General features: G+C 42.2%; 59 protein-coding genes, 1 pseudogene and 3 riboswitches (2 of these 63 running past the window's edge). Of the genes and pseudogenes, 41 read left to right on the top strand and 19 right to left on the bottom strand.

The features are described 5' to 3' along the window. Window positions 1-1,161: the 3' portion of a magnesium transporter gene (gene mgtE, locus KXD37_RS14875; RefSeq protein ID WP_024121136.1), read on the top strand. It extends 195 nt beyond the left edge of the window; the window shows 1,161 of its 1,356 coding nt (coding positions 196-1,356); its start codon lies beyond the left edge, outside the window; the stop codon is at window positions 1,159-1,161. 43 nt (window positions 1,162-1,204) lie between these two features. On the opposite strand, the gene tnrA is transcribed toward mgtE, so the two are convergent. After that, entirely contained in the window at window positions 1,205-1,537 is a 333-nt protein-coding gene (tnrA, locus tag KXD37_RS14870; protein WP_003239028.1) for a MerR family transcriptional regulator TnrA, read from the bottom strand. 193 nt (window positions 1,538-1,730) lie between these two features. On the opposite strand from tnrA, the gene KXD37_RS14865 reads away from it, so the two are divergent. The 3 genes from KXD37_RS14865 (at window position 1,731) to KXD37_RS14855 (ending at window position 2,758) form a co-directional block, all read left to right on the top strand. After that, on the top strand, window positions 1,731-1,886 hold the full coding sequence (locus KXD37_RS14865; RefSeq protein WP_010333974.1) for a hypothetical protein: 156 nt from the start codon (window positions 1,731-1,733) through the stop codon (window positions 1,884-1,886). Window positions 1,887-1,973: 87 nt separating this feature from the next. Beyond that, window positions 1,974-2,156, top strand: a complete 183-nt coding sequence (locus tag KXD37_RS14860; RefSeq protein WP_024121137.1) for a hypothetical protein — start codon at window positions 1,974-1,976, stop codon at window positions 2,154-2,156. A gap of 137 nt (window positions 2,157-2,293) precedes the next feature. After that, a complete protein-coding gene (locus KXD37_RS14855) occupies window positions 2,294-2,758 on the top strand; it encodes a MarR family winged helix-turn-helix transcriptional regulator (RefSeq protein WP_081638289.1) in 465 nt (154 codons plus the stop codon). Between the two features lie 18 nt (window positions 2,759-2,776). On the opposite strand, the gene KXD37_RS14850 is transcribed toward KXD37_RS14855, so the two are convergent. Continuing rightward, a complete protein-coding gene (locus tag KXD37_RS14850) occupies window positions 2,777-3,898 on the bottom strand; it encodes an MGDG synthase family glycosyltransferase (protein WP_024121138.1) in 1,122 nt (373 codons plus the stop codon). Window positions 3,899-3,991: 93 nt separating this feature from the next. Between KXD37_RS14850 and KXD37_RS14845 the strand changes: the two genes are divergently transcribed. Then, window positions 3,992-4,543 carry a YkoP family protein gene (locus KXD37_RS14845; RefSeq protein ID WP_185848021.1) on the top strand — a complete coding sequence of 184 codons (552 nt, stop codon included), beginning with the start codon at window positions 3,992-3,994 and terminating at the stop codon, window positions 4,541-4,543. A gap of 22 nt (window positions 4,544-4,565) precedes the next feature. Here KXD37_RS14845 and KXD37_RS14840 read toward each other — a convergent pair whose 3' ends face one another. Then, complete coding sequence (locus KXD37_RS14840; RefSeq protein WP_253295352.1) at window positions 4,566-5,339, bottom strand: metallophosphoesterase; 774 nt, start codon at window positions 5,337-5,339, stop codon at window positions 4,566-4,568. A 237-nt stretch (window positions 5,340-5,576) separates the two neighbouring features. Here KXD37_RS14840 and KXD37_RS14835 point away from each other — a divergent pair, with 237 nt between their 5' ends. Together KXD37_RS14835 and KXD37_RS14830 are read left to right on the top strand one after the other, a co-directional pair. Further along, a complete protein-coding gene (locus KXD37_RS14835; RefSeq protein ID WP_106020413.1) occupies window positions 5,577-7,268 on the top strand; it encodes a DUF6044 family protein in 1,692 nt (563 codons plus the stop codon). Window positions 7,269-7,280: 12 nt separating this feature from the next. Beyond that, entirely contained in the window at window positions 7,281-8,294 is a 1,014-nt protein-coding gene (locus KXD37_RS14830; RefSeq protein ID WP_106020412.1) for a glycosyltransferase family 2 protein, read from the top strand. Window positions 8,295-8,321: 27 nt separating this feature from the next. Here KXD37_RS14830 and KXD37_RS14825 read toward each other — a convergent pair whose 3' ends face one another. The 3 genes and pseudogenes from KXD37_RS14825 to KXD37_RS14815 all read right to left on the bottom strand — a co-directional run bounded on the left by KXD37_RS14825 (window position 8,322) and on the right by KXD37_RS14815 (window position 13,536). After that, window positions 8,322-10,157 carry a DNA ligase D gene (locus KXD37_RS14825; protein ID WP_263463635.1) on the bottom strand — a complete coding sequence of 612 codons (1,836 nt, stop codon included), beginning with the start codon at window positions 10,155-10,157 and terminating at the stop codon, window positions 8,322-8,324. A 3-nt stretch (window positions 10,158-10,160) separates the two neighbouring features. Next, window positions 10,161-11,095 (bottom strand): annotated as a pseudogene (locus tag KXD37_RS14820) (Ku protein). Between the two features lie 38 nt (window positions 11,096-11,133). Then, entirely contained in the window at window positions 11,134-13,536 is a 2,403-nt protein-coding gene (locus KXD37_RS14815; RefSeq protein ID WP_188323700.1) for an EAL domain-containing protein, read from the bottom strand. 189 nt (window positions 13,537-13,725) lie between these two features. Between KXD37_RS14815 and KXD37_RS14810 the strand changes: the two genes are divergently transcribed. From KXD37_RS14810 to KXD37_RS14795, 4 genes are all read left to right on the top strand, one after another. After that, window positions 13,726-14,394 (top strand): DedA family protein, encoded by a 669-nt coding sequence (locus tag KXD37_RS14810; protein ID WP_049809924.1) that lies wholly within the window; start codon window positions 13,726-13,728, stop codon window positions 14,392-14,394. A gap of 256 nt (window positions 14,395-14,650) precedes the next feature. Next, window positions 14,651-15,445 (top strand): TerC family protein, encoded by a 795-nt coding sequence (locus tag KXD37_RS14805; RefSeq protein WP_101860637.1) that lies wholly within the window; start codon window positions 14,651-14,653, stop codon window positions 15,443-15,445. Window positions 15,446-15,708: 263 nt separating this feature from the next. Then, window positions 15,709-16,464, top strand: coding sequence for an RNA polymerase sigma factor SigI (sigI, locus tag KXD37_RS14800; protein WP_044156149.1), 756 nt, complete (start codon window positions 15,709-15,711; stop codon window positions 16,462-16,464). Continuing rightward, entirely contained in the window at window positions 16,461-17,606 is a 1,146-nt protein-coding gene (locus KXD37_RS14795) for an anti-sigma factor domain-containing protein (RefSeq protein ID WP_106020410.1), read from the top strand. The genes sigI and KXD37_RS14795 overlap by 4 nt, the downstream gene beginning before the upstream one ends. A 10-nt stretch (window positions 17,607-17,616) precedes the next feature. Here the strand turns inward: KXD37_RS14795 and sspD are convergent, their stop codons facing one another. Together sspD and KXD37_RS14785 are read right to left on the bottom strand one after the other, a co-directional pair. After that, on the bottom strand, window positions 17,617-17,811 hold the full coding sequence (gene sspD / locus KXD37_RS14790; RefSeq protein ID WP_010333988.1) for an acid-soluble spore protein SspD: 195 nt from the start codon (window positions 17,809-17,811) through the stop codon (window positions 17,617-17,619). Between the two features lie 133 nt (window positions 17,812-17,944). Beyond that, window positions 17,945-18,646 (bottom strand): DUF1836 domain-containing protein, encoded by a 702-nt coding sequence (locus KXD37_RS14785; RefSeq protein WP_024121150.1) that lies wholly within the window; start codon window positions 18,644-18,646, stop codon window positions 17,945-17,947. A gap of 171 nt (window positions 18,647-18,817) precedes the next feature. Here KXD37_RS14785 and htpX point away from each other — a divergent pair, with 171 nt between their 5' ends. The 4 genes from htpX to KXD37_RS14765 all read left to right on the top strand — a co-directional run bounded on the left by htpX (window position 18,818) and on the right by KXD37_RS14765 (window position 21,722). Then, the gene (htpX, locus tag KXD37_RS14780; RefSeq protein WP_106020408.1) at window positions 18,818-19,714 is read left to right on the top strand and encodes a protease HtpX; all 897 of its coding nucleotides are present in this window, start codon (window positions 18,818-18,820) and stop codon (window positions 19,712-19,714) included. Window positions 19,715-19,888: 174 nt separating this feature from the next. Beyond that, entirely contained in the window at window positions 19,889-21,238 is a 1,350-nt protein-coding gene (gene ktrD / locus KXD37_RS14775; protein ID WP_127695370.1) for a Ktr system potassium transporter KtrD, read from the top strand. 155 nt (window positions 21,239-21,393) lie between these two features. Beyond that, window positions 21,394-21,549: a hypothetical protein gene (locus tag KXD37_RS14770; protein WP_024121153.1), complete on the top strand. Its 156-nt coding sequence runs from the start codon at window positions 21,394-21,396 to the stop codon at window positions 21,547-21,549. A 2-nt stretch (window positions 21,550-21,551) separates the two neighbouring features. Continuing rightward, the gene (locus KXD37_RS14765; protein WP_024121154.1) at window positions 21,552-21,722 is read left to right on the top strand and encodes a hypothetical protein; all 171 of its coding nucleotides are present in this window, start codon (window positions 21,552-21,554) and stop codon (window positions 21,720-21,722) included. A gap of 41 nt (window positions 21,723-21,763) precedes the next feature. Here KXD37_RS14765 and KXD37_RS14760 read toward each other — a convergent pair whose 3' ends face one another. Then, a complete protein-coding gene (locus KXD37_RS14760) occupies window positions 21,764-22,786 on the bottom strand; it encodes an acyltransferase family protein (protein ID WP_059292898.1) in 1,023 nt (340 codons plus the stop codon). A gap of 253 nt (window positions 22,787-23,039) precedes the next feature. Here KXD37_RS14760 and KXD37_RS14755 point away from each other — a divergent pair, with 253 nt between their 5' ends. The 3 genes from KXD37_RS14755 to KXD37_RS14745 all read left to right on the top strand — a co-directional run bounded on the left by KXD37_RS14755 (window position 23,040) and on the right by KXD37_RS14745 (window position 25,965). Beyond that, on the top strand, window positions 23,040-25,256 hold the full coding sequence (locus KXD37_RS14755; RefSeq protein ID WP_024121156.1) for a PAS domain-containing sensor histidine kinase: 2,217 nt from the start codon (window positions 23,040-23,042) through the stop codon (window positions 25,254-25,256). Next, window positions 25,253-25,750, top strand: coding sequence for a methylated-DNA--[protein]-cysteine S-methyltransferase (locus tag KXD37_RS14750; RefSeq protein ID WP_127695368.1), 498 nt, complete (start codon window positions 25,253-25,255; stop codon window positions 25,748-25,750). Before KXD37_RS14755 ends, KXD37_RS14750 begins: the two co-directional genes overlap by 4 nt. A gap of 89 nt (window positions 25,751-25,839) precedes the next feature. Next, window positions 25,840-25,965: a hypothetical protein gene (locus KXD37_RS14745; RefSeq protein WP_024121158.1), complete on the top strand. Its 126-nt coding sequence runs from the start codon at window positions 25,840-25,842 to the stop codon at window positions 25,963-25,965. Window positions 25,966-26,000: 35 nt separating this feature from the next. Here the strand turns inward: KXD37_RS14745 and mtnA are convergent, their stop codons facing one another. The 3 genes from mtnA to KXD37_RS14730 all read right to left on the bottom strand — a co-directional run bounded on the left by mtnA (window position 26,001) and on the right by KXD37_RS14730 (window position 29,385). Beyond that, complete coding sequence (mtnA, locus tag KXD37_RS14740) at window positions 26,001-27,062, bottom strand: S-methyl-5-thioribose-1-phosphate isomerase (protein ID WP_103671600.1); 1,062 nt, start codon at window positions 27,060-27,062, stop codon at window positions 26,001-26,003. Window positions 27,063-27,069: 7 nt separating this feature from the next. Continuing rightward, window positions 27,070-28,263 carry an S-methyl-5-thioribose kinase gene (gene mtnK / locus KXD37_RS14735; protein WP_024121160.1) on the bottom strand — a complete coding sequence of 398 codons (1,194 nt, stop codon included), beginning with the start codon at window positions 28,261-28,263 and terminating at the stop codon, window positions 27,070-27,072. A 104-nt stretch (window positions 28,264-28,367) separates the two neighbouring features. Then, window positions 28,368-28,522, bottom strand: a riboswitch (SAM riboswitch). Between the two features lie 83 nt (window positions 28,523-28,605). Continuing rightward, complete coding sequence (locus KXD37_RS14730) at window positions 28,606-29,385, bottom strand: carbon-nitrogen family hydrolase (protein WP_263463634.1); 780 nt, start codon at window positions 29,383-29,385, stop codon at window positions 28,606-28,608. Between the two features lie 93 nt (window positions 29,386-29,478). Between KXD37_RS14730 and KXD37_RS14725 the strand changes: the two genes are divergently transcribed. The 5 genes from KXD37_RS14725 (at window position 29,479) to mtnD (ending at window position 33,959) form a co-directional block, all read left to right on the top strand. Beyond that, the gene (locus KXD37_RS14725; RefSeq protein ID WP_127695364.1) at window positions 29,479-30,675 is read left to right on the top strand and encodes a pyridoxal phosphate-dependent aminotransferase; all 1,197 of its coding nucleotides are present in this window, start codon (window positions 29,479-29,481) and stop codon (window positions 30,673-30,675) included. Between the two features lie 38 nt (window positions 30,676-30,713). Then, window positions 30,714-30,814, top strand: a riboswitch (SAM riboswitch). Between the two features lie 84 nt (window positions 30,815-30,898). Next, complete coding sequence (gene mtnW / locus KXD37_RS14720; RefSeq protein ID WP_127695362.1) at window positions 30,899-32,116, top strand: 2,3-diketo-5-methylthiopentyl-1-phosphate enolase; 1,218 nt, start codon at window positions 30,899-30,901, stop codon at window positions 32,114-32,116. Continuing rightward, the gene (gene mtnX, locus KXD37_RS14715) at window positions 32,113-32,820 is read left to right on the top strand and encodes a 2-hydroxy-3-keto-5-methylthiopentenyl-1-phosphate phosphatase (protein WP_106020402.1); all 708 of its coding nucleotides are present in this window, start codon (window positions 32,113-32,115) and stop codon (window positions 32,818-32,820) included. Before mtnW ends, mtnX begins: the two co-directional genes overlap by 4 nt. Continuing rightward, window positions 32,778-33,407, top strand: coding sequence for a methylthioribulose 1-phosphate dehydratase (locus KXD37_RS14710; protein ID WP_127695360.1), 630 nt, complete (start codon window positions 32,778-32,780; stop codon window positions 33,405-33,407). The genes mtnX and KXD37_RS14710 overlap by 43 nt, the downstream gene beginning before the upstream one ends. 15 nt (window positions 33,408-33,422) lie before the next feature. After that, window positions 33,423-33,959, top strand: coding sequence for an acireductone dioxygenase (mtnD, locus tag KXD37_RS14705; RefSeq protein WP_044156131.1), 537 nt, complete (start codon window positions 33,423-33,425; stop codon window positions 33,957-33,959). Window positions 33,960-33,999: 40 nt separating this feature from the next. Here the strand turns inward: mtnD and KXD37_RS14700 are convergent, their stop codons facing one another. Beyond that, a complete protein-coding gene (locus KXD37_RS14700) occupies window positions 34,000-34,320 on the bottom strand; it encodes a YkvA family protein (protein ID WP_127695355.1) in 321 nt (106 codons plus the stop codon). A 202-nt stretch (window positions 34,321-34,522) separates the two neighbouring features. On the opposite strand from KXD37_RS14700, the gene KXD37_RS14695 reads away from it, so the two are divergent. Both KXD37_RS14695 and KXD37_RS14690 read left to right on the top strand, forming a co-directional pair. Next, window positions 34,523-34,780 (top strand): aspartyl-phosphate phosphatase Spo0E family protein, encoded by a 258-nt coding sequence (locus tag KXD37_RS14695; RefSeq protein WP_024121169.1) that lies wholly within the window; start codon window positions 34,523-34,525, stop codon window positions 34,778-34,780. A gap of 86 nt (window positions 34,781-34,866) precedes the next feature. Then, entirely contained in the window at window positions 34,867-35,298 is a 432-nt protein-coding gene (locus tag KXD37_RS14690) for a hypothetical protein (RefSeq protein WP_024121170.1), read from the top strand. A 27-nt stretch (window positions 35,299-35,325) separates the two neighbouring features. Here the strand turns inward: KXD37_RS14690 and KXD37_RS14685 are convergent, their stop codons facing one another. Further along, a complete protein-coding gene (locus tag KXD37_RS14685; RefSeq protein WP_081638293.1) occupies window positions 35,326-36,846 on the bottom strand; it encodes a PAS domain-containing sensor histidine kinase in 1,521 nt (506 codons plus the stop codon). A 192-nt stretch (window positions 36,847-37,038) separates the two neighbouring features. Between KXD37_RS14685 and mhqR the strand changes: the two genes are divergently transcribed. After that, the gene (mhqR, locus tag KXD37_RS14680) at window positions 37,039-37,476 is read left to right on the top strand and encodes a MarR family transcriptional regulator MhqR (RefSeq protein WP_106020399.1); all 438 of its coding nucleotides are present in this window, start codon (window positions 37,039-37,041) and stop codon (window positions 37,474-37,476) included. A 39-nt stretch (window positions 37,477-37,515) separates the two neighbouring features. Here mhqR and motB read toward each other — a convergent pair whose 3' ends face one another. From motB to clpE, 3 genes are all read right to left on the bottom strand, one after another. Continuing rightward, a complete protein-coding gene (motB, locus tag KXD37_RS14675) occupies window positions 37,516-38,301 on the bottom strand; it encodes a flagellar motor protein MotB (RefSeq protein WP_024121173.1) in 786 nt (261 codons plus the stop codon). Further along, window positions 38,273-39,088, bottom strand: a complete 816-nt coding sequence (gene motA / locus KXD37_RS14670) for a flagellar motor stator protein MotA (RefSeq protein ID WP_024121174.1) — start codon at window positions 39,086-39,088, stop codon at window positions 38,273-38,275. The genes motB and motA overlap by 29 nt, the downstream gene beginning before the upstream one ends. A 361-nt stretch (window positions 39,089-39,449) precedes the next feature. Beyond that, window positions 39,450-41,549 carry an ATP-dependent protease ATP-binding subunit ClpE gene (clpE, locus tag KXD37_RS14665; protein ID WP_127695353.1) on the bottom strand — a complete coding sequence of 700 codons (2,100 nt, stop codon included), beginning with the start codon at window positions 41,547-41,549 and terminating at the stop codon, window positions 39,450-39,452. 364 nt (window positions 41,550-41,913) lie between these two features. Here clpE and KXD37_RS14660 point away from each other — a divergent pair, with 364 nt between their 5' ends. The 9 genes from KXD37_RS14660 (at window position 41,914) to KXD37_RS14620 (ending at window position 49,189) form a co-directional block, all read left to right on the top strand. Then, the gene (locus tag KXD37_RS14660) at window positions 41,914-42,954 is read left to right on the top strand and encodes a hypothetical protein (RefSeq protein ID WP_101860648.1); all 1,041 of its coding nucleotides are present in this window, start codon (window positions 41,914-41,916) and stop codon (window positions 42,952-42,954) included. 212 nt (window positions 42,955-43,166) lie between these two features. After that, window positions 43,167-43,211, top strand: a riboswitch (PreQ1 riboswitch). A 128-nt stretch (window positions 43,212-43,339) separates the two neighbouring features. Further along, window positions 43,340-43,999, top strand: coding sequence for a 7-cyano-7-deazaguanine synthase QueC (gene queC / locus KXD37_RS14655; RefSeq protein ID WP_024121180.1), 660 nt, complete (start codon window positions 43,340-43,342; stop codon window positions 43,997-43,999). Window position 44,000: 1 nt separating this feature from the next. Next, complete coding sequence (queD, locus tag KXD37_RS14650; protein WP_229148067.1) at window positions 44,001-44,441, top strand: 6-carboxytetrahydropterin synthase QueD; 441 nt, start codon at window positions 44,001-44,003, stop codon at window positions 44,439-44,441. After that, complete coding sequence (gene queE, locus KXD37_RS14645) at window positions 44,434-45,165, top strand: 7-carboxy-7-deazaguanine synthase QueE (RefSeq protein ID WP_229148076.1); 732 nt, start codon at window positions 44,434-44,436, stop codon at window positions 45,163-45,165. Before queD ends, queE begins: the two co-directional genes overlap by 8 nt. A 17-nt stretch (window positions 45,166-45,182) precedes the next feature. After that, on the top strand, window positions 45,183-45,680 hold the full coding sequence (queF, locus tag KXD37_RS14640; RefSeq protein WP_024121183.1) for a preQ(1) synthase: 498 nt from the start codon (window positions 45,183-45,185) through the stop codon (window positions 45,678-45,680). 487 nt (window positions 45,681-46,167) lie between these two features. Next, on the top strand, window positions 46,168-47,367 hold the full coding sequence (locus KXD37_RS14635) for a glycosyltransferase (RefSeq protein ID WP_105955534.1): 1,200 nt from the start codon (window positions 46,168-46,170) through the stop codon (window positions 47,365-47,367). A gap of 11 nt (window positions 47,368-47,378) precedes the next feature. Continuing rightward, complete coding sequence (locus KXD37_RS14630) at window positions 47,379-47,594, top strand: LysM peptidoglycan-binding domain-containing protein (RefSeq protein WP_106020393.1); 216 nt, start codon at window positions 47,379-47,381, stop codon at window positions 47,592-47,594. An 85-nt stretch (window positions 47,595-47,679) separates the two neighbouring features. Beyond that, window positions 47,680-48,615, top strand: coding sequence for a glycosyl hydrolase family 18 protein (locus tag KXD37_RS14625; protein WP_106020392.1), 936 nt, complete (start codon window positions 47,680-47,682; stop codon window positions 48,613-48,615). A 283-nt stretch (window positions 48,616-48,898) separates the two neighbouring features. Then, entirely contained in the window at window positions 48,899-49,189 is a 291-nt protein-coding gene (locus KXD37_RS14620; RefSeq protein ID WP_127695351.1) for a DUF3219 family protein, read from the top strand. A gap of 120 nt (window positions 49,190-49,309) precedes the next feature. Here KXD37_RS14620 and KXD37_RS14615 read toward each other — a convergent pair whose 3' ends face one another. Further along, window positions 49,310-49,495, bottom strand: a complete 186-nt coding sequence (locus KXD37_RS14615; RefSeq protein ID WP_003232446.1) for a YkvS family protein — start codon at window positions 49,493-49,495, stop codon at window positions 49,310-49,312. A gap of 164 nt (window positions 49,496-49,659) precedes the next feature. Here KXD37_RS14615 and KXD37_RS14610 point away from each other — a divergent pair, with 164 nt between their 5' ends. From KXD37_RS14610 to KXD37_RS14590, 5 genes are all read left to right on the top strand, one after another. After that, a complete protein-coding gene (locus KXD37_RS14610; protein ID WP_010334023.1) occupies window positions 49,660-49,854 on the top strand; it encodes a hypothetical protein in 195 nt (64 codons plus the stop codon). 297 nt (window positions 49,855-50,151) lie between these two features. Next, window positions 50,152-50,781: a cell wall hydrolase gene (locus tag KXD37_RS14605; protein WP_095713425.1), complete on the top strand. Its 630-nt coding sequence runs from the start codon at window positions 50,152-50,154 to the stop codon at window positions 50,779-50,781. A gap of 117 nt (window positions 50,782-50,898) precedes the next feature. Beyond that, entirely contained in the window at window positions 50,899-52,236 is a 1,338-nt protein-coding gene (gene ykvU / locus KXD37_RS14600; protein WP_024121188.1) for a sporulation protein YkvU, read from the top strand. Between the two features lie 49 nt (window positions 52,237-52,285). Beyond that, window positions 52,286-52,786, top strand: a complete 501-nt coding sequence (stoA, locus tag KXD37_RS14595) for an endospore biogenesis thiol-disulfide oxidoreductase StoA (protein WP_106020391.1) — start codon at window positions 52,286-52,288, stop codon at window positions 52,784-52,786. A 238-nt stretch (window positions 52,787-53,024) separates the two neighbouring features. Further along, complete coding sequence (locus tag KXD37_RS14590) at window positions 53,025-54,938, top strand: heavy metal translocating P-type ATPase (protein ID WP_255004345.1); 1,914 nt, start codon at window positions 53,025-53,027, stop codon at window positions 54,936-54,938. Between the two features lie 31 nt (window positions 54,939-54,969). Here KXD37_RS14590 and KXD37_RS14585 read toward each other — a convergent pair whose 3' ends face one another. Next, complete coding sequence (locus tag KXD37_RS14585; protein WP_263463633.1) at window positions 54,970-55,185, bottom strand: hypothetical protein; 216 nt, start codon at window positions 55,183-55,185, stop codon at window positions 54,970-54,972. A gap of 163 nt (window positions 55,186-55,348) precedes the next feature. On the opposite strand from KXD37_RS14585, the gene KXD37_RS14580 reads away from it, so the two are divergent. Beyond that, on the top strand, window positions 55,349-56,082 hold the 5' portion of the coding sequence (locus tag KXD37_RS14580; RefSeq protein WP_024121192.1) for a M24 family metallopeptidase. Its footprint extends 361 nt past the window's final position; only the first 734 of its 1,095 coding nucleotides appear in the window; its start codon is at window positions 55,349-55,351; the stop codon falls past the right edge of the window.

Here is a 56,082-nt window from a genome sequence, read left to right as displayed (position 1 = left end):
ATCGGCGAACTGGAACGGGAATTTCAGCTAGCCGTCTTAAATAAAGTCGGAAAAACAAAAGCAACACTCGCCATGAACAAAATGGACAACGATGACCTCGCTCAATTGCTTGAAGAAATGGATGAAGAACTGAAGGAACAGCTTTTATCCAGCATGGAAGCATCAGAGTCAAAAGCTGTTCAGCTCCTTATGAACTACCCGGCTGATTCAGCGGGGCGCATGATGACCAACCGTTATGTGTGGATTCCTCAGCATTACACGGTAAAAGACGCGGTCGTCAAACTAAAAAGTTTCGCGGAAATCGCAGAGTCTATCAACTACTTATATGTTATAAATGACAGTAAGCAGCTTGTCGGCGTTTTGTCATATCGCGATTTGATTCTCGGGGAACCGGAAGAAAAGGTACAAGACTTGATGTTTACCCGTGTCATTGCAGCAGACGCGCTTCAAGATCAGGAAGAAGTGGCGCGGCTGATTGAACGTTACGATTTCTTAGCGATTCCGATTGTGGAAGAAAACAATGTGCTTGTCGGGATCGTGACGGTCGATGATATCATCGACGTCGTTATTCGGGAAGCCGATGAGGACTACGAAAAATTCGCCGCATCAGGTAAAGCCATTACCTTCGATACAAAAGCATATGTTGCAGCATACCGCCGCCTTCCATGGCTGATCCTGCTTTTGTTCATCGGGCTGATTTCAGGCAGCATCATGAGCTATTTTGAAGATACGCTGAAGCAGGTCGTGGCGCTGGCATTCTTTATGCCGATGGTGTCAGGGATGACAGGGAATACAGGAACACAGTCTCTCGCGGTTGTCATCAGAGGTTTATCTAAAGAAGAAATGAATAAAACAACGATTGTGAAACTGATTTTTCGGGAGCTCAGAACGAGTATTTATATCGGTGCCGTCTGTTCTGTCTTAATTACGGTGATCGCCATTATATGGCAGGGGAATGTGCTTTTAGGATTTGTTGTAGGCTCTTCACTGCTGCTGACCTTAATTATCGGCACGATGTCCGGAACAATCATCCCCATTATTCTGCATAGACTGAATGTAGACCCGGCCATTGCGTCAGGCCCGCTCATTACGACGTTAAATGATATTTTGTCATTATTAATTTACTTTGGTATTGCGACTGCATTCATTCACTCATTATAAACGATAAAAGTCCGTCTCAGATTGCGAGGCGGACTTTTATCGTTTAACGGTTTTTGTACCTAAAGTGAGCATTAAGCTGCCCCTCCAGCATTTTTTTTCGTACTTGCGGATCGTTTTTTACCATTTGTTCTTTTTTGCGCATATCTTTTAAAATTTCAGCTGTCTGCACGCCGTCTTCGCGTTTATTCGCGATATCCATCAGCCGCTCGACGTCGGCAAAAGAATATTTTCTCGTTCCCCTTGAAGAACGCTGCGGATAAATCAGCTTACGCTCCTCATAATACCTGATCTGTCTTACGGATAACCCTGTCAATTCACTGACAATCCCGATTGAAATCACTTTTTTGTCTTTATAAGAATGATCTTCTGTGGTCATTTTTCCACCCCTGGATGTCTTTTGATAATAGTATATAAAAAACATAGAGAAAAAACCTGACGCTTGTTATATTTTCTAACATGAAATAGCAGATTTTTGAAAAAATACGGCAGAAAAATTAACAAGAATGATGCGTAACCTATAAGCGCGTTTTATCCTTTATGTAACGATTAAATGAGGAGGAAGGATAATCATGGAGGAAGAAAAAGCGGTCTCACTGGCAAAGGAAATAATCGAGTTGGATATGAAACGGGATGAAATGCTTGAAACGTTTATGCAGCTTGCCGGAGAACATGCTTTTCAGCTTTTAAGATCAGTTCAAAACGGACTTTACCGAAAATCTTCGTAAACATAAATTCTTTACATTAGATTCACACCACATTCATTTAAAAAGAGTATCTTATTTAGAGGATACCTTAAAATGAAGGAGGACGCTATGAGTAATTTATTGAAAACTGCATTAGAAAAAGAACGTAGCCATTATTCAGAAAAACTCTTTCAAATCGGAGTTTATAATAAAGAAGTAATGAACAAAATGACACTTTCTGAACTGCGGAAGGAATACGCATATTTCTTTCGCAGCATACCATATCACCAAAAAAATCCTTATACAAAATAACGAGTATAAGGATTTTTTTGTTTCCTAAAAAGGAATTTCTCGAATTATAGCGAATAAAAATAATAAGGGCATTAAACTCTTATTATATGTAAGGGTTTTCATTATTTTTTTATAAAAATTCTATATACGGGGTAGATATGATGAGATTATCGTTTAACGAAGAAGAAGTTGAGCGTGCGATGAATTTGTACAGAGTTTTTGCAAGGGCTTTCAAAAGTGTGTCTGAACACAGCATCCGTGACAGCAAAGAGCACGGCTTTAATCCCACAGAATTTGCCGTACTGGAACTTTTGTATACGAGAGGCCCGCAAAAATTACAGCAAATTGGGTCGCGACTTCTGCTTGTAAGCGGAAACGTCACATATGTCATTGACAAGCTAGAAAGAAACGGGTTTTTAGTCAGGGAGCAGGACCCGAAAGATAAACGCTCCGTTTACGCGCATCTCACGGATAAAGGGAATGAGTATTTGGATAAAATTTATCCAATCCATGCGCTCCGTATAGCGAGAGCGTTTTCAGGCCTTTCGTCTGATGAGCAGGACCAGCTGATCCTCCTGCTGAAGAAAGCAGGTATTCACAGCCAGCATTTACTGTTTCGTTAGTCATTCCACACTCTCTTTTCAGGAGGGTGTTTTTTTATGTTCACATTCATCTAATATCCTTTTTAAAACCTCCCCAATCTCCCGGTCACACATTTGGCCAAGATACTCCCTGACTTGCTTCTCTGCTGCTGCCCGTTCATTCGATTGAAAAAATGCGGAAATGCGTTCCTCTGCCCGCTTCATATCCCAGTTTCTTATATCTGTGACAAGCTGCCGTTCTTTTAACAGGTTCACATTCATTTCCTCCTGTCCCGGCAGCGCATGATAGATAAATACCGGAAGCCTTTTCTTTAAGCATTCACTGATGGTTACGCCTCCTGGCTTTGTCATGACGCCTGAGGCTTGTGCGTACAGACTGTTCATTTCTGCTTTGCTGTGAAGGTATGGGATCGCTTCGATAAAAGGATGTTGTAAACTTTTGACATAGCGGTAGAGCTTTTCGTTTCTGCCGCATAATATTTTGTATAAGATGTTTCCGCCTGGCGACAGCTCCTGGACCAGCTTAAAAATACCTCCGACTCCCATACTGCCGCCTGTAATCATGACGGTATAAGGCGGACGATGCTGACAGGTTTCTGCGGTTCCTGTTTCATAAGCCCGGTGAACGGGAATGCCGGTCAAAAATATTTTTTCCTGGCTGATTCCTTCGGTCATGAGCTGCTTCTTGATATCCATGATCGGGACAAAGTGGTAGTCAATGTTCTTCCGCCCCCATACCTGATTCACAAAAAAATCCGTGTATACATTTACAATGGCCATGTTTGGATATTCCGGTTTCAGCCGGTTTAGCAGGTAAGAAGGCAGGGCGTGTGTGCAGAAGGCGATATCAGGCTGTTTTTCTTTGAGAATCTGTCTCATGCTTTGCATAAACAGCCATTCATACATGGCATAGCGTTTGACATTTTTACACTCTCCGCAAGCGAGAAGCTTGTATATTCCGCTGTACGTTTTCGGGAAATATTGAATCCATTTTAAATAAGCTGAGGAGGACAGTTGTTCTAAACGTTTATACGTATGTGAAAAGATATCAATTTTTTCTGAATGCAGCCCTTTAGATTCCAGATCAGCCTTCAGGGTATCAGCAACATGATGATGCCCGGTGGAAATGCTTAAAAAAGGAAAAATAAGAATGTTTGTCATGTCCGTCCTCCTTAAAAATATGGCAACTATATTTTGGGGAGAATCATCACAAAATATAAGGGTGTTTTTTTTGATGATAAGGAAGGTGAAGAGATGAAAACCTGTTTCCTTTCCATTTGGAGAGTAATTGACCCGATTTATTTCTTTTTTTCGAGGCTGACTTTGATTGAAGATGAGCGAAAATGCGTCTTGCGAGTCAGACTGACGAAATACAAAGGGCATCATGTCGTGCTGAGTGACGGAACGCATATAAGAAAAAACGATGTGCTCGTTAAAATCCATCTGCACAACATCAAGCTGATCAGGGAACTGCAAAGCATTGAAAGCGCAGTCAGAAAAGGAATCATTATTTATCAAAAAGTATATCAATCAATGCCGATGCTGCTGGAGTATATCAACAATCATAAAAAAAGCGAAAAAATCAAAGGAATCATTGGCATTACAATGCTTGATAAAGGGGTAGAAAGGCTCGGCTTTGACGTGGTAACCCCGGTCAATCCTTTTTACAGATCCTTTAAAAAAATCACCCATATGCCGATTTTATATTTAACGTCAAAGCCAGTGAGCTTGCGAAATCTGCCGAATTCATCCTATTTGTTTATCTCGAAAGAAAAGCTTCAGCACACCTATCAAAAAAAAGACTGATGCCATGGTCAGCACAGTCTTTTTAAATTTGATGGAAAGTCACTTCGGGACGGCTTCCTACACGGATATTAACGCCAGTTTGTCCTAAACCTTCACTGATATAAAACGGTTTATCGTGATGATAATGAAGACCTTTAATCATATTCATGCGTACAAGCTTGCCCATTTTCACCAAATGATACGGCTTTGGCCAGTGGATTTGCCCTCCGTGAAAATGGCCTGATAACAGGTAGTCAAAATGAATATCCTGCATCTCTAAAATAATATTCGGATCATGTGTCAGTACAAGGTGATAGCCATTCTGAAGGCCTTTATAAGAGTTTGTGATTTTACTGCGATTCGTGCTGTAATCGTCAATTCCGATAATATTAACAGGCCCTGCGTCAGTATTGATGTGAACATGTTCATTTTGCAGCGTAATGCAGCCGTTTTCCTCCAGCACTCGCTTTAATCTTTGAAAGTCCTTTTCTTTTAATACATAATCATGATTGCCAAACACCGCGTACATGCCATACGCAGGCTTCAGTTGTTGCAGTGCCTGCAAGTAGCCGGCAAGCTTTGGAATATTTCGTTTCCGGTCAAGAAAATCTCCGGTAAGCGCAATGAGGTCTACAGGTTGATTATTTGTTAAACGATACAGCTCATCAGGCGAAACAGAAATGTTTTCTAAATGAAGATCCGATAAATGAAGGATATTCAGTTTTTTTCTTACTGGAAGGCCGTCTTGCTGATCAATTGAAATCGTGTTGACCTTCACATCTTTTGTGTTGCGGTTTGCTTTATATATAAATGGCATAACAGCAAGTATGACCAATGAAAGTAAGATGAACACATGTATCCCCTCCCTTCTACCAGTATAGTAAGTGATCCAGCCTTATGGATAGCGGGAATTAATGGGTTGAAGACCAGTTTGAAAAATGCAGAAAGGATTGTCATTTATGAATGTTTTAGAAGGGAAAAGGGATAATAAATTTTGACAGGTGAGGTAGATCATGCCCAATAGAAGTCAGAATAACAGATGGATGTGTTAGGGATGTTACGATTAAGACAACACAAAAAAGAAACATATTATCTTTTGATGGCTTTATTTCTCCTTTTGCTGTATGTCTCCCCGCTTTTTATTTTGAAGGAAGACGCCCATATTCGCGTACACGATAATTTGGATTCCAATATCGCTTGGTACAAGGTGCTGGCCGACAGCGGAGAAATCATCGGCAAAGTTGATGCGGCCATTCCGCAAATCATTAACGGACTGCCACGGGATGCGTTTGGCACTGAGTGGAGCGGAATTGTTTGGCTGCACGCGTTGTTTTCTTCTATGACCGCCTATGCGGTAAGCCAGACCATTACGAGAGTTGTCGCTTTCTTCGGAATGTATGTGCTGCTGAAGAAACATGTGATTCCGGAGGAGAAAGCGGCATTGATCCGAATTGGCGTATCGCTCGCATTTGCCTTAACGCCTTTTTGGCCTTCTGGAATGCTGAGCACGCTTGGATACCCTTTGGCGCTGTGGGCTTTTTTGAATATCCGAAAAGGGGATATCTCATGGAGAGAATGGCTGACGCTCGGTTTGCTGCCGTTGTATTCAAGCTTTGTATTAGGCTTCTTCTTTTTCTTGGCTGGGATGGCATGCTTCTGGCTGTATGATGTCATCACAAAAAGAAAATGGAATTTCATTTTCTTAGGCAGCATCGCTTTTATGACAAGTATTTATCTATTTGTCGAGTACCGGCTTGTCTATTCGATGTTGATTTCACACGCGCCGATGCACCGGATTGAATTTATTTCATCAAGGCATGATGTTTGGCACTCTCTGCGTTTGTCCGTCAAAAACTTTGTCTACGGACATAACCATGTCATGACAGTTCATACCGTTGTGATTCTTCCAATCTTATTACTCGTATTTTTTGCTGTGCTGTTCAAACGAAATCGGACAAGGGAAGAAAACGTTTATCTTTTTCTCTGCGTGCTGAATTATGCGCTGTCACTGTGGTATGCGTTTTGGTTTAACAAAATATGGGCTGTTCCAAAGCAGAAATTTGCATTTTTAGCTGAATTTAATTTTGCCCGTTTTCATTTTTTGCGCCCGCTGGTGATCTACATGAGTTTTGCGCTCGCTTTGTACCTCATCTGGCGGATGGGGAAAAAGTGGCAATGGCTTGTGTATGCGGCAGTTACTGCGCAGCTGATGGTCCTTGCGCCTTTTAATGAGGAGTATACGTATGGCGTTCACTACAACGCGCCGACGTTTCGTGAATTTTACGCGTCTGACCAATTCAAAGAGATTAAGGAGTATATCGGGCGCCCGCAAGATTCGTACAGGGTGGCGAGTATCGGTCTGCATCCGTCTATTGCCCAATACAACGGTTTTTACACCTTAGATACATATAACAACCTGTACCCGCTCTCATATAAATATGAATTTAGAAAAATCATTGAAAAAGAGCTAGAAAAAAACGCCCAATTGAAACGATACTTTGATGAATGGGGGAGCCGCTGCTATCTGTTCGTCGATGAGCTTGGCAAACGATATGACTTTAAAAAGAATTCGAAGAAAACAATCAATCATCTTGAATTAAATACAGATGTGTTTAAACAAATGGGCGGACAATATATTTTTTCTTCGGTTCCCATCATGAACGCTGACCAAAACCACCTGGCGCTCGTGAAAACATTTGACCATAAAGATTCCGCCTGGCGCATTTATTTATACGAAACAAAATAAGGAGGATATCGATTGAAACAGCCACAGCCAGTGTTAACCATCGTCGTTCCGTGTTTCAATGAAGAGGAAGTATTTAAAGAGACAAGCCGTCAGCTGACGGAGGTTGTAAACAGCTTAATGGAAGAAAAAATGATATCCGAAGACAGTAAAATTTTATTTGTTGATGACGGCAGCAAAGACCGCACCTGGTCTTTGATTGCCATGGAAAGTGTGAAAAACAAGAAGGTAACCGGATTAAAATTAGCCTGCAATGTCGGACATCAAAAAGCGCTTTTAGCAGGTCTGCATAAAGCAAAGCAAAAATCAGACTGCGTGATTTCGATTGATGCCGACCTGCAGGATGATATCTCTGTTATCAGAGAATTTATGCTGAGATATCACGATGGTTTTGAAATCGTGTACGGCGTGCGCCGCAGCCGGAAAACCGATACCTTTTTTAAGCGCACGACCGCTATAGGGTTTTACCGGCTCATGAATAAGCTTGGGATTAAGTTAATTTACAATCATGCCGATTTTCGCTTAATGAATAAAAGGGCGCTTGAAGAACTCGCGCGCTATCCGGAAGCCAATTTGTTTTTAAGGGGCATCGTTCCTATGATCGGCTTCAGGTCAGCCGAAGTTTTGTATGACCGCAAAGAACGTTTTGCCGGAAAAACGAAATATCCGCTGAAAAAAATGCTTTCATTCGCATTTAACGGAATTACATCCTTCAGTGTGGCCCCGATTCGCTTTTTTACGCTTTTGGGTTTTCTATTATTTTTGGTAAGCGCCATGGCGGGGATTGGAGCAGTCATTCAAAAAATGCTCGGCCACACAAACGCGGGCTGGGCGTCTCTCATCATCTCCATTTGGTTTCTGGGCGGATTGCAGCTCATGGGAATCGGGATTATCGGCGAATATATCGGAACGATTTTCTCTGAAGTGAAAAAACGGCCGAAATATGCTGTTGATATCGATTTGTATAATGAACCCTTGGGCCCGCTGCAGCGCCAGGAAAGTGAGCGTTTGGAGAAAAAATACAGTTGAAACAACAAAAAGAGCTGACCGGATAAGTCAGCTCTTTTTCTTCAGCTGATTCAAAATAGCGGCAAGAGGTTCATCCTGCGGAATGCGGTAAAATTCATAAAACGGGCATCCGTGTTTCTTGACCCGGTCAACGACGGTATCGATTGTATACATCGCCGGTGTTAAAGATGGCTGCACCTCGTGCCAATACAGCGGCGCTGCTACGGTGCCAAGCTCGTTTCCCCTGGTGGAATAGGGGCAGATAATCGTTTTTCCTTCAGCATGCTGCAAATAATCGAGATACAATTTTCCATGCCTGTTTTTGATCAGGCGTTCGGTTGTAAATAGATCCGGAAATGCATTGGTACAATATTCGGCAATCAGCTGTGTGAATTGGCGTGTGTCCTCGTACGTAAATGCTTCTGGTGACAAGGGAATGTAAAGCTGAATCCCCTTGTTGCCGGAAAGCTTCGGATACGATGTGATGCCGAAGGATTCAAAGAGCCGTTTGAGTTCATTTGCTGCCTGAACAGCCATCAGAAAGTCATCTCGGGACGGGGGATCTAAATCAATGACAATCTCTGCCGGCCTTCTGCTTGTAATCGTTTGAAAAGGAACATGAAACTCTAAAGCGAGCTGATTGGCAAGCCACAATAAGGTGGACAGGTCCTTACAGACAATATGTTCATGGCTACCGTCAAAAAAGGATTGGACAAAGTCCGGTGTATAATCCGGCTTGTTTTTTTGGAAAAAGGATTCGCCCCTTGATCCGTGCGGATAGCGAATAACCGTGACAGCACGGTCTTTGAGAAACGGGAACAGGTAGTCGCTGATTTCAATCATATACTGGATGAAATCTTCTTTTGTTTTTTTATGCTTTTCAAATATGATTTTATCCAGGCTTGTAAACTGCAGTTTTGGATGAACCGGCTTTGAGCGGCGCACAAGCTGTGCAAAGGTGCAGTCGGTCCAGTCCATTTGAAATTGAAATTTGACAAACGAAACCTCTCGAAGCGTGCCTTGTAAAATCGTTAAGTACTGGACAGTAGCGCAGATCGATGGTTCGAGCGTATATTCACCTGATGCTGTTTTATGTCCGTGCTGTTCCATAATCGCACGTATTGCATTTTTTTCTTCCTCGCTCATCCCATGTGATACAGAGGCTACAGGCGTCATTACACCGTTTTTTAACACAGAAACCGTCAGAAATCCATTGTGAGGATTAAATCCTGTGATACAAACATCGGCATGTTTAAAGTTTTTATATTTCAGCCAATCAGATGACCGTTTTTTTTCGAGCCATTTGCTGTTGATTTTTTTTGCTACAATTCCCTCTCCGTCATACTTTATTACCTTCTCCCAAATCGGATCGAAGTGCTGGTAGGAGGGGATATACTGAATGGTTTCCTTTGCATAAGGATTTGGCTCAGCCGGAAGCTTTGCAGCAGACATCAGCTCATGCAGCGATGTTTTTCGGTCAGTATAGGAATAAGTCGATACATCTTGTCCGCTTCGTTCCAAAAGGTCAAATGCGAGAAAGCAGCAAGGCCGAGAGTTTGCGGATTCCTGTATCTTATCCGGCCTTTTCAAACGTCCCCGCACTTGAATATGTTCAAAATCTGAACGGAATGGATTCGCCAAAAACACGATTTCTCCGTCAAGTGTTAACGGAAGTTCCTTTTCTATATGCTGAAAAGCAGTTTCGGCAAAGTTAGCAATTTCAGGGAAGGTGCTGTTAAACTCTAAGCCATTTCTGCTCGTTAATGTCACGCCTGACGGATGAATACGGAGAATACAGCGAAACCCGTCATATTTTACTTCGTAACGCCATTCCGCTCCTTTTGGAGGTGAAGAAGTAAGGACGGGCTGCATGGTAAACGCCATTGGTTATGATGTGCCGGAGACTTTTTTTCTAGTGGTTTTCTGCTTTTTTTCTCCGGCTCCTTTCGGTTCTCCGCCTTCGGCTGGTGCTGCCGCTGGTTTTTCCCGGTTCGGCCTTTTGGTTCGATCGATGCTGGCTTGAAGTGCGCTGACCAGGTCGATCACATCCTCACGAGGAGGCGCTTTGTCAGGAGTGACGGCTGTTTCTTTATTTTCCAGCTTATCATTGACTCTTTGCAGCAAGGCTTTTCGATACGTATCCTCATATTGTTCCGGCTGAAAATCAGTTGTCAGCTCATCTATCAGTGTAATGGCGGTTTGCAATTCTTTATCATTTACACTTGATTGATCAGGCACTCCGGGTACGTGGGCAGCACTACGGACCTCATCGGGATAATGAATGGATTCCATTACGATGCAATTTTCATATACGCGGAGAATGGCAAGCTGCTGTTTCGACCTGATCGTCATATTGGCGATCCCGATCTTTCCGGTGGATCGAAGCGCCTCGCGAAGAAGAGTATAGGCTTTCGTGCCGTTATCTCCGGGTCCGACAAAGTAGGAGCGGTTAAAATATATCGGGTCAATTTCCTGCAGCTGAACAAAATCGACAATTTCAACCGCTTTCTCTTCATGCTCCTGCTTTAAGCTTTTTAAATCTTCATCAGTCAGCACGACATATTTTCCTTTTACGTATTCATATCCCTTCACAATTTCGTCAGGGCTGAGCGTTTTTTCGCAGTTGGTGCACATTTTTTCATATTTAATTGGCGCATGATCTTCTTTATGAAGGCTTCGCAGTTTGATGTCTTTGTCTTCTGTGGCGGCATAAAGCTTGATGGGGATATTCACCAAACCGAAGCTGATGGATCCCTTCCACATTGTATGCATATCGATGAACCCCTTTTTTCATTATTGTGGAGATGAGAGGGGTGATTCATGTGTAGTAACTTATGGGTATAAAAAAAAGCCGGCGCTGTTAACGCGGCGGCTGGTTCAATATCAAGTGTTCAAGCTGTTCGGGCGGTATCGGCCTGCTGAAAAAGAAGCCCTGTAAATGGTCACAGCCTTTTTCGTCAAGCAGCTGTTTTTGACCGGAGTTTTCCACGCCTTCGGCAATGACTTGTAAAGACAGCTGATGGCCCATGGCAATAATGGCACCTGTAATTTGTTCTGATTTTGGGTGTGTCTGAATATCATCGATGAATGATTTATCGATTTTCAGCCTGTGGATCGGAAAGTCCTTTAAATAGCTTAGAGAACTATGCCCCGTGCCAAAATCGTCAATGCTGATCCTGATGCCTAATTTGGTTAAAGAAGATAGAACCTTTTTGGAGTGGTCAAGATTATCCATAGTCATGCTTTCTGTTACTTCAACTTCAAGAAGGCGAGGGGGAAGCATGTATTTAGAAAGTGTATTCTTGATGAGCGGAATCAGTTCCTCCGATTGAAACTGTCTGGCGGAAATATTAATGGCGACAGAAAGATCAAATCCTTTGTCGTGCCATACTTTTGCCTGCCTGCACGCCTCATCAATAATCCACTTTCCAATATCAATAATAAGGCCGGTTTCTTCGGCAACACCGATGAATTCTCCAGGCGGACGCAGATTGCCGTCGGAAGTGACAAGGCGTATGAGCGCTTCAGCACCTGTCATTTTTTGATCTCTTGTACTGAATTGCGGCTGATAATGCAAGACAAATCTTTTGTTATCAATCGCTTCCCTCAGCTCCATTTCTTGATTAAGCTTGACGGTTTCTTTATTGCCGATTGAGAAAGAGTAGTATCTGTATTTGCTTTTGTTTCGCTCTTTGGCCGCATACATTGCCATATCTGCTTTTTTCATCAATTCAGGGCCGTCTGTTCCGTCTTTAGGAGAAATCGCAATTCCGATGCTGACGGATGTAATAAGGGTGTGTTCCTGAATTTTAAATGGCTTTTTGAATTGCTGAATGATTTTTTTAGCCAAAACATCGGCTTCTCCCGTTCCGGTATTGGCGTCAGTCATAATAATAATGAATTCGTCACCCCCAAGCCGTGCGATAAATCCATTATCCGGTATAACGGATGAAAGCCGTTTAGCCGCGAGCTGGAGCAGCTGATCGCCCACATTATGGCCTAATGCGTCATTTATCACCTTAAACCGGTTCAAATCTAAGAAAAATACCACGGTGTTATAATCCAAGGCATGCTCGCGATTCAAGACCTTTGTTAAATGGGAGATCGCATGTCTTCTGTTGGGTAAATCTGTAAGTGAGTCGTAATGAGCCATTCTATGGATTTTTTTTTCGGCCCTGTACTGTTTTGTCACATCTTTACAGATGACATATATGCTGTCCAGTTCTTGGTTCACCTCAACAGGAATAAACGTAATATTCAAATGAAACTGGCCTTTGTCCGTCATAAGATTGGTATCGCTGTTAATGGCTTGTTTTTCGCTTTTGACCTGCTTAAAAAGCGCATTGATTTTTGGCGACATATAATGATTCCAATTTTGATGGTTTAGGCCGAAATTATTCATCATATCCTCACCAGCATGATTAGAAGAAATAATATCTCCTTTTAATGACAGGATAAAGATCGCATCAATATTATGAATGATTAAAGATTGAAACCGCTGTTCGTTATCCTTCATGCGTTCATTTTGTTTCATGAATTTTCGATCAGCATGAGAACTGAATAATAATAACGTTTGAATACAGAAGACGATTAAGGCAATCAGAATAGACCAATCGAATGTATGGACTTCCATATGATGGTCGGGAGGTGCAACATCCTCATAAAATGTAGCGGCCATCATTCCTGTATAATGCATTCCCGATATGCCAATTCCCATTATTAAGGCACTGATTATTTTATAAATCAGCAAATGGTCTGCAGGTTTTTTTATGGACAAGTCAAAGAAAATCTTTAGTGAGACGAAAGAAGCTCCAATGGCAATGACAATGGATAATGTAAAAAGCAGCGGTTCATACATCATCATTACCCGGGAAATGGAAGACATTCCGATATAATGCATAGACGAAATCGATGCACCCAGCACCACCGATCCTGTAAGCAGCCTGTAAAAGGTTAGGATATAACGGCTGACGATATATAAAGAAACAAATGATCCAGAAACAGCAGCTGCAATCGAGGCAACTAAAGGCGCCAGTTCATAATGCATCGGCATCTCCGTATGAACAGCCATCATGCCGATAAAATGCATGGACCAAATCCCAAAGCCCATAATGATAGAGCCTGCAATCAGCCATACCTTGCTTTTTAATCCTGTATGAATGGTGACTTTTCTTGAAAGTTCAAGGGAGGTGAACGATGCTGCACAAGCAATAAGAATAGATAAACATATGAGTGTTGTATTATACGTTGCGTGTAATTCCATATGGAGATTCCCCCGTGTGTTCCAGTCTTGTTGACTCTCCTTAATATCGGCTGTCAGCTAAAGAATTTCAGTCTATATGCCTGGAGAAATTGTCAGAAAAACGCTTGAAATGAAGATTCTCTGTTTTTAGTTCTGCTGACCGTCAAAAATATGTTAAAATCATTTTGATGTTTTGAGTGAAAAACAAAAATGTGTATACATAGATCAGGGAAAAGGGAAGTGAAGATGATCGAAGAATTGGTTATGTCCTGGATAGAAGCATTTAAAAGCTTATCTTATTTCGGAATTTTTCTGGCGCTCTGTATTGAATTTATTCCGGCCGAAATTGTCCTTCCGCTTGCAGGTTATTGGGTATCGAAAGGTGACATGACGCTTGCCGGCGCTGTTCTGGCAGGATCATTAGGAGGAGTCGCCGGTCCGCTCACCCTGTATTGGATCGGGCGTTATGGAGGCAGGCCGTTCCTTGAACGTTTCGGAAAGTACCTCTTTATAAAGCCTGAGGCTCTTGACAAATCGGATGAATTTTTTAAAAAGCATGGCGGTTTTGTCGCTTTCAGCGGCCGCTTCCTGCCAGGGATCCGCACACTGATTTCCATACCATGCGGCATCGCAAAAATGAATGTCTGGGTGTTTTCTCTTTACACGTTTATCGCCATGCTTCCGATCACATTTGTTTATGTATATCTCGGTGTGAAGCTCGGAGAAAATTGGAAAGACGTTGGCTCTATTCTAGACCAATATATGCTTCCGATCGGGATCGCCATTTTGATCTTGTTTGTTCTCTATTTAGTGATAAAAAAGAGGAAAAAACGAATGCAGTCTGAACATTTTTCAGTTTTTTTAAAAAATAAGCGTTGACAAATAAACTCGCTCCGCATATCATTGACATATAATATGATATTTCTTGAAATCCCAAAGGGGAGTAGCGTCCGGAATGTTCCGGAAACAAAGTCGTCATTTCATGGATAGTGATATCCATCGGCTTTGTTGGCATGCCTGAATTCATGTCTAGCAAGACCTTTGCCTTATGTCGGCAAAGGTCTTTTTTGCATGTCCGGCCGGCATAAGATCGGATGAAGAGAAAGAAAACAACTTTTTTGGGAGGGTATCATTTATGGATGCAGCATTATTATTGGAGTATGGTTGGGTTCTTCTCGTCTTGATCGGGCTGGAAGGTATTTTAGCCGCCGATAACGCTTTAGTGATGGCGGTTATGGTAAAACATTTGCCGGAGGAGCAAAGAAAGAAGGCATTGTTTTATGGGCTGGCAGGCGCCTTTGTTCTGCGATTTGGCTCTTTATTCGCTATTTCTTTTTTGGTGAACGTATGGCAGGTTCAAGCCATTGGCGCGATCTACTTGCTGTATATTGCAGCAAGCCACTTGCTCAAAAGATATGTATTTAAGAAAGAAGACAATCATAAGGTGACGAAGCAAAGCGGATTTTGGCCGACTGTATTAAAGGTTGAACTGGCAGATATCGCTTTTGCTGTTGACTCCATCTTAGCGGCCGTCGCTCTGGCCGTTACGCTGCCGGGAACTTCACTTCCAAAGATCGGCGGACTTGATGGAGGACAATTCTTCGTTATTTTGGCCGGAGGCATTATCGGACTGGTGATTATGCGGTTTGCGGCATCGATGTTTGTTAAGCTTTTAAAGGAACGTCCAAGCCTAGAAACAGCAGCATTTGTTATTGTCGGATGGGTCGGGGTAAAGCTTGCTTTATATACACTCGCACATGATGACATCGCCATAGTGTCCTCGCACTTTATCCACTCAGGGACATGGAAGGTGATTTTCTGGGGTGTCTTAGCGGCGATCGCAGTTTGCGGCTGGTTTATGTCAGGCTCAAAAAAACAGGCGGAAGACGCACAAAACGAACAAAATAACAGAAGCCAAGAAAGGGCTTAATCATAAAGACTCTGCTGAAAAGCAGAGTCTTTTCATGTTTGAAGCGTTTTCAAAGACGAAATAAAATAACATTTTTATAACAGCTTTGTTACAAAAACCTCTTTTAAAACCCCCAAAATTCTCTTTAAAGGCACGAAATCCTGTATAGTACGTGAGAATGGATTGTCATAATTGAGACATTGGAAATCAATATTTCTTTTTCTCCTTTGCGATTCCCTATCAAATTAGCTATCATTAATGAATAGTTATAGGGAGGAACTGAGGTGAAACCAGTGCTTAGCCTTTTGTTTAAATTGGGAAAAAAGAAGCAAACGCTTGAAAAATCTGTTGAAAGCATACAAAAAGGCAATAAAGATCTGCAAAACGAGTTGATACAGCAATATAAGCCATTTATCGCAAAGACGGTTTCATCCGTTTGTAAACGATATATAGATGAAAAAGACGATGAGTTCAGCATCGGACTGATTGCATTTAACGAAGCTATTGAAAAGTACTCACCTGAAAAAGGAAATTCGCTGCTCGCATTCGCAGAGCTTATTATAAAAAGAAAAGTCATTGATTACATTAGAAAAGAAGCAAGAACCGCACAAAATATTAATATGGATTTACAGGAGGGTGACGATCAGGAATCCTCACAAAGCCTGATTGAAGCCGAGCTTTCTATTGATGAATACCGCCGCCAGATAGAACAGGAACAGAGGCGGGAGGAAATTCTGTATTTTCAAAAGCAGCTCAAAGACTACGGACTTTCATTTCAAGAGCTGCTTGAACATTCTCCAAAGCATGCGGACGCAAGGCAAAACGCCATAAAGGTGGCGCTCACTCTTGTCGAGCATGAAGAATTAGCTGCGATTCTTTATACGAAGAAACAGCTTCCTGTTAAACAGCTCGAACAGCTCGTTTCAGTAAGCAGAAAAACGATTGAGCGAAACAGAAAATATATCATTGCAATGTGCATTATCATTACCGGTGATTATATTTATTTAAAAGATTATCTTAAAGGGGTGCTGCACTCATGAGAAGAGGGATCATAGTAGAGAAAAATAAAAAATTCGTCACGTTGCTGACCCCTGACGGACAATTTTTAAAAGCAAAAAATGATCGCCAAACATATGAAATCGGAGAAGAAATCATGCTTCCGAGTGAGACACGCATGGGCAGAAGGGCCAGCTTTTTTGATGTTTTAAGACTGCGCCCTTTCAAAATGGGGATTTTTTCGATGACTGCTATTATGCTTTTTATTTTTATTATTCTCCCCGTTTTCTCTAATGACAAGGCCTATGCGTATATGACAATAGATATCAATCCAAGCTTCGAAATGGCGTTAAACAGCGATTACGAAGTGATCGAACTGACGCCCTTAAATGATGACGGCAAGAAGGTTATCAGTGACATCGATGATTGGGAGGAGACTGATTTTAAAAAGGTGATAGACGATATTATTACGGATTGCAGCGAGCATGGATATGTAAAGGAATCGAAAGAAATATTGATTTCCACTGTTTATGAAAATACGGATGACGATACATATAAATCAGGAGTAAAAAAACAGCTGAATGATGTAACGGAAAAATATAAAACGACATACCGCATGGAATCTCTCGAAACAGATATGAAAACGAGAGAAAAAGCAAAAAAGGAAGGCGTATCAACAGGCAGCTACATAAAATCGAATGAAAAGAATAACATGAAAGATCCAAATGAAGATTCTCAAAAATCCGGGGAAGAGGATCAAAAAAATACCGGCAACGAGGAAGAAAACACGAATCAGACAGACGATCAGGACAGCAAACAAGGAGAAAATGAACAGCTGGATGATACGGATTCACAGAAAGAAGATACAACTGACACGCAGAATGATGATAGTGAACAGAATAAAGATGTAAAGGAATCAGATGAAAACAAGAAAGTTGAAAAAGATGGGGATACTGAGCAAACCCCTACACAAGTTCCTCAAGATAACGGAAATGAAGAAGAAGACAATGGTGAACAGAATAGCAAGAATAGCAAAAATCGCAAAAATTGGAATAACGGTGAAAAAGGAAAGGATCATTCCTCATCTAATCGGGATAATGCTTCTTACCACCGTAACCCAAATGGCTACAGCAGCAATAATGAATCAGCTCAAACAGAAGATTCGCCGAGTGCCCCCGGCGAATAGAGTCCTGAGTTTATTTATTTGTGCCATTTAGCTGTGATTGTGCCTGCTGAACCAGACGCTTTGTCATTTCCCCGCCTACAGAGCCGTTAGCGCGTGAAACTGTATCAGAACCAAGGTTCACACCGAATTCTTGAGCCACTTCAAGTTTAAATTGGTCTAGTGCCTGCTCCACCCCTGGAACAACGAGTTTATTTCTGCTCGCCATCTTTTTTCATCTCCTTTTTCTATTAAGAAATTCTTAACGCGTATTTAGTTTGAAATGTACGGGGTTTATTTATGCTGGCAATTGTTGTGGGGGAATAAGAAACCCCCGGCAATTTGCCGGGGGTACCTCCTGATTACAGTATGTCAGCGGTCATTTTGTTCGCGGTCGCCTGAATATGGAACGTCAAAATGGAGAGAACTGTAATGGCAATAATCTGCCTGATTTTGACCCATTGGGCGTCACTCAGCTCTTCAAAATGGTGACGAAGAAGGTCTGTTTCCTGTTCGACAATCTGCTGGAGGTTTGATTCCTTCATGGAAGGAGTATCTTGGTGATAAATGGCATGCAACACATGCGCGCAGCTTTCATAGTACGCTAACGGGCTGATGACATCATCAGATCTGTCTGAGATGGTGTTAAAAGCAACTTTTAAGATAGCTCGTATGTGTTCAAAGTCATAAATGGATTTTAGGTCACGTACAATTAAAAGAATCACTGCCTGTTCAACTGAATACTTTTTACCCAGCTCAGGATGGCCAATGAGGTCTTTGATATCGCGTTTCACCCAATTTTGAATCGCGGTTGACTTTAACGAAGTCAGCTCGCATAAATTGCCAAGCTCAACGATTTCGTTGGTTGACAGGCCGTATTCTTTTTTCTGTTTTTTTCGTTCATATCTTGTAAGAAATTCTGGAATTTGAAGATGGCTTGCCGCTTCTTCCGCTGACATATTCGCCGATTTAACGAGGATGTCGAGCGGGCTAATGTCTCCCAGGCCTTTAAGGGAATAGAGTAGCCGTACCATCTCAATTCGAGTGAGTTTAAAAATATTCATTGTTCACCTCTTCAAGACAATTTGACGCGGATATAATCTCTATGTATAAATGCACTATTAAAGCGTCAGTAATACATTAACATCATACGTCTAAATCCTTGCATTTTCAAACAGATGTTTTATAATTTAAATATACAGGTTCATTTGATCTTAAAAATAACGGAGGTTATTATGGCGAAAAGAATTTTTCTGTTTATTTTAACGAATATTTTGGTGCTTACAACGATCGGAATTGTTTTATCTGTCATAAGCTCTGTCACTGGAGTTGGGACGTACTTTACAGCTGATGGCGGTATAGATCCTATTGCGCTTCTTGTATTCAGTTTAGTCGTCGGTTTTGTCGGTTCCTTTACGTCTCTTGCGATGTCCAGATGGATGGCAAAGACAATGATGGGCGTCAGAGTGCTGAATCCGGAAAAACATACACTTAGCCATGAAGAGCAGCAATTGGTTGACCGTGTTTATAGATTGAGCCGCTCTGCCGGCTTAACGAAGATGCCGGAGGTCGGAATTTACCGCTCATCCGAAGTGAATGCGTTTGCGACTGGCCCTTCAAAACGCCGCTCTCTTGTCGCTGTGTCGTCAGGCCTGCTTGATCAAATGGATGATGCTGCGGTTGAAGGCGTGCTTGCCCATGAGGTCGCTCATATTGCAAATGGTGATATGGTGACAATGACACTTTTACAAGGTATTGTGAATACCTTTGTCGTCTTTTTATCACGGATCGCTGCATGGATCGCGAGCCGCTTTGTTAAGGAAGATCTTGCTCCGATTGTTCATTTTATCGCAATGATTGTGTTTCAGATTGTCTTTTCAATTCTCGGAAGCCTCGTTGTTTTTGCGTATTCACGCCACCGTGAATTCCATGCTGACCGGGGAGGAGCGGATCTTGCCGGCAAGGATAAGATGATTCATGCTCTTCGAACGCTTAAGAGCTATTCTTCCCGCATCATAGAAGAAGATCAGACAGCTGTCCAAACACTAAAGATTAATGGCAAGAAGCGGTCATCGCTTTTCTCTACTCACCCTGATTTAGATGAAAGAATCAGACGATTAGAAGCTAAATAAAATAAAAACATCCTTCCTCTGAGAACCCTCAGAGGTTTTTTTTTCTGTTTCACTTTGACTAAAATAATAAAAAAATATGCAAGTTAAGAAAATGTTTCGCAAAAGCCTTTAAAAATGGATCTAATATCTTTAGAATAATTACCGTACTTTAAAAGAGAGGCAGAAGGATTTCACATGAGATTAAAGCTTGGAAAATTGATACAGGCATTATCTCCGGCCCAGCTGATTGCATTATATTACTTTCTCGCAGTAACTGTGGCCCTGATATTGCTGAGCCTGCCGTCTGCCCATAAGCAGGGAGCGGATTGGACTTTTATTGACGCGCTTTTTACGGCTGTCAGTTCAGTCAGCGTCACGGGGCTGACGGTTGTGGATACAGCTGATACATTCAGCACTACAGGCATTTTTATTTTGGCATTTGTTCTGCAATTTGGCGGAATCGGGATTATGACGCTCGGAACGTTTATTTGGCTGATCATGGGAAAAAGAATCGGCCTTAAAGAACGGAAATTGATTATGGTAGACCAAAACCAATCCCAGTTTTCAGGAATTGTCAATTTAATGAAGCAGGTTCTTTTTCTTATATTGTGGATTGAATTTTTTGGAGGAATCATACTTGGCACTTATTTTTTAACCTACTATGATTCCTTTCAGGAAGCTTATTTACACGGGTTTTTTGCAAGTGTCAGCGCTACCACAAATGGCGGGTTTGATATAACAGGAAATTCCATGGTTCCATTCCGCCATGATTATTTTGTGCAGTTTATTACGATGCTTTTGATCATATTCGGAGCGATCGGCTTTCCGGTGCTTGTCGAAGTAAAGGACTTCTTGTTTTCAAAGCATCGGAGATATCCGTTTACGCTTTTTACAAAAATCACGACCATTATGTTTGGCTCACTCGTAGTGTTTGGCGCCATCGGCATCTATGCGCTGGAAGCAAGCCACTCGTTTGCAGGAAAGGCATGGCATGATATTTTGTTTCTATCCTTGTTTCAATCAACAGCTACCCGAAGCGGTGGGCTTGCAACAATTGATATCAGCCAGCTGTCGGATCCCACGTTGTTTTTTATGTGCGCGCTGATGTTTATCGGTGCGTCGCCAAGCTCAGTCGGGGGAGGCATAAGGACAACAACTTTTGCCTTGAATCTGCTTGCGCTGTTTCATTTTGCACGCGGCAATAAAGCGGTAAAAGTATTCAAACGGGAGCTGCACCCAGCAGATCTGATGAAGTCTCTTGTGGTCACAATGATGGCGATTTTGCTCGTTTTTGGAGCGACACTGATCCTTACAGTGACAGAAAAGCATTCTCTGCTGGAGCTTTTGTTTGAGGTATGTTCGGCCTTTGGAACGACTGGTCTGTCCCTTGGCATTACCGCTGATTTGAGCAACGTAGGAAAATGTGTCATTATGATCGTAATGTTTATCGGGCGGATCGGAATATTGACCTTCCTTTATCTGATCGGAAGAAAAGAAATTGAAGCAAATTACCATTATCCGAAGGAAAGAGTGATTATCGGATAATTAAACACCGCATCTGCGGTGTTTTTTTATTGCCAAAAAAAAGATGTGTGACCTGGCACCAGTTGGAGAACCTAACATAAACAGCTGCAGTTAATCAGCTGGCCTGCATTTTCAAGCGAAATAAAAATTAGAAAATACTGGCGAGGAGGATTTCTATGAAACGTAAGGCTGAGGTCGATGAAGCCATAAAAAATAACAATACACCGACTGAGAGTATGGACAGAAATGCATATAAGACTCAATATCACGACGACCCGAATTTCCGAGGGGCCAATCGCAATTCCAAACAAGGTCAGCAAGGAGGCGCGTGATCATGAAAAAGAACCAGCACAGCAAAGACATGCAGAATCATAAAAAGCCGATGAATAAGAAGGTGCTTGAGGAAGAATTCTCAAGTGAGCTTGGGGATTACAACGCCGGGAAAATCATTGAAACCCTTGAAGTAACAAAGCCGAAAAAGAAAAAAGAGAAAAAACAAAAATAAAAAACACCTCTTAGGCGGCATGCCGCTTAAGAGGTGTTATGCTATTTTAAATAGGCATTTTTGCTGCTTCCTCTGACTAGCTGCAGCAAGCCTGTCATTCTCAGTTCAATGAACGGCTGAGCAACCGTTTTGACGAAATTGCTTGAGAGAATGGAGGTAAGAGCTGCAGTTAAGAGCAGCAGGATGACTAAGTTTTGATAGTCAGTGAGTCCATCCTCAAGCCCGACCTGCCTGAGTGTTTTAATGATAAATCCGTGGAGCAGGTATACGTAAAATGTCCTTGTTCCCCACTTAGTAAAGAAATAGCGTTTTTGCGGAACAAGCGCTAAAAAGCTAAAGGTTGCCGCAAAGGCAAGTACATACCAGCCGATTCGGGAGAGGCCGCTTGCCAAGGTGACATCGCCAAATGATGAGTACGGCTTAGAGCCGAACAGCCATGAATAGTCAAAATCGATGCCCCAGCAGATGACAAATACGGCGGCGAGCACACCGAGCGCAATCTGTTTGCCTCGTTTTGATCTCAGTAAATCAAAGTGATGTTTATTAGAGTAAAATCCGACAAGGAACATCGGTAAGAATACAAATGTCCGGGACAGGCTCAGTGTGCTGCTGACAAAGTCGAGATAGCCGATCAGCACGGCGATGCCGCAGCTGACAAACAGCGCCCAATGCTTAGAAAGCTTTGAAAAAGGATAGAGCAGGATATTCCAGAAAAATAAGCTTACCAGAAACCATAACGACCATTGCGGATCAATCGGATTCACATTTGTCATGCTTTCGTCTTGAATGATGTAATAAAAGACGGAATAGATGCTTTGGAAAATCAAATATGGAATAATCAGCTTGACCGCCAGCTTTTTCACATATCCGGCGCGTTTAAAACCTTTGGCGAAATAACCGGATACAAGAATAAAGGCAGGCATGTGGAACGTGTAAATGAACTTGTAGAGGTAGAGCATAAAATTGTTATCATGAATAAAAGATCGAAGAATATGACCGAATACAACAAGGAATATCAATAAGAATTTTGCATTGTCAAAATAACTGTCTCGCGATTTACTCATAGCATCACCTTCTCTTTAAATCAGTCACTAAAAGATTATTCCCTGTTGGTATTTATTTTAAAATAAAAGATCAAAAAGGATTTGAAAAAACGTCTGATTGTTAGGACGATGTAAAGTGACGGTAAGGATCGTTGAAAATGTCTTCTTTATGTAATCACGCTGAAATTTTCTGAAATGTATAGGGCGAATGAAGGAAGTTCATGCAATATGTAGAAATATTGAGGGATAGGTTTTGAAGAAGGAGTGTTTACGCATGGAAACTCTCGATGTCGAGACAAATTCAGATCTGAAAGAGGAACTGAAGCGCCTCAAACAAGAAAATGATCGGCTGAAAAAGGAATTACATCAGCATCAAGTGATTGTGAACAATACGCTCGATGCTATTTTTATATGTGATAATGAAATGAAAATCGTGCAGGCAAATGAAGCAACAGCGAGGATGCTTCAAGTAGATGCGGAAGGTTTGAAAAAGCGTTCCGTTTTTGATTTTTTGTTTTCTATTCCAAAGGATGAGCTGGACCTTTCCGTAAAGAAGTTTTTTAAGAAAGGTTTTCTGTGGAAGGAGGTTCCGATCAGGCTGGACAGCGGAGCGACAAAATATATTGAGTTTCTTGCCAAAAGAGGGATTGGCGAGGATTTCTTTTTTGTCGTTATGAGAGACATTTCTTCAAAGAAAATTTTGGAGCGGGAATTTTCCATGAATGAACAGCTTTTTAAGGACTTGTTTGACAGAGCTGTCGACGGAATCGTTTTATTTGATAAAGACGGCGGCTTTATTGATGCCAATCTGTCCTTTTGCAAAAGCTTTGAAATCGACCAGAATGAGCTGTCACATTTGTCGCTGTATCAATTCATAGACAGCGGATCGCGAAAAGATTTCGATAACATTTGGCACACGCTTTATCGAAAGGGAAAAGCAAAAGGCGAGCTGCCTGTCAGGCTTCGTTCAGGAGATCAGAAGCTGTTTGAATTTACGATTACGTCTAACATCATCAGCGGTTTTTATATGTCGATTATGCGGGATATCACAGAGAAGAGATCCATGGAGCTCCAGCTATTTAAAAGTGAGGAGCGCTTCAGAGAAATTTTTGAAAACGCCATGGACGCCATTATCATCTGGTCGAATGACGGAAGAATCGTTAAGGCCAATCAGTCAGCCTGTAAAATTTTTGAGCTGCCGATGAATTTGCTGTTAAAAAGAAAGCTGTGTGATTTTCTCGTAGACTCTCAGCAGAAATACAGCTTGACGAAGAGAAAATATGCAAAATACGGTGAGATCAGAGAAGAGATGCTGTTTCAAATGGGCAACGGGCAGTTCAAAGAGCTTGAATTCACTTCAAAGCGGACAATACTTGAAAACCAGCACTTAACAATTTTAAGAAATGTCAGTGACCGAAAGCGGATGGAAAAGGAGCTTCGGGAAAGCGAGCTCAAATTCAGAAAAGTGTTCAACGGCTCAATGGACGGCAACGTATTATTCGACAATCAGTACCGAATCATCGACGCCAACCCGTTAGCGAGCAATATTTTGGGCCTGCCGCATGAAGAACTGAAAAAACACAGCCTGCTTGATATTATTTCTTCCTATGAAATAGAAAATCTGGCATCGCCCGCAAGGCAGATTAATTTCGATGAAATGGACAATGAGATTCCATTTTTGCTGAGCAGCAATGATAATCGAAAACTAGAATTTTCGTTTAAACGAAATATTATTCAAAATATGAACCTGGCTATCTTTAAAGATGTCACAGAGCGAAAAGAACTGGAAGAGCGTCTTCGCAAATCTGATACTCTCCATGTCGTTGGAGAACTCGCTGCCGGTATCGCTCACGAAATCAGAAATCCAATGACAGCTCTTAAAGGCTTCATTCAGCTCCTGAAAGGGAGTGTGGAGGGAGACTATTCTCTTTACTTCAACGTCATCACCTCAGAATTAAAGCGCATCGAATCCATCATCACAGAGTTTTTAATTTTAGCCAAGCCCCAGGCTATCATGTATGAGGAAAAACATGTGACACAAATTATGAAAGACACATTAGACCTTCTTAACGCGCAAGCCAATCTCAGCAACGTACAAATGCATCTGGATTTAGTCGGAGACATTCCGCCGATATACTGTGAACCGAATCAGCTGAAACAGGTTTTTATCAATATATTAAAGAACGCCATCGAAGTCATGCCTGACGGCGGCAATATTTATGTGACGATCAAAAAAGCTGATCAAGATCATATTCTTATATCTTTGAAAGACGAAGGAGTAGGAATCACAGAGGATAAATTAAAGCGTCTAGGAGAACCATTTTATACAACAAAGGAGCGGGGAACTGGACTCGGGCTTATGGTAAGCTATAAAATTATTGAAGAACATCAAGGCAAAATAATGGTGGAAAGTGAAGAAGGAAAGGGGACTGTTTTCCATCTTACACTTCCCGTCAGGCAGAATTTTGAAGAAAGAAGGTTAGACGAATGAATTACTATATGACAGCGGAAACGCCGCTCGGGGAGCTCGCGATTGTTGAGGAAGAAGGCAGCATCACCCGTCTCTTCCTCAGTAAGGAAGATTTGATGCAGTGGAAAGAATCTGTTGAGAATACGGAGCAGTTGGAGACGGCTTTTTTGGCAGAAGCGAAAAAGCAGCTTCACGAATATTTTGCGGGAGAAAGAAAGATATTCTCACTGCCATTGAGCCAAAAGGGCACGCCTTTTCAGCAAAAAGTATGGGAGGCGCTTGCCATGATTCCGTATGGCGAATCACGAAGCTATGCTGACATTGCCGTAGCGGTCGGAAGTCCGAAAGCAGTACGCGCTGTCGGACAGGCAAATAAACGAAATGACCTGCCGATATTTGTCCCGTGCCACAGAGTGATCGGCAAAAACAGCACGTTAACAGGGTATGCCGGAAGTAAAACTGACATCAAAGCTTATTTGCTTAGCATCGAGCAAATCTCCTATAAAGAAAAATAAAACATATGGCACGTTCCCTTTTTTCGCCGCCGACATATGATTTTACTAAGTTAAAAAAGTTGGTCTGATGAAAGAGGAGGACAAAGCAATTGAAGCCGAGCCGCTCTGAGAAAATTGCCGTTTTTGCCGAGCTGCTTGTAAAACTGCATATCTTATCCAGCGCTCAAAAAGATGAAATAATCGATATGAATATGAGCAAACAAAAAAACCGCTGACTCGGCCCAATATGAGCAAAGTCTTCAGCGGTTTTTTAATGAACCTTTTCGCCTGTAAACAGCTGTTCAATTTCTTCTTCATAGGAACCGGTCATAATCCCTTTTTCAGTGATGATCCCAGAAATAAGATGGTGTGGTGTAATATCAAAAGCAGGATTAAAGACAGGCACTTCAGCCGGAGCGGTTCGGACGCCGGAAATGTTCCTGACTTCTTCGGGGTCCCGTTCCTCAATCGGGATATCAGCCCCGCTTTTTACTTTTGTGTCAAAAGTAGATAAAGGTGCTGCTACAAAAAACGGAATATCGAAGGCGTTTGCTAAAATAGCAAGTCCGTAAGTGCCAATTTTATTCGCGGTATCTCCGTTCTTTGCAATTCGGTCCGCGCCAACGATGACGGCAGAAATTTGTTTTTCTTTCATCGTATGGGCTGCCATGCTGTCCGTAATCAGAGTGACGTCAATACCGCCCTGCATCAGTTCCCAAGCAGTAAGCCGTGAACCTTGAAGAACCGGTCTGGTTTCACAAGCATAAATATGAAGCCCCAAATCCTTTTGTTTCGCCAAATAAAACGGGGCAAGCGCGGTTCCATAGCGGCTTGTCGCGATAGAACCGGCATTGCAGATTGTCATAATCTTGTCGCCTTTTTTGAAAAGCTGAAGCGCGTTTTGGCCGATCATACGGCACGTTTCTTCATCCTCGACTTGAATCTGAATCGCTTCATGGACAAGATTGGTTTTTGCTTCATTTACAGAAATGGCGTTTTGAATTGAATGGCTCAGTCTCTCGAGCGCCCATGATAAATTGATTGCTGTTGGCCTTGAACTGTTCAAATAATTTTTGATGTTATCCAATTCGCAGCGGAATTCCGCCACATTATCAGTTTCGATGTTTTTTGCCGCCAGCGCGAGCCCAAATGCTGCCGTAATGCCGATCGCCGGGGCTCCTCTAACTTTAAGTGAGACAATCGCGTCAAATACTTCTTCTTTCGTTGTCAGCTCCAAATATTCCGTAACATCAGGAAGCTTTTGCTGATTTAAAATCTTAATGGCTGTTTCTTTCCATTCAACAGAACGCGGAACAGCAAATGAATTGGTCATGGGTGAATCATTCCTTTACAAGTAACTTAAAACATTCAATAACATCCGTTATGGTTTTTAATTGTGAACGTTTTTCGATGAAGGCAGTACCGGTTTCCAGCGCCAGCCGTTTTCTTTCGATTCGCTTATCAAACGGTACGATTGTATCCAGATCTGCCACATGGGCAAGACCAACGGTGCGGCGTATCAGTTCGCAGCCGGCAAACCCAATTGTCTCTTCAAAAATATGGCTGAGTGTATCAGCGAGATAACCGTCGATTTTGGCATACACATCGAGACTGTTTTTCTCCCAGGCTTCACTGAATGTTGTTTGAAACGTGTCCCACACTTGTTTTACATGTTCATATAATGGCTCTCGATCAGCACCGTCACGGCTGAGTGCATTTAACAATAAGTTGGCGATAAATTGACCAACATCAAAACCGATTGGTCCGTAAAAAGCGAATTCAGGATCAATCACCTTTGTCTCAAGCTCGCTGGCAAAAATGCTTCCTGTATGCAGATCGCCATGAATCAGCGTTTCGGCAGATGTTAAAAATGACTTTTTCAGCTTAGCCGCTTCAACTTTGACCTTGTCATTTTTCCAAAGCTTTTCAACATATGGACGAAGCTCTTCCTCAAATTCATTTGTATCATGATCAAAGAAAGGATCTGTAAATACGAGTCTTTCGGTAATATCGCAGAGCTCAGGATTTGTAAATTGTTTAACAAGCTGTTTTTTTACCTTAGGCTCAAGTGCGTAATCAGAAGAGTAAAAAAGCGTTTTTCCTAAAAATTCGCCAATGTCTCGTGACAGATTTGGATAATTTTCACCTTCAAGAAGTCCTTTTCTAGCGATCTTTAGATGTGAAAGATCCTCCATGACCGTAACCGCCAATTCAGTATCTGAATAGTAAACTCTCGGTACGAGGTGAGGGACGTGTTCACCCTGACGGATCAGTGCGCTGCTTTCGATTCTTGCCCGATCGATTGTCAGCGGCCAGCTTTCCCCGACAACTTTTGCATAAGGAACCGCCTGTTTAATGATCAAAGCCCTGTCATTTTCTTGGTCATAAATTTGAAAGACGTAGTTTAAATTTCCGTCGCCGATCTCCTGGCATGTCAGCGTGCTTTTGCTTTGAAATAAGCCGAGTTTCACCGCCAGTGCGACAGCGGAGCTTTCATTTAACGTTTCGTATAAAGGTGTTTTTGTGACTGCCATCGTCATTACCTCCAGTTATGTAATATCTTGTTATGTGTGCCGCGAATGGCCGTAAAAAAGCCTCCTTCTCAGAGAGAAGGAGGCTTAACAATCATGTCCCGCCTCTCTTATCTCTCAGATCAAATCTGATGGAATTAGCACCGTGCCTTACGAGACCTCAGTCTCGGCGCCAAGAAGATGCGCCCCATTTCACAATGGAATTACGGTCGGTTGCTGTTGGGGTCAAAAGGCCAATCCCTCGCCCAACTCTCGATAAGAGAATATATTCACTTGTTAAACAATTCTAATTTATCAGTTGATGAACATAGTAACAGGTGTGTGATTGAATTGTCAATATATTTTTTAATATAAATCTTTTCTGATATCATCGAAAACAGGAATTTTTCCCCGCACCTCAACGCTTTCTTGAAGGTCAATTTCCGCTCTGACAATGCCTTCTTCACGGCCGCCCTCGGCCAATATGCGTCCCCAAGGGTCAATAATCATGCTGTGCCCGGCGAATTCATTATCGGGATTAGATCCTGTGCAATTGCAGGCAGCGACAAAGCATTGATTCTCAATAGCCCTCGCAATAAGCAGGCTTTTCCAATGATCAAGACGGGGCAGAGGCCATTCCGCAGAAATGAACAGCACGTTAGCGCCTTTAGTCGTATGTTTTCTGATCCATTCCGGAAAACGGATATCATAACAGATCAGTCCTGAGCTTTTGACGCCTTCAAGCTCGAAGTATCCGTCCTCGGAACCGGCTGATAAATACTCATGCTCATCCATCAGCTGAAAAAGATGGGCTTTGCTGTACTCTTTAATGATTCGTCCTTCCTTATCTGCGATGAACATTGTATTATAAACATCAGAACCCTTTCTGACAGCAACAGATCCTGCGACAATATGAACCCCGTGTTTTTTTGCGGTTTTTTGCAGCCAGCTTTGAGCAGTGAGCCCGTCTTCATCAGCAAGCTGATCAAGTTTGGCAAGGTCGTAACCAGTCGTCCATAATTCAGGGAGAACAAGAGCGTCAGCATATTTACTCTCTTTTTCAATTAAAGATTCAGCCTTTTTTATATTTTCTGAAGGTTTTCCGTATGAAATATCAAATTGAAGACAAGATATGGTCCATTTCATTTTTTAACACCCCATATTTTTCTTTACTTTTTTCATTTAACCATATATGATACTGGACTATCATTTCAAGATTTTTTTAGAAGGTGAAAACAGATGAAATTTGAACATTCTCAAGTGCTGCAGGAACTGCCTAAACAATTCTTTGCTTCTCTTGTGCAGAAAGTGAACCTAAAGCTGAAGGAAGGACATGATGTCATCAATTTGGGGCAGGGGAATCCGGATCAGCCGACGCCCGAGCATATTGTTGAGGAAATGAAGCGAGCCGTTGCTCAGCCTGAAAATCATAAATACTCCTCATTTCGAGGTTCGCACAGTCTTAAATCAGCAGCGGCTGCATTTTATAAAAGAGAATACGGCGTTGAGCTTGATCCGGAAACTGAAGTAGCCGTATTATTCGGCGGGAAAGCCGGTCTTGTCGAGCTGCCGCAATGCCTGCTAAATCCGGGGGATACGATTTTGGTTCCTGACCCTGGCTATCCAGATTATTGGTCCGGTGTCACGCTTGCGAAAGCGAATATGGAAATGATGCCGCTCACTAAGGAAAATGCGTTTCTTCCTGAATACGCAAGCATTTCCCTTGACGTAAGAGAACAAGCGAAACTGATGTACTTGAATTATCCGAATAATCCGACTGGAGCCGTCGCTACCGCAGAATTTTTTAGAGAAACGGTGAGTTTTGCGAAAGAAAACGAAATCTGTGTGGTCCATGATTTTGCTTACGGTGCAGTGGGCTTTGACGGACACAAGCCTTTAAGCTTTTTGCAGACTGAAGGCGCTAAGGATATCGGAATAGAAATTTACACGCTGTCCAAAACATATAATATGGCGGGCTGGCGGGTCGGTTTTGCAGTTGGTAACGCCTCGGTCATAGAAGCGATCAATCTTTATCAAGACCATATGTTTGTCAGTCTTTTCAAAGCAACCCAGCAGGCTGCCGAGGCGGCACTTTTATCTGAGCAGACATGCGTAGCGGAGCAAAATGCCCGGTATGAAAGCAGGCGCAACGCTTGGATAGCGGCATGCAGGGAAATTGGCTGGGATGTAACAGCGCCTGCGGGTTCATTTTTTGCGTGGCTGCCGGTGCCTGAAGGCTATAGCTCTGAGCAATTCTCAGATCTCTTGCTTGAAAAAGCGAATGTGGCGGTTGCAGCAGGAAACGGCTTTGGTAAATATGGCGAGGGGTATGTCAGAGTGGGGCTCTTAACGAGTGAAGCTAGGCTTAAAGAAGCAGCTCATCGAATTGGCAAACTAAACCTGTTTACCCAAAAAAGCATTGACAAGATTCTTTAACGGTGGGATAATTCAAAATAATTTATAAAATCTATATTTTCTTATCAAGAGCAGGCAGAGGGACGAGCCCGATGAAGCCCGGCAACCGACTTGTAAAGCACGGTGCTAATTCTTGCAGCTGGCGGCTGAGAGATAAGATTCGGACGAGAAACGAAACCTCTTTAGACGCATTGCTGTTTGAAGAGGTTTTTTATATGGGTTAAAAAATGAAAGGAGCTCTGGCATGAGTGAATTATTAGCAACATATCTCCTGACCGAGCCGGGAGCCGACACGGAGAAAAAAGCAGAACAAATCGCAACAGGATTGACGGTGGGCTCTTGGACTGATCTGCCTCTGGTGAAGCAGGAGCAGATGCAAAAGCATAAGGGACGGGTTGTAAAGGTCGAGGAGAGAGAGGGACATCTTGCATCAGGAAAACAAGCGGTTATCACAATTGCCTATCCCGAGGTAAATTTCTCACAGGATATTCCGGCATTGCTGACAACTGTGTTTGGCAAGCTGTCGCTGGACGGAAAAATCAAGTTAATAGATCTCGAATTTTCTGTAGCGTTTAAGCGAACACTTCCGGGCCCGAAGTTTGGCGTATACGGCATCCGGAAGATGCTTGGAGAGTTTGAAAGACCGCTGTTAATGAGCATTTTTAAAGGGGTCATCGGAAGGGACCTGAGTGATATTAAAGAACAGCTCAGGCAGCAGGCGCTAGGCGGGGTTGACTTAATCAAAGACGATGAAATTTTCTTTGAGACGGGTTTAGCACCTTTTGAAACAAGAATTACAGAGGGAAAACAAATTTTGAAAGAAACATACGAGCAGACCGGCCATAAAACGCTGTATGCAGTGAATTTGACTGGTAGAACGGCTGAGCTTAAAGATAAAGCAAGACGCGCTGCTGAATTGGGAGCGGATGCGCTTTTATTGAATGTCTTCGCTTACAGTTTGGACGTCATGCAAAGCCTTGCGGAAGATCCGGACGTATCAATCCCCATTATGGCGCACCCAGCAGTCAGCGGGGCATTTACATCCTCACCGTTGTACGGGTTTTCCCATGCTCTTTTGCTCGGAAAATTAAACCGATATTGCGGCGCTGACTTCAGTCTGTTTCCTTCTCCATATGGTTCAGTTGCGCTTCCTAGAGAAGACGCGCTGGCGATTCATGAAGAATGCGTAAGAGAAGATGCCTTTAACCAGACATTTGCCGTTCCGTCTGCTGGTATTCATCCTGGCATGGTTCCGCTTCTCATGCGTGATTTTGGCATCGATCATATTATTAACGCCGGAGGAGGCATACACGGACATCCAAACGGCGCCCAAGGCGGGGGCAAAGCGTTCAGAGCCATTATTGAGGCGGTTTTGGAGGCGCAGCCGATTGAAGAAAAAGCCGGTCAATGCGAAGATTTGAAGCTTGCGCTTGATAAATGGGGAAAGGCTGAAGCCGTATGACGACTCAAAAACCGTTAATTATATGTGATTTTGATGGAACCATCACGATGAACGACAACATTATAAACATTATGAAAACATTCGCTCCGCCGGAGTGGACGGCGTTAAAAGACGGCGTGCTCTCCAAAACGATGTCGATCCAAGAAGGCGTCGGGCGAATGTTCGGCCTTCTGCCGAGCAGCTTAAAAGAGGAGATTACGAGATTCGTATTAGAAGACGCAAAAATCCGGGACGGCTTTCGGGAATTTGTCGCATTTGTTAACGAGCATGAACTCCCGTTTTATGTCGTAAGCGGGGGGATGGACTTTTTTGTCTATCCGCTGCTTGAAGGAATTGTTGAGAAAGATCATATTTATTGCAACCGTGCGTCATTTGAGAACGAATTCATTCATATTGATTGGCCTCATTCTTGCAAAGGCACATGCACAAATCAATGCGGGTGCTGCAAGCCGACTGTTATGAACGAGCTTTCTGAGCCTGATCAATATATCATCATGATCGGTGACTCCGTTACCGATGTAGAGGCGGCAAAGCTGTCTGATCTTTGCTTTGCAAGGGATTATTTATTAAATGAATGCAAGGAGCATCATCTGAATCATATCCCATACCATGATTTTCACGAAATAAAGAAAGCGATTGAAGATGTAACGGAGGTAAAGAAATGGCTGCAAAACAAGAACGATGGCGCGAGCTTGCCGAAGTAAAACGGGAATTGGCAGAAAGAGATTGGTTTCCGGCGACAAGCGGCAACCTGTCCATCAAGGTTTCTGATGAGCCATTGCAATTTCTCGTAACGGCGAGCGGAAAAGATAAACGAAAAGAAACGGATGAAGACTTCCTGTTGGTGGATCAGAACGGAGAGCCTGCCGAAAGCGGATATCATCTGAAACCGTCAGCAGAAACGCTTTTGCATACACATCTGTACAATAAAACAAATGCCGGATGCTGTCTTCATGTTCATACAGTAAACAATAACGTCATCTCAGAGCTGTATGGAGATCAAAATCAAATCACTTTTAAAGGCCAAGAAATTATAAAAGCGCTGGGCATGTGGGAAGAGAATGCAGAAGTGTCCATTCCAATTATAGAAAATCCGGCTCATATTCCGACTCTCGCAGCGCTTTTCGCGGATCAGGTTACTGGAGATTCAGGAGCTGTCCTAATCCGGAACCATGGCATTACTGCTTGGGGAAGAACGGCATTTGAAGCGAAAAGAGTGCTTGAAGCATATGAATTTTTATTCAGCTATCATTTAAAGCTGAAAACACTCCAGCATCAGCTGGTTAAATAAAAGGGGGAACCGCAAATGGCAACAATTCGAATTCATGATGAGGCAAATACAACGATTGAAAATCAAGAGGAAGTGGCAAGCTTTCTGGACAGCCAAGAGGTGATCTATGAGCAATGGGATATCGCCAAGCTCCCTGAACAGCTTTCAGAAAAATATGACCTGTCTGAAGAAGAAAAACAGCAAATTCTTGACACCTTCGACGCTGAAATTAAAGATATCTCAGCCCGCCGCGGCTACAAAGCCCAAGATGTTATTTCTTTGTCTGACGCAAATCCGAAACTGGATGAACTGCTTGAAAACTTTAAAAGAGAACATCACCATACAGACGATGAAGTCCGTTTTATTGTAAGCGGACACGGAATTTTCGTCATTCAAGGCAAGGACGGCACATTTTTTGATGTCCGTTTAAACCCTGGAGATTTAATCTCGGTACCTGAAAATATCCGCCATTATTTCACGCTTCAAGAGGATCGAAAAGTTGTGGCGGTGCGGATCTTTGTAACATCTGAAGGCTGGGTTCCGATTTATGAAAAAGACAGCGTGAACCAATAAGAAGAAAAAGCCCCGTCCATAAAGGCGGGGCTTTTTTTGCTTATCGTAAACGCCATTCTTCGTATTGGGACATTTCTTTTTTGACCAGCGTCCAAATCAAACCGAGAACGGCAGCATCGTCAAGAATTCCTAAACCGAGCACGATGTCCGGAATCATATCAATCGGCATGATGATATAAAAGATAGCAGCTGTCAGAAGCAACAGTGTTTTAATCTGTGAACGGGGATAGTCACCGTTTCGCCAATCGCGAAGCATTTGACAAAAGATCGTGATATGATTGATTAATTTTTTGCGGGTTTTCCTTTTCAGAATAGCTTTTCCGCCTGCCGCACCGAGCATTATCGCTTTTTTTTTCTTCATTTAGCATTCCTCCTGCCTGCCGGTGTGTTTAAGATGGTCTTCGTCTGGGTATTGTTCTTCTAATCCTATCAATATATCTATTATAAATGAAAAATTAAGTTATTTAATAAAAATATGTTTACAAATAAAGTATAATCTGTAATAATGCACAATAACCCAATCAAACTTGTTTCCTATTTCTTAGCGGCGAGGGGTGAATTGAATGGGCTGTTCTTCTGAACAAGAAAGATTGCTGGTGTCTATTGATGAAAAAAGAAAGTTAATGATAGACGCCGCTAGTAAGCAGGGATTTACAGGGCATGACACAATCAGGCACAGTCAGGAGCTGGATTCTTTAATGAACGAATACCACCAGCTCATGCAAGAAAACGAACATTCCAAAGGAATTCAAGGCCTTGTGAAGAAATTAGGCTTGTGGCCCCGAAGAGACGTCATGCCTGCATATGATGCACATAAATAGCGGCGCTATCTGATGCATATATAAAGAGAGAGCTTTTCAGAAGCGCTCTTTTTTTCTGGGAAAATTTCATACGAAAGAGGGAACTGATGAAAGAACTGGCGGTAGTCATTACTGAAATGATAAACCAATTTCATGATGCTTTTATTTCGATATGCGGGATGCTTGGCATTCAATTAACCGACAAAGAAATGCATTTTTGGGTGATTGGAATATTTGGCATCTTCTTTTTCGCTGTCACTCACGCTGTATTTACATGGCTTTCTAAATGGAGCTTGACGGCTTTGTCCTTTATCTATACCGTAACGATCATCATTGTTATCGTATTTGCAATTGAGATTCAGCAAAAAGTGACCGGACGGGGAAATATGGAGTTTTTAGATGCGACGGAAGGGTTAAAAGGCTTTTTGGTGTTCTTTTTCATCTTTTTGCTTTTGAAAATGCTTTTGCGTTTGATTCGATTCTTCTTTTCAGGAGGAGCTGTAAGCAAGGAGAATGAAAATACCCGTTCACGAAAATAAATAAGCCCTCCTGAGACTGTCAGGGGGCTAGGAAGAGGAGACGGGGAGGGTAATGGTAACCTCGGTTCCTCTTCGTACTTCACTTTCTATATGAATGGAACCTCCGTACATCAGCACGATCCGTTTACATACGACTAACCCGAGGCCGGTTCCTTTTTCTTTAGAAGTGACAAATGGAAGAAAGATATGATCCAGCATTTCCTGTGATATCCCTTCACCGTTATCCATCACTTTTATAATGGCCTTTTTATCAACTGCTCCTAAGGAAATTGTGAGTTTGCCGCCTTCCGGCATAGACTCAAGGCCATTTTTCGCAACATTCAAAATGACTTGTTTAATATGATCTTTTGTACATTTTACTTTTAGAGGTTTATCAGTTAAAAATGTTAACTCTACCTCCACATTATATAAATTTCCTTCAGAATAGATGATCGGCATAATTTCTCCGATAATATCCTGAAGCGAGTTAAGCTCCCATTTCTCAGCTGTCGGTTTTCCGAGAACTAAAAACTCACTCACAATTTGATTGATACGTTTAATCTCCTGGTCGATAATTGAAAAATACAGCTGGTCTTCTTCACCTTTATATTTCTTTTGCAGCAGCTGAATAAAACCGCTTATGCCGGTGAGCGGATTGCGGATTTCGTGAGCCGTGCTGGCAGCAAGCGTTCCGATCAGCTCTAATTTTTGCTGCTCATTTTCCGTGCGCTCCAGCTGGGTCCGCCGCTTCAGCAAATAATAAAGTACTAGAATAAAAAGAATATTCAGCAAGACTATAATACAGGAAAGAGGAAGCACAAGGCTTTTACTCAGCTCCTCTATTGTGACAGGATTCGGATATACTTTCATATTCCAGCTGATATCATCAAGATAACCGCTGACAGGTTTTTGATCTCTTGCGTGAGAAGCCTGTCCGCTTGAGAAAATCATTTTGTTATTTTCGTTCACAACCTCAATATAGACATCAGGGCTCAGCAAGTTAATCAGGTTTTGCAGATAGTCAATTTGTATAGCTGCCACAAGATAATCTGTGACATTTTTCTTTTCATCCAGCACGGGAACACAAATTGTAAAAATCGGCTGGCCTGTGATCCTGCTTGAATAGCTGTCTGTAATGACAGTCTTTTTTGTTTTTTTCGCTTTTGTAAAAAAGGATCTGTCGGCCAGATTGACTTTAGTTTTTAATTCTGTTGCGCTGGCAGTGACATCTCCTTTAGCATTGAGAAAATAAAGACCGGAAAACCTTGGTTCGGAATCAAACGTTTTTTCCAAAACAGTTTTCATTTTATTCATATCTATCGGTCTGTCGATAGCGATAGACAAGGACGTCATTCTCGCTTTTGTTTCCCCGATTAAATAATTTATTTTGTTGCGGTGAAGGTTCAGCATAACACTGGCTTCTTGCTTATGTTCTGCAGCTATTGTTTCTTTTTCTTTTTCATAGACGAAAAAGCTTATGACGAGTGCCGGAATCACTACTAGTGCAATATAAAGCTTAATTCTCCCGCAGGCGCCTTTTAGTATTTTCAATTTGCATCGCTCCAACATACACCTGATTAGAGGTATTATATCATTGTTTCTTCTTGTTTAATAAGAAAAAATAACCAAAATAATTAAGAAAAATATGTTGTTCACATGAATAATAAAAAAGAAGAGAAATATTGGAAAGATTTTTATTGACATTTCGGTATTTGTTTATTAATGTTTCTCTGTAACGGTTTCTAAAAGGATGATTGAGATATGACAGAAAAATCACTGAAGTTATTTATCGTGCTGTCACGCGCGTATAGGTCTATTAATGATCATATGAATAAGCATATTCATAAGCATGGACTGAATCCTACTGAATTTGCTGTGCTGGAGCTGTTATATCATAAAGGTGATCAGCCGCTGCAGCAGATAGGGGATAAAATTCTCTTGGCCAGCGGGAGCATCACCTACGTCGTAGATAAGCTTGAGCAAAAAGAGCTCCTTATTCGGAAAGCGTCGCCTACAGACAGACGAGTAACATTTGCACAAATTACCGAAAAAGGCATCGGTCTTTTGGATGATATTTTCCCTGATCATGCAGCTGAAATTGATGAAATGATCAGCGTATTAAGCGAAGAAGAAGTTGAAATGTGCACTGAAATGTTAAAAAGAGTAGGATTAAACGCAAAACAGTTTCATAATAAGTAAAAAAAGGAAGCCTTGTGATAGATCAGGCTTCCTTTTTTACTATTTTTCATTTGTTTCCGCTGCGCCTCTTGGCAAGATGAGAACCTCAACCCGCCTGTTTTTGCTTCGGCCTTCCGCAGTTTTGTTGGAGGCCACCGGTTTATACTCACCATAGCCTTTGGCACTGAACACTTTGGCATCAAGCTTAGGGTTCTCAATCAGAAGCCCCATGAAGTTTACGGCTCTCATCACACTTAAATGCCAGTTTGACTGAAATTCTGAATTTCTAATCGGCATATTGTCTGTATGTCCGCTGATAATGATGTTTCTTGGCGGATTAATCACAAGAAGGTTTGAAATCTCTTTTGCAAGCGGAATGTCTTCCTGGCGGATGGTCGCTTTTCCTGAATCAAAGAAGATGCTGTCTTTAATCGTGATCAGCAGGCCTTCCTTAGTCATCTTTGTTTCCAGCTGATGCTCCAGCTTTTTATTTTTAATGAACTTTTCCACCTGGCTCTGCACATTTTTAAGTTCTTCTTGATCAGCTGCTTTTTCCTTTTCTTTCTTGTTTTCCTTTTTCTCTTCTTTTTCCTTTTCCACTTCGTCGATTCCGTCTGACTCATTTTTAGGAGGGGTGACGCTGGAATAATCCAATACGCCGGTCCCGCCTGTAAAGACTTCATTAAATGATTTTGAAAGCATTTGAAATTTAGCTGCGTCAATCGAGCTGCTCGCGTACAGCACAATAAACAATGCTAGGAGAAGGGTAAGGATATCGGCGTAAGGAACCAGCCATGATTCATCAACGTGCTCGTCCTCATGCTTCTTCTTCTTTTTTCTCGCCATTTTGCGCCTCTCCTTCTCGTTCTGCAAATTTCAAACGGTCCTTCGCAGGAAGGTACATTAAAAGTTTCTGCTCGATCACTTTCGGTGCCTGTCCTTCTAAAACGGACAGGACGCCTTCAATCATAATTTCACGGAGCTTGACTTCCTGTTTTGACTTGCGTTTTAATTTGTTTGCAAAAGGATGCCATAATACATATCCCGTAAAGATACCGAGAAGGGTGGCTACAAAGGCTGCACTGATGGCGTGACCAAGCTCATCTGTATTGTCCATATGAGAAAGTGCGGCGATCAGTCCGATAACAGCACCGAGCACCCCAAGTGTCGGCGCGTAAGTTCCCGCCTGTGTAAAAATAGCGGCTCCGGCCTGGTGTCTTTCCTCCATCGCTTCAACTTCTTCAGTCATGATATCTCTGATAAATTCTGCGCTTTGCCCGTCAACAGCCATGCTGAGACCGTTTTTCAGAAACGCGTCATCTACATTTTCAATACTTGCTTCCAAAGCCAGCAGGCCTTCACGGCGTGCAAGCTGAGCCCATTCAGAGAACATAGGAATGAGTTCTTCTATTGTCAGCTGTTTGTTTTCTTTAAATAGCACACGGAACAGCACAGGCACTTTTTTGATTTCTTTCGTTGGGAACGCAATGACTACCGCTGATATCGTTCCGGCGATGATAATTAAAATGGCAGCGGGATTTGCAAGAGCAGCGAAACTGACGCCTTTCAGAACCATTCCCACACTCAATGCAACAAAAGCAAGAATAATACCGATAATCGAAGTTTTATCCATAATTTTCACCAAATCCTTTTTTACTAGCTTGTCTATGGTTAATATCGGTATCAGTGTCTGGAACTTTAGGGACATTGTGAAATTGTTCATGAAATATTCAAGGAAGATACATAGAAGGGAGAAATAAACAAACGCAGGCTTTTCAGCAGGGGAAAGGCCGCGGGTTTTGACGTGCGTATCTGATTCTCTAAAGTGCTTTCGTATAACAATAGAAATAAATATTCATCATGTTCCATCCCTCTTTATGAAAAGTGTAAAGAAAGAAGGAGATGAGCGCTTCAGGGGATGGAATGACATGTTCTCGGACGAGAGAAGGATTTCACATAAAAAGCGGCTTCCCTGAAAAGGAAGCCACTGATTTTTATTTTGCCTGAACTTTGATGTTATCATTTTCTACTGTGACGTGAAAACTTGCAATCTCGTTATTGTCAAGCAGCAGATCAGTCATTTCGTCCTCAACCCATTCCTGGATCGTTCTTCTGAGCGGGCGCGCACCGAATGAAGGATGGTAACCCAGCTCAGCGATTTTTTCTTTCGCTTCATCTGAAACACTCAAGCTGATGCCTCGTTCTGCCAATGTTTCTTCCAATTCTCCAAGAAGAAGGCTGACGATTTTGACCAGATGCTCTTTTTCAAGGGAACGGAATTCGATGATGCTGTCAAATCGGTTGAGAAACTCAGGTTTAAAGAACATGCTGAGTGAATCAATTAATGTTTGTTCTTCAATCACGCTGTCTTCTGATTGGAAACCGACTTTCGTTTGTTTTTCACCAGTGCCTGCATTGCTTGTCATAATGATGACGGTGTCTTTAAAGCTTACGGTTCTGCCTTGGCTGTCCGTTAAGCGGCCGTCCTCCATAATTTGCAGGAACATATGCTGAACATCTGGGTGCGCTTTTTCAATCTCATCAAGCAGCACGATGCTGTATGGATTGCGGCGCACTTTTTCCGTTAATTGTCCGGCTTCCTCATGACCGACGTATCCAGGCGGTGAACCAATAATTTTCGATACGGCATGTTTCTCCATGTATTCACTCATATCGAGACGGATAATGGCATCTTTCGTACCGAATAATTCATCCGCCAGGGTTTTAGAAAGCTCTGTTTTCCCTACGCCGGTTGGTCCGACAAAGAGGAAGGAGCCGACTGGTCTGTTTTTTGATTTTAAGCCGGCGCGGCTGCGTCTGACCGCTTTTGCCACTTTTTGAACAGCCGCTTCTTGTCCGATGACGCGTTCGTGAAGCTTTACTTCAAGCTCTTTCATTTTTGTTTGCTCATCTGCCTGCAGTTTTCCCACAGGAATGCCTGTTTTTTGTTCTACGATATCCTGAATGTGCTCAGCTTCCACTGTGACGGCGGAATGTGAAGAAGAGCTGTTCAGTTTTTTCTCCAGTGCGATTTCTTCATCACGGAGTTTTGCTGCCAATTCGTAATTCTCTTCTTCCAGCGCTTTTGTTTTTTCTGCTTCAATTGCAGTCAGCCGTTCAGCTGCATCTTCATCATTCAAATCATCAATTAACAGGTTGGCTTTAGATCCAGCTTCGTCTAATAAATCAATCGCTTTGTCCGGCAGATGTCTGTCCTGAATGTAGCGTGATGATAAAGTGACACAGGCTTTCAGTGCTTCATCGCTGAATGTCACGCCATGGTATGCTTCGTATTTGTCTTTAATTCCTTGCAGAATGCTGATCGCTTGTTCAATTGTAGGCTCCTGCACCATGACAGGCTGAAAACGTCTTTCCAGCGCAGCATCTTTTTCAATTTGGCGGTATTCTTTCAGTGTTGTCGCTCCGATAACCTGCAGCTCGCCTCTGGCAAGAGCGGGTTTGAGAATGTTACCTGCATCCATTGAGCCTTCTGCAGAGCCTGCCCCAACGAGAAGGTGAATTTCATCAATGAAAAGAATGACATTTTTGCGCTCTTTCAGCTCAGTGATCAGCTGTTTCATTCTTTCTTCAAATTGACCTCTGATGCCGGTGTTTGCAACAAGGGATGCGACATCAAGCAAGTAAAGCTCTTTGTTTTTCAATTTATTTGGAACATCGCCTTCAGCGATTTTTAAAGCGAGCCCTTCTGCAATTGCTGTTTTCCCTACACCAGGCTCTCCAATCAGAACCGGATTGTTTTTGTTGCGGCGGTTAAGAATCTCGATCACACGCGCAACTTCTTCATCACGGCCGATGACGGGATCAATCAGACCGGCTTTTGCGCCGTTTGTAATATTTTGCGCCAGTTCATCAAGCAATCCTTTTTTCTCGCTTTGCTTAGCTGCGCTTTGTTCTTTCGGCTGGAATGCTTGTTCAAACGGTAAACCGAAAGATTGAGGACCCATGCTCATTGAAGGTTTACGGGTCAGTTCGTGATAGCAAGTTTCACATAAAACCATTTGTTTATGAACGGAATTTATTTGCATGTTAAGGCGAATCGTCGCCTCGTTTTGATGACAGTGTTGACAACGCATTTGCCAAAACCTCCTTATAAAATTTGATCATCTTTGACCAATTGGTTTAGAAAAAAGGCCGATTCCTTTGACCTTCTTTGACTATTAGTATACGCCAGATTCTCTGGCTTTCAAAACCATTTGCTCAAAGCAGTCTTGTTTTTGACTAACTTTGACCAATGAAATAATATAAAAAGACGGCTGGTTTGACCTTCTTTGATGAATAGTATACTCTGACCTTTTTTGACTTTCAAGGCTTTTGCTCAAAAATATTTTTGAATTGTTTACACAGTAAAACATGTTTTGTTCGTCTTTTCAAGGAACTTGTCTCATAGGCTATAAAAAGGCTAAAAGGACAATACTGCGGTTGGTTCGGAGGGGAGAAATGGAACAATCAAAAGGGTCTGCACATCAGCTCGCTTTTGTGTATGTAGGCACAGTCGTCGGAGCGGGATTTGCAACTGGCAGGGAAATTGTTGAGTTTTTTCTGAAGTTCGGCTGGTTCGGATTGCTTGGTATTATTATAAGCGGCGGGATGTTCACGTTTTTAGGCGCAAAGCTGATGATCATTTCAAAGCGAATCAATGCCAAGTCCTATCAGGAAATGAATATATACTTGTTCGGGGCGGCTGCCGGACGGATTATCAATGTCTTTATGCTGTTCGTTCTTCTCGGTGTCACATCTGTCATGCTGTCGGGGGCAGGGGCGCTTTTTGAGGAACAGCTTGGGATGTCCGCTCAGGTTGGAATGCTGATCACAATTGGATTAAGTTTGATTGTGATGACAAGAGGAGTAAAAGGCATTTTCGGTGTGAATGTGTTTGTTGTACCGCTTTTGATTATCTTTTCTATGATTGTGGTGGCCGATTCATTTATTTTCAGTGAGACGCGGAATACAGCTCAGTGGGTGTGGCCGCATCGATGGGACTGGCTATTATCAGCAGTGTCGTACGGAGCCTTGAATTTATCGCTTGCCCAGGCTGTTTTGGTGCCGCTGGCGAATGAAATGTCTTCGGAACAGGTGATAAAAAAAGGCGCTTTCATCGGCGGTACAATGCTGACAATTGTGCTTTCCGCAAGTTTTTTGTCTTTGTCGATGCTCCCGGATGTATTTTTGTACGATATTCCGATGGCTCAAGTGGTTTACCTCTTCGCGCGATCTGTACATTTGATTTATTTGTTGATTATATTCGGCGAAGTGTTCACATCGGTGATCGGAAACCTTTATGGGCTGGAAAAACAAGTGAAGAGCTTTCTTCCTATAAAAAGTAAATATATTTTTGCGGCAATAATGATTACGGCTTATATCACGAGTCAAATCGGCTACGGCAAGCTCATTTCAACCATTTACCCACTGTTTGGCTATGTGAGCTTGGCTTTCATAGGCGCTTTGGTCTGTAAAAAGCTCCCCCGGCGCAGTTTGTAATCACAATATTGAAACATATATAATAATGAAGCAAATGTTTATGTTAGACCCTGCGCCAGCCGAAACGGATCTTAATTAGGTATTTTCGCTGTGTAAAAGGATCAAGGCGGAAAAAATGAGACAGGCTTTTCGGCTATCTTTTTTATTGTCAATAAAAACAACATTATGGTAAGATAGCAGAAGTGAAAAATTGAAGAAAATCCGTTCGATATGCGGGAGAGGTTCTAGCTACACCCTCTATAAAAAACTAAGGACGTGCTGTATCCTTGGATACGGCCTTTTTTATGTTTTTCTAGAGCACCTTTCCAAAAAGGTGTTTTTTTATATTTAACAGTTGTAGCGATGTCTCTCGCCGAGATTTTTATAGCGGAGAAGGAGAGGAATCATGAAAAAGGAAAAAGCAATTGTCGTATTCAGCGGCGGCCAAGACAGTACCACATGTTTACTGTGGGCGTTAAAGGAATTTGAGGAAGTGGAAACTGTAACTTTTCATTATAATCAGCGTCATTCGCAGGAAGTTGAAGTGGCGAAGGGGATTGCGGATAAGCTTGGTGTGAAAAATCATTTGCTTGATATGTCACTTTTAAACCAGCTTGCGCCTAATGCCCTGACGAGAAATGATATAGAAATTGAAGCAAAAGACGGCGAGCTGCCATCAACATTTGTTCCAGGCCGTAACTTAGTATTCTTATCTTTTGCGTCTATCCTGGCGTACCAAATTGGCGCCCGCCATATTATCACGGGCGTTTGCGAAACGGATTTCAGCGGCTATCCTGACTGCCGTGATGAATTCGTTAAATCTTGCAATGTGACGGTTAACCTGGCCATGGAGAAGCCTTTTGTGATTCATACACCGCTCATGTGGCTGAATAAGGCGGAAACGTGGAAGCTTGCAGATGAGCTTGGCGCGCTTGATTTTGTGAAAAACAACACGCTTACATGCTATAACGGCATCATCGCAGATGGCTGCGGCGAATGTCCGGCATGTCATCTTCGCTCCAGAGGCTATGAAGAATATATGGCGATGAAAGGAGAGCGGGCATAAATTGTTATCTCAAATATATCCACAGGTCCAGCATCCTTATTCATTTGAATTGAATAAGGACATGCAAATTTCTGCCGCTCATTTTATTCCGCGTGAAAGTGCGGGAGCGTGCAGCAGGGTGCACGGGCATACGTATACCGTAAATATAACCGTTGCCGGTGATGAGCTTGATGATTCCGGCTTTCTCGTGAATTTCAGTGTGCTCAAAAAACTGGTTCACGGCTCCTATGATCATACGCTTTTAAATGATCATGAAGAATTTTCTAAGGACGACCGGTATTCGCTGCCGACAACTGAAGTCGTGGCAAAAACGATCTATGACAAAGTGCAGGCTTATTTAAACACACTGGAGAATAAACCAAGCTGTGTGCAGGTGTTTGTCCGTGAAACACCGACCAGTTATTGTGTTTACCGTCCGAAAAAGGGTGGTTTGAATGGCTAAAGGAATTCCTGTATTAGAAATTTTCGGCCCGACGATTCAAGGGGAAGGCATGGTGATCGGACAGAAGACAATGTTTGTCCGTACAGCAGGCTGTGATTATTCCTGCAGCTGGTGTGACTCCGCCTTCACTTGGGACGGATCTGCTAAAAAAGATATTCGCTGGATGACAGCCGAGGAGATTTTTTCAGAGCTTAAGGAGATTGGAGGAGACGCGTTTTCTCACGTAACCATCTCCGGCGGAAACCCGGCGCTGTTAAAACAGCTGGATGCTTTGATAGAGCTGCTGAAGGAAAACAATATCCGTGCAGCTCTCGAAACACAGGGGACAGTCTATCAGGATTGGTTTACACTGATCGACGATCTGACGATTTCACCTAAACCGCCAAGTTCGAAAATGGTGACGAACTTTAGTAAGCTGGATCATATTTTGACATCATTGAAAGAGAATAACAGACAGCATGCTGTCAGCTTGAAGGTTGTCATTTTTAATGATGAAGATCTCGAGTTTGCCAAAACTGTACACAAACGCTACCCGGGAATACCGTTTTATCTGCAAGTCGGGAACGATGATGTGCATACGGCAGATGACAAATCACTCATTGCACATTTACTTGGAAAATATGAAGCGCTTGTTGATCAGGTCGCTGCCGATGCGGAGCTGAATCTCGTCAGAGTGCTTCCGCAGCTGCATACCCTGTTATGGGGCAACAAAAGAGGAGTTTAATAGGAAGGAAGATAAATATGACGACAAGAAAAGAATCCGAATTAGAAGGTGTAACACTGCTTGGCAACCAAGGAACAAATTATTTGTTTGAATATGCGCCGGACGTGCTGGAATCCTTTCCAAATAAACATGTAAACCGTGATTATTTTGTAAAATTCAACTGCCCTGAATTCACATCTTTATGCCCGAAAACAGGACAGCCTGACTTCGCAACAATTTACATCAGCTATATTCCTGATGAAAAAATGGTGGAGAGCAAATCACTAAAGCTGTACCTGTTCAGCTTCAGAAACCATGGAGACTTCCATGAAGATTGCATGAACATCATCATGAATGACTTGATTGAATTAATGGACCCGCGCTACATTGAAGTATGGGGCAAATTCACGCCAAGAGGCGGAATTTCCATTGATCCGTACACAAACTACGGAAAACCTGGCACGAAGTACGAGGAAATGGCCGAGTACCGCATGATGAATCATGACTTGTATCCGGAGACGATTGATAATCGCTAATGAGAACCCACACTAAGTCCAATAAAAGTGTGACCTAGTGTGACTTTTATGCAGTGAAAAGTTGATATTGCAGAGGTAATTTAAGACGTACAAATGTGTACGTCTTTTTCTTTTATGCAAAAATCAATATATTAACGTAAGTTTTTTGGCAGAAAGTCTAGCTAAATCAAAGGAAAGTATTTTGTAGATCGCTTTCTTTTCTGTGGGGCATCCGCACAAGCTATTAAATGATGATTATAATTTTTATTTCTCATTATATATGGATGGCGTATCCGGCAATACCGAAAGTATTTTTCAGCTTCTGTTATATTTTTTCGTGTCGACGAGAGAAACGATTATTTTTCGTTCTCTTAGAATGTAATTTTTCAGGAAGCTATTACGTCATCTCATATCTGAACGTTTTGTATAGACTAGTACCGTCACAAGTTATATTACAAATACATACCAATAAGTAGACATTAAAAAGTGAAAGAGAGGACGAACATGTGTGAAAATTCTTTTTCTAGAGAGTCATCCTATGTGGCTCTATGGTTTACCGAATGGGTTTAGTGAAGCAGGCCATACCGTAATGATTTCGGGCCCTGTAAGTCGGGAAAATGTTACTGAAATGATAGAAGAATTCAAACCAGATCTAATCGTATCTATGGGTTGGACACCAGAGCATTCAAGGGAAAAGCAAGCCTGGATCCGCAATGCTACTAAAAAGGTGAAGATCCCCCTCGTTTATTGGGCAACTGAAGACCCGCTGCACACTCAAAACTTTACTATCCCGTTAATTAAAAAGATGAAACCGGATTTTGTTTTCACCGTTACACCTTCTCTATGTAAAACTTATGAAAGGATGGGGATAAAAGCGGCTCATTTAGACTTTGCATATCACGAAAGTATACATCATCAGATTAAACCATTGGACAAATATAGCTGTGATATAGCGGTGGTGGCTAATGCTTACCCTAATTTTCTTGAAGAACATCCGGAAGTGTTCCGCTCGTCCTCTTTAAAAACGCTTATTCGTCCTCTCATACAAAATGGTATTCGCATTGATTTTTGGGGGAAAAATTGGGAGAAAATGAGCAAACATATAGGAAGAGAAATTCCCCGGAATTGGATTCATGGATACCTTGATTATACTGAAGCATATAAAGTTTACAGTTCAGCAAAAATCATTCTCGGTTTGCAAAACTGTGAAAGCCAGCTTACGCAGCGCACCTATGAGATTCTTGGTTCCGGAGGGGTTTTATTGACATCGGATACACCAGCAGTTCGAGGTAAATTCAAACCTGGCCGCGATCTCATCGTTTCATCTTCCCCAAAAGAAACATTTGAAAAGGTTAAATACTATTTGAATCATGATAGCGAGAGAAAGAAGATTCGGATAAACGGTAAAAAGGCTGTAAAGAATGATTCCTATCGGCATAGAGCTGAGAGAATGCTTGAGGTGCTAAAAAGCAGAGGAATCTTAAGAAACCTAGAGGAAACCATTCATTATGTTGATGTTCTCAAAGAAAATTACGTGATCCATCATGTTGCTCCCGGTGAAACATTAACGAAAATCGCCATAAAGTATAAAGTTTCCCTTCAGCAAATCATGGAGCTAAATCATTTCAAATCAGATCAGATATATGCGGGACAAATCATTAAGATTAGAAAGAAACGGTCTAGAGATGTTAAAAATAAATTTTTCTAAAGGAGAGTAATATGAATGAAGGGGAAAAAACCAAAACAGAAGTGAAAAGAACGCCTCGTTATATGGAATTTCCCGTGACATATGAAGTATATTGTGTGGAATCCGGCGATACATTATGGACGATTTCAAAATCCTTTAATATTCCGGCACAACAACTTATGAATCTTAATAAGCTTTCTTCAGATAGAATTTATCCCGGACAAATGATAAAGATAAGAGAAAGGTAATTTATGAGGTTTCGGAAACGAAACAAATTGAAATGGTCAATTATTTGTTAAAACTTGATATCTCTGAGAATGAAGGGGTTATGAGATGTTTCAAATGAGCTATTTCTATTCTGGATTAGGTTATGGTATTATTCATCACGTTGATCAAACGAACGGAGTATTAAAAGTCGTGTCTCCTGACTTTTTCTATATCAGAAAAAATGGATCACTACTTCTCCGTTCAGCTAATCCTGATGTGATTAAAGCTCTTCATAGAAGAAAATTAAAAGTAGTTCCTTTTTTAAGCAATCATTGGAATCAGGATTTGGGTCGAGTTGCGTTAAAGAAACGAGTGGTTTTGGCTAAACAAATTTCTAATGCAATAGAAGAACTGGATCTAGACGGGGTCAATATCGATATAGAAAACCTTACAGAGAAAGATCGGCAGGCATTTACGGATTTCGTTAGATTAGTAAGAAAAGGTATTCCTAGGCACAAAGAGGTATCAGTTGCAGTGGCAGCAAATCCTTTTGGCTGGACGAAGGGCTGGCACGGATTATATGATTATGAGAATTTAGCTAAACATGCGGACTATCTAATGGTTATGGCCTATGATGAAAGCCGCCTTGCTGGGCCTACTGCAAGTGTAGGATGGGTGGAAAAGTCCATTCAATATGCTCTAGCCCAAAAAATCTCTCCCAAAAAACTGGTTTTAGGATTGCCTTTCTATGGCCGTTGCTGGATGCAAAACCAATCTAACTCACAAGCCATTTCACTTTACCTTGTTAACTCATTAGTAAAAAGGCATAACGGTACAATTATTTTTGACATAAAGAGTCAGTCTCCAAAAGCTGTTTTTACGATCAAACACGATAAGAAGGATCTATTACCTCCAGGAACATATACATTATGGTTCGAAAATGAACAGTCACTCAGAGCAAAAATAAAACTCGTTCAAAAATATAACCTAAAAGGTCTTGGCAGCTGGAGTCTTGGACAAGAAGATTCGTCAGTCTGGAATAGAGTGTTTAAAAATATATAAGCGGAGGCGGTTAATAATCGTTAATATAGTTTCTCCTGCGGAATGCAGGGGATTTTATACATAAAAAAGACGAGTGAATCCGGGGGGGAATGCCACTCGTCACCTTCTAATGAAAAGACGGGATGCTGGATGGCAGCTCGTCTGTTTTATTATAAAATATCGAACGTATGTTTGTAAAGGCGTCTTTTTTAAAGAAATGGTTAAAATAATGCTCAGAACAGATTCATTGTAAATGTTAACGGCGTTATGTTAAGATGCATGAACTGATAAGGAGTGATACAAAGTGAAAACATTGCGTTTAAACGATGTCACGTTAGAAATGTCAACATATCAAGAAGAGAGCGAGCCGAAGCGGAAAATTGCCTTTACCTTACACGTTACCAGTGAGACTTATCATGATATCGCTGTGCTGTTATATGAAAAGACATTTAACGTCGAAGTTCCGGAACGAAATCTTGCCTTACGCGGTGAAATCACAAATTATTCAACGTCATTGACCAACCTGTACGAAGCGGGAGCCGTGAGTGAATTTTATATCGAAATAACGGAAACAGACACGAACGCCGATTCATAATCGGTGTTTTTTATGTAAAAAAGCTGCCGGCCGGCAGCTTTTGAGAAAGCTAATTTGATATGTAAGGTGTTTAATTGTTCGTCTTGCAGTTTTTGCGAATGCGTGTGGATGAAGGAGGATTTAATAGGAGTCTCTGATGATCTTGTAATTTTTATGATTAACAACAGTCAGTGAATCTAGCTCAAGATCCCGATAGTTATCCATAATGGTAACATCTACGATAACAGAATTCTCATTAACTTTTTCAACAACACCGGTTAATCCGTTTTTAAATTCAATGACGTTTCCGACCTTAGCGATTTTCACAAGCTTCCTCTCCTTTAAACATAATAATTCCTTTTGAAAGTATTAAACAGTATTTTTATTGAGAAGTAAAGCGATAAGGAGTTTTATCGTCCTAAGGAATTGTCCTGGCGCAGGAAAAATGATATATTGATTTTCGTTCAAAGATTGAAAAGGGGGAGTTTTGATTGCGTCCCGAAGACATAACAGAACAGATTGAACAGCTTCGTACTGGTGAAATAAAAGAATTGAGAGTCCAAAAAGAACACTTTCTTGATTTCAGGGCCGTTTTATCGAAACAGGACGATTTTAAGCATTTCCGAGGCATTGCCCAGCAAGGCGGAGATGTGGTGTTTCAATATTTAGAACAGCCAAGAAGCTAAAAGGTTTCTCATAAGTGAGAAGCCTTTTTATCATATATGACAGAACGCCAGCCTTTTATTACAAATGATGTAACAGACGTAAATAAAATGTAAAATTACAAAAATGGATAAATATGCCTTGAAATGACAAGATTTATAGAAAATCACGCTGTTTTTTTGCCATTAATCAGTGCGTCACCCGGTATATTCCATCCTGATACCTGTTTGGGAGAGTTGGAAAATCTTTTTCCGTGAAATTGATTTGATCTCTTGTTAAGGTTATGAAGTGTTTTTTGAGCACTTTAAGGAGGAAACTGTATGACGACAAAATTTACTGCGCTAGCTGTTTTTCTTCTTTGTTTCATGCCTGCTTCGAAAATTGAACATACACAAGCTTCACTACTGAACACAAAGAAGACAAAACATGAAGAAGCTAAGCTGCTTACCCATATAAATCATGACACAGACACATCTTTCTCTTCACTGTCTGCTGATGAGGACAAGAAAAAAATAAAGCCGATCAAGCTATCAGCGAACACTGAAAAGAAAGAAAAAGAACAATCAGAGAAAGCGAATGAGAAGAGAGAAACTTATTCTGAGTCTGAAAAAGAATTGCTTTCCCGACTCGTTCACGCAGAGGCGAAGGGCGAATCCTATGAAGGCAAGGTCGCTGTTGCAAGCGTTGTGCTGAACAGGACGGATAAGAAGGGCTTTCCCGATACAATCAGAGGGGTTATTTATCAGAAAAATGCCTTTGAACCTGTCGCAAACGGAAGCATTAATCAAGAGCCAGACAAAGAATCAATTGAGGCTGTTGAAGAAGCGATGTCATCTAAGGACAGAGAAACAGAAGCCCTTTTCTTTTATAACCCGAAAACGGCGTCAGATGACTGGATTCGCTCAAGGAAAATCATTGAAAAAATCGGCAGGCATGTCTTTGCCATATAAGCATAGAAGAGACCATTCGTCTCAGCTGTGCTTTTTTTTATAGAAAGAGTAAAAATAAAATAATTTTTGAACTTGTCTCATATGATGTTGGTAGTACAAGAGACAAGGAGAGACATCATGAATCGATTTGTAAAAGGGATTATTCTTTTATCCATTGCCGCCTTTTTCGCCGAATGCCTTGAATTTGTCGTGAATATGATTTTGGCGCGCGAGCTTGGCGAGCACGGGATGGGGCTTTACATGAGTATTTTGCCTACCATCTTTTTAATTATTGTCATCGCAAGCTTGGAGCTGCCAATATCAATTTCTAAATTTATCGCTGAATCAAATCCAAAGCTCCATGAAAGCATGCTGAGGCACGCCTTCAGAATGACAGCTGTTTTCACGGCCTTTTCCACCGCCGCCGCCAGTATTGCGCTTCCTTTTATTCCGGTGTTTGATACATATCACCCGTTTATCAAAGGAATTGTCATCGGCTTGATTCCTATTGTCGCCTTTACGTCAATTGCCAGAGGCTACTTTATGGGTGTGCAAAAAATGGGGAAGATCGCAATCGCTAATGTACTGAAAAAAATCATTCAGCTGTTGTGCTTGTTCATCTTCTTTCAATGGTACTCGTTTGAGCTGGACATGGCTGTGCTGATTTCGCTGTTTGTCCTTGTCGTGAGCGATGTGATCGTGCTTGTTTACTTGTATTCACAGTTTATCCTGGCAAGACGTGCGGTATCGGTTCAGCAGCATATCCATTTACGCGGGAAAGATGTTAGAAAAAGACTGCTTGCCGTATCGATTCCGACAACCGGACTGCGCATTTTCCACGCTGTAGTCAACGCCATTGAGCCTTTTTTAGTAAAAGGAGCGCTTTTGGCAGCGGGCGTTGCAGGGACAACTGCCATCGATCAATACGGCATGCTGGCCGGAGTGGCTGTGACAATAGGGTCGTTTCCTGCTTTTATCGCCCATTCGTTAATGGTCGTCATGATTCCCAGTATTTCTGAAGCTTATTCTCTCTCACAATATGACATCGTATTAAAAAGGCTGAAGCAGTCGATCTTTATCACGTTGGGATACGGTATACCGGCTGTCTGGATCATGTTTCAGTTTGCGGAGCCCCTGACCCATCTGTTTTTTCACTCTCCTGAAGCGCAGTATTATTTGCAGCTTTTGTGGCCGTACTTTCTCTTTCATTTATTTGTGATGCCCCTGCAGGCATGTTTAATCGGGATGGGCTTTGTCAAAGAAGCTTTTTATCACAACGTGTGGAGCCATCTCGTTGCGCTGAGTATGATGTATGTGCTGGGTTCAATGGAAAACCTGCAAATGCTCGGGATTATCCTTGGGATGAATACAGGTATGATTTTGCTGACGAGCCTACACTATACAACGATTTGCAAAGCGCTGCGTGTATCTGTTTTTCTGACGGGAGGAAACCGAACGCCGCGGATTGAAGGATGATAAATCTCTAGCGGGGCAAGCTATTTGAAAAGCATGAAAGGAAGATTCCATGTTGACAAAACGCTTGCCCCTCGCTATTTGCCTGATCTTATTTGCTATGATTCCATGGCTGCCTCTATCGGCACAGGCTGCCAATAAACAGCCTGCTGTTCCTGCGGTTTTCCTCATGAAAACGATAGAAGGAGAGGATATCTCCATCCCAAATAAAGGACAGAAAACGATCCTGCATTTTTGGACTTCATGGTGTCCGCCCTGCAAAAAGGAACTCCCTCAGTTCCAATCATTTTACGAGGCTCATCGATCTGACAGTGTGAAGCTGGTAACGGTCAATTTAGTGAATTCAGAACAAAATCAGCAAGTCGTTAAAGACTTTATCAAAGTAAACCATCTGACCTTTCCGATTGTTCTCGACACAAAAGGGGATTTAATGAAGGAATATCATATTATAACGATTCCCACCTCGTTTTTGCTGAATGAAAAGGGTGAAATTGAAGAAACAAAAGTGGGGCCGATGACGGCTGAACAATTGAAAGAATGGACGAAAGAATAAGCTGAGAGCGTAGCCTTTCAGCTTTTTTGTCATATAATGAAAGGTGAACAGATGTTAATGATAATTATTATCAAAAAGAAATTAAAATAATTATAATTGAAATTCTTTTTCTGCATGCTATAATTAAGAAAGACATCATGAAATAACCAACGATGAAGCTGCCTTCTGGGCGGCGATTTTGTTTTTTATAAGAGAAATGAAGATGATTTGCGTTCTCAATTAGGGAGGAGGATTCGATATGAATGAACAAGTGATGCTTCAACATGATCAGCATCAGCCATTAAAGACAGAACAGCCAGAAAAAAGCTGGTCCCAGCATGCGGAGCTTATCGCAGCCCTTGTGTCAGGTGCTCTTATTTTAGCAGGCTGGCTCCTTTCCTCACATCAGTTGTTATCGGTAACGCTATATTTGCTGGCCTTTGTCATCGGCGGATTTGCTAAAGCGAAAGAAGGAATCGAAGAAACGCTCGAATCCAAAACGCTGAATGTTGAGCTTTTAATGATTTTCGCTGCCGTGGGTTCCGCATTGATTGGGTACTGGGCAGAGGGTGCCGTTTTAATCTTTATTTTTTCCTTAAGCGGAGCTTTAGAAACATACACGATGAATAAAAGCAGCAGGGATTTAACTTCTTTAATGAAGCTTGAGCCTGAAGAAGCAACGCTGATTGTAAACGGTGAAACCAAAAGAGTATCGGTTGCAGATATAAAGGCTGGTGATACGATTGTTATCAAACCTGGAGAACGGGTGGCAGCTGACGGAATCATTGAATCTGGTTCTACAAGTCTTGACGAGTCAGCGTTAACGGGCGAATCGATGCCCGTAGAAAAAAACACCGGCGACGCTGTGTATACGGGAACTGTTAATCGAAACGGCTCCTTGACCGTCCGTGTCACAAAAGCAAGCGAAGATTCTTTATTCCGAAAGATTATCAAATTGGTGGAATCTGCGCAAAACAGTGTGTCACCTGCGCAAGCTTTTATCGAACGATTTGAAAATGCATATGTAAAAGGCGTTCTGATCGTGGTGGGGCTGCTGTTGTTTGTGCCGCACTTTGCACTTGGCTGGAGCTGGAGTGAAACCTTTTATCGCGCGATGGTATTTATGGTGGTGGCGTCACCTTGCGCACTTGTCGCGTCCATCATGCCGGCAGCGCTGTCCTTGATTTCAAATGGCGCCCGCAACGGCATGCTAGTGAAAGGAAGTGTATTTCTTGAACAGCTGGGATCTGTGCAAATGATCGCTTTTGACAAAACGGGGACTGTAACAAAAGGCCAGCCCGCGGTTGAGACGGTCAGACTGGCGGAAGGGTATGAAGAAACGGAAGTGCTTGAAGCTGTCTATGCGATTGAGAAGCAGTCCAGCCATCCGCTCGCGCAAGCCATTGCCGGCTACGCTGAAAGCCGCGGCATCAACAAGTCCGGCTACATATCAATCGAAGAAACGTCAGGCTTTGGTGTAATGGCTGAAGTGGCGGGTGCCAAATGGAAAGTCGGAAAGGCAGGATTTATTGGGGAAGAATTGTCAGCACAATTTTTGAAACAATCTGCATCAGATATCATTCAAAACGGCCAAACCATAGTGTTTGTGAAAAAGGACGATCAAATTGCCGGCTGTATCGCTTTGAAAGATCAAATCAGACCTGAAGCAAAAGAAGTCATGGATGAACTGAGCAGTCTGGGGATTAAAACGGCCATGCTGACGGGAGATCACGAGGACACGGCTCAAGCGATAGCGAAGGAAGCGGGAATGACAACAGTTGCAGCAGAATGTCTGCCTGACCAAAAAGTAAATGAAGTGAAACGATTAAAAGAAGAATTCGGGACCATTGCAATGGTCGGAGACGGAATCAACGATGCGCCGGCACTAAAAGCGGCGGATGTCGGCATTGCAATGGGCGGCGGAACAGACGTGGCCCTTGAAACTGCTGATATGGTGCTCATGCAAAACGATTTGAAAAAACTCGTAAAAATGTGCCGTTTATCACGGAAAATGAACAGGATTGTAAAGCAGAATATCGTATTTTCTCTCGCGGTCATTTGCCTGCTTATTTGCGCAAACTTTTTACAGGTGATGGAATTGCCGTTTGGCGTTATAGGCCATGAAGGAAGTACGATCTTGGTGATTCTAAACGGTTTAAGGCTTTTAAAATAAAAAACAGCGGTCCAAATGGGCTGCTGTTTTTTTATGGATCAAGTTTTACCTTCCTTTTCTTTTTCTCTTGATCCGGCCTTTTCATCACAATGATGAGAGCCAGGATGCAGCAAAGGAAGCCGGCAGCACAGCCTATGATAGAGCTGTAATAATAAAAATCCACCAGCTTCATACCGACAAAAGGAGCGGAAATTCCCGCAACTGTTAATAGAACAACTGCCTTACGTCTGAAAAAATTCATCAGCAAACGGAACAACTCCCTGCGATTTAACTCTCCTCTCAGTATACAAGATGACCGGCAGGAAATAAAATGATGGAAAACGGAAAGTCGCCGTGAAAGGCAAACACCCGTAAAACCTGTTACAATATATAAAGAACAATGCATGGCAAAAGGCAGGGAGGAACAAGAAATGAATAGAATACAACGCGTCTCTTCATGGCTGAAGGAAGCGGGGCATACTGCCGCATTTATTCATACGAAAGAAAATGTATTTTACTTAACCGGTTTTTATACAGAGCCGCATGAACGTGTAATGGGTTTGTTTATCTTTCAAGAGGAGGAGCCATTTTTCGTTTGTCCGGGAATGGAGGCAGACCAGGCCCGAAATGCCGGATGGAATCACGAAATTATTGGCTATGCCGATCACGAAAATCCATGGGAGCTCATTGAAAAAGCACTCAAAAAACGAAATGTCAGCATACATACGCTTGCCGTAGAAAAGGATTCAATCTCGCTTTCGCGTGCCGAACAACTGAAGCATTCAGCTGGAGGGGCTCAATTTGTATCAGCAGAAGAAACACTTAACCAGTTTCGTCTGATTAAAGGCGAGCATGAAATTAAATTGCTGAAAGAGGCGGCGAAGCTTGCCGATTTTGGTGTTGAAGTCGGAACAGCTGCTTTGCGTGAAGGCATCAGTGAGGTGGAAGTTCTCGCTCAGATTGAGTATGAGTTGAAGAAAAAAGGAATTCAGGGCATGTCTTTCTCGACAATGGTGCTATTCGGGAAAAAATCAGGTCAGCCTCACGGAAATCCGGGGACAGCCACATTAAAGAAAGGCGATCTTGTCTTGTTTGACCTGGGTGTTATTATGGACGGCTATTGCTCTGATATCACGCGAACCTTTGCTTACAAAACAATCAATCC

This window comes from Bacillus sp. XT-2, assembly GCF_025696525.1.
GTDB classification, from domain to species: Bacteria; Bacillota; Bacilli; order Bacillales; family Bacillaceae; genus Bacillus; species Bacillus halotolerans.
Note: the sequence above shows the minus strand (reverse complement) of the source record. Positions and strands in the feature narration are given on the sequence as shown.

What these genes read in the sequence shown, in the direction of transcription:
- tnrA (WP_003239028.1), bottom strand. Translation starts at nt 1,537, where the DNA reads ATGACCACAGAAGATCATTCTTATAAAGACAAAAAAGTGATTTCAATC.
- KXD37_RS14865 (WP_010333974.1), top strand. Translation starts at nt 1,731, where the DNA reads ATGGAGGAAGAAAAAGCGGTCTCACTGGCAAAGGAAATAATCGAGTTG.
- KXD37_RS14860 (WP_024121137.1), top strand. Translation starts at nt 1,974, where the DNA reads ATGAGTAATTTATTGAAAACTGCATTAGAAAAAGAACGTAGCCATTAT.
- KXD37_RS14855 (WP_081638289.1), top strand. Translation starts at nt 2,294, where the DNA reads ATGATGAGATTATCGTTTAACGAAGAAGAAGTTGAGCGTGCGATGAAT.
- KXD37_RS14850 (WP_024121138.1), bottom strand. Translation starts at nt 3,898, where the DNA reads ATGACAAACATTCTTATTTTTCCTTTTTTAAGCATTTCCACCGGGCAT.
- KXD37_RS14845 (WP_185848021.1), top strand. Translation starts at nt 3,992, where the DNA reads ATGAAAACCTGTTTCCTTTCCATTTGGAGAGTAATTGACCCGATTTAT.
- KXD37_RS14840 (WP_253295352.1), bottom strand. Translation starts at nt 5,339, where the DNA reads ATGCCATTTATATATAAAGCAAACCGCAACACAAAAGATGTGAAGGTC.
- KXD37_RS14835 (WP_106020413.1), top strand. Translation starts at nt 5,577, where the DNA reads ATGTTACGATTAAGACAACACAAAAAAGAAACATATTATCTTTTGATG.
- KXD37_RS14825 (WP_263463635.1), bottom strand. Translation starts at nt 10,157, where the DNA reads ATGGCGTTTACCATGCAGCCCGTCCTTACTTCTTCACCTCCAAAAGGA.
- KXD37_RS14815 (WP_188323700.1), bottom strand. Translation starts at nt 13,536, where the DNA reads ATGGAATTACACGCAACGTATAATACAACACTCATATGTTTATCTATT.
- KXD37_RS14810 (WP_049809924.1), top strand. Translation starts at nt 13,726, where the DNA reads ATGTGTATACATAGATCAGGGAAAAGGGAAGTGAAGATGATCGAAGAA.
- KXD37_RS14805 (WP_101860637.1), top strand. Translation starts at nt 14,651, where the DNA reads ATGGATGCAGCATTATTATTGGAGTATGGTTGGGTTCTTCTCGTCTTG.
- KXD37_RS14795 (WP_106020410.1), top strand. Translation starts at nt 16,461, where the DNA reads ATGAGAAGAGGGATCATAGTAGAGAAAAATAAAAAATTCGTCACGTTG.
- sspD (WP_010333988.1), bottom strand. Translation starts at nt 17,811, where the DNA reads ATGGCGAGCAGAAATAAACTCGTTGTTCCAGGGGTGGAGCAGGCACTA.
- KXD37_RS14785 (WP_024121150.1), bottom strand. Translation starts at nt 18,646, where the DNA reads ATGAATATTTTTAAACTCACTCGAATTGAGATGGTACGGCTACTCTAT.
- htpX (WP_106020408.1), top strand. Translation starts at nt 18,818, where the DNA reads ATGGCGAAAAGAATTTTTCTGTTTATTTTAACGAATATTTTGGTGCTT.
- ktrD (WP_127695370.1), top strand. Translation starts at nt 19,889, where the DNA reads ATGAGATTAAAGCTTGGAAAATTGATACAGGCATTATCTCCGGCCCAG.
- KXD37_RS14770 (WP_024121153.1), top strand. Translation starts at nt 21,394, where the DNA reads ATGAAACGTAAGGCTGAGGTCGATGAAGCCATAAAAAATAACAATACA.
- KXD37_RS14765 (WP_024121154.1), top strand. Translation starts at nt 21,552, where the DNA reads ATGAAAAAGAACCAGCACAGCAAAGACATGCAGAATCATAAAAAGCCG.
- KXD37_RS14760 (WP_059292898.1), bottom strand. Translation starts at nt 22,786, where the DNA reads ATGAGTAAATCGCGAGACAGTTATTTTGACAATGCAAAATTCTTATTG.
- KXD37_RS14755 (WP_024121156.1), top strand. Translation starts at nt 23,040, where the DNA reads ATGGAAACTCTCGATGTCGAGACAAATTCAGATCTGAAAGAGGAACTG.
- KXD37_RS14750 (WP_127695368.1), top strand. Translation starts at nt 25,253, where the DNA reads ATGAATTACTATATGACAGCGGAAACGCCGCTCGGGGAGCTCGCGATT.
- mtnA (WP_103671600.1), bottom strand. Translation starts at nt 27,062, where the DNA reads ATGACCAATTCATTTGCTGTTCCGCGTTCTGTTGAATGGAAAGAAACA.
- mtnK (WP_024121160.1), bottom strand. Translation starts at nt 28,263, where the DNA reads ATGGCAGTCACAAAAACACCTTTATACGAAACGTTAAATGAAAGCTCC.
- KXD37_RS14730 (WP_263463634.1), bottom strand. Translation starts at nt 29,385, where the DNA reads ATGAAATGGACCATATCTTGTCTTCAATTTGATATTTCATACGGAAAA.
- KXD37_RS14725 (WP_127695364.1), top strand. Translation starts at nt 29,479, where the DNA reads ATGAAATTTGAACATTCTCAAGTGCTGCAGGAACTGCCTAAACAATTC.
- mtnW (WP_127695362.1), top strand. Translation starts at nt 30,899, where the DNA reads ATGAGTGAATTATTAGCAACATATCTCCTGACCGAGCCGGGAGCCGAC.
- mtnX (WP_106020402.1), top strand. Translation starts at nt 32,113, where the DNA reads ATGACGACTCAAAAACCGTTAATTATATGTGATTTTGATGGAACCATC.
- KXD37_RS14710 (WP_127695360.1), top strand. Translation starts at nt 32,778, where the DNA reads ATGGCTGCAAAACAAGAACGATGGCGCGAGCTTGCCGAAGTAAAACGG.
- mtnD (WP_044156131.1), top strand. Translation starts at nt 33,423, where the DNA reads ATGGCAACAATTCGAATTCATGATGAGGCAAATACAACGATTGAAAAT.
- KXD37_RS14700 (WP_127695355.1), bottom strand. Translation starts at nt 34,320, where the DNA reads ATGAAGAAAAAAAAAGCGATAATGCTCGGTGCGGCAGGCGGAAAAGCT.
- KXD37_RS14695 (WP_024121169.1), top strand. Translation starts at nt 34,523, where the DNA reads ATGGGCTGTTCTTCTGAACAAGAAAGATTGCTGGTGTCTATTGATGAA.
- KXD37_RS14690 (WP_024121170.1), top strand. Translation starts at nt 34,867, where the DNA reads ATGAAAGAACTGGCGGTAGTCATTACTGAAATGATAAACCAATTTCAT.
- KXD37_RS14685 (WP_081638293.1), bottom strand. Translation starts at nt 36,846, where the DNA reads ATGTTGGAGCGATGCAAATTGAAAATACTAAAAGGCGCCTGCGGGAGA.
- mhqR (WP_106020399.1), top strand. Translation starts at nt 37,039, where the DNA reads ATGACAGAAAAATCACTGAAGTTATTTATCGTGCTGTCACGCGCGTAT.
- motB (WP_024121173.1), bottom strand. Translation starts at nt 38,301, where the DNA reads ATGGCGAGAAAAAAGAAGAAGAAGCATGAGGACGAGCACGTTGATGAA.
- motA (WP_024121174.1), bottom strand. Translation starts at nt 39,088, where the DNA reads ATGGATAAAACTTCGATTATCGGTATTATTCTTGCTTTTGTTGCATTG.
- clpE (WP_127695353.1), bottom strand. Translation starts at nt 41,549, where the DNA reads ATGCGTTGTCAACACTGTCATCAAAACGAGGCGACGATTCGCCTTAAC.
- KXD37_RS14660 (WP_101860648.1), top strand. Translation starts at nt 41,914, where the DNA reads ATGGAACAATCAAAAGGGTCTGCACATCAGCTCGCTTTTGTGTATGTA.
- queC (WP_024121180.1), top strand. Translation starts at nt 43,340, where the DNA reads ATGAAAAAGGAAAAAGCAATTGTCGTATTCAGCGGCGGCCAAGACAGT.
- queE (WP_229148076.1), top strand. Translation starts at nt 44,434, where the DNA reads ATGGCTAAAGGAATTCCTGTATTAGAAATTTTCGGCCCGACGATTCAA.
- queF (WP_024121183.1), top strand. Translation starts at nt 45,183, where the DNA reads ATGACGACAAGAAAAGAATCCGAATTAGAAGGTGTAACACTGCTTGGC.
- KXD37_RS14630 (WP_106020393.1), top strand. Translation starts at nt 47,379, where the DNA reads ATGAATGAAGGGGAAAAAACCAAAACAGAAGTGAAAAGAACGCCTCGT.
- KXD37_RS14625 (WP_106020392.1), top strand. Translation starts at nt 47,680, where the DNA reads ATGTTTCAAATGAGCTATTTCTATTCTGGATTAGGTTATGGTATTATT.
- KXD37_RS14605 (WP_095713425.1), top strand. Translation starts at nt 50,152, where the DNA reads ATGACGACAAAATTTACTGCGCTAGCTGTTTTTCTTCTTTGTTTCATG.
- ykvU (WP_024121188.1), top strand. Translation starts at nt 50,899, where the DNA reads ATGAATCGATTTGTAAAAGGGATTATTCTTTTATCCATTGCCGCCTTT.
- stoA (WP_106020391.1), top strand. Translation starts at nt 52,286, where the DNA reads ATGTTGACAAAACGCTTGCCCCTCGCTATTTGCCTGATCTTATTTGCT.
- KXD37_RS14590 (WP_255004345.1), top strand. Translation starts at nt 53,025, where the DNA reads ATGAATGAACAAGTGATGCTTCAACATGATCAGCATCAGCCATTAAAG.